42 protein-coding genes are annotated in these 57671 nt (G+C 73.2%); 9 read left to right on the plus strand and 33 right to left on the minus strand.

Annotated features, from left to right (window positions below; translation table 11 throughout):
- Positions 1 to 296: 296 nt before the first annotated feature.
- The 9 genes from ACFWJ4_RS17820 to eccD all read right to left on the minus strand — a co-directional run bounded on the left by ACFWJ4_RS17820 (position 297) and on the right by eccD (position 11382).
- Positions 297 to 1982, minus strand: coding sequence for a ribonuclease J (locus ACFWJ4_RS17820; RefSeq protein ID WP_380544919.1), 1686 nt, complete (start codon positions 1980 to 1982; stop codon positions 297 to 299).
- Positions 1983 to 2152: 170 nt separating this feature from the next.
- Entirely contained in the window at positions 2153 to 3052 is a 900-nt protein-coding gene (gene dapA, locus ACFWJ4_RS17825; RefSeq protein ID WP_359911591.1) for a 4-hydroxy-tetrahydrodipicolinate synthase, read from the minus strand.
- A gap of 215 nt (positions 3053 to 3267) precedes the next feature.
- Positions 3268 to 3999, minus strand: a complete 732-nt coding sequence (thyX, locus tag ACFWJ4_RS17830) for an FAD-dependent thymidylate synthase (RefSeq protein ID WP_359911594.1) — start codon at positions 3997 to 3999, stop codon at positions 3268 to 3270.
- Positions 3996 to 4454, minus strand: a complete 459-nt coding sequence (locus ACFWJ4_RS17835; protein WP_380544922.1) for a tetratricopeptide repeat protein — start codon at positions 4452 to 4454, stop codon at positions 3996 to 3998. The genes thyX and ACFWJ4_RS17835 overlap by 4 nt, the downstream gene beginning before the upstream one ends.
- Before the next feature lie 40 nt (positions 4455 to 4494).
- Entirely contained in the window at positions 4495 to 5241 is a 747-nt protein-coding gene (gene dapB, locus ACFWJ4_RS17840) for a 4-hydroxy-tetrahydrodipicolinate reductase (protein ID WP_380544925.1), read from the minus strand.
- Positions 5242 to 5273: 32 nt separating this feature from the next.
- Positions 5274 to 6605 (minus strand): M16 family metallopeptidase, encoded by a 1332-nt coding sequence (locus ACFWJ4_RS17845; protein ID WP_380545023.1) that lies wholly within the window; start codon positions 6603 to 6605, stop codon positions 5274 to 5276.
- A gap of 140 nt (positions 6606 to 6745) precedes the next feature.
- Complete coding sequence (locus tag ACFWJ4_RS17850; RefSeq protein ID WP_380544928.1) at positions 6746 to 8953, minus strand: polyribonucleotide nucleotidyltransferase; 2208 nt, start codon at positions 8951 to 8953, stop codon at positions 6746 to 6748.
- A gap of 456 nt (positions 8954 to 9409) precedes the next feature.
- Positions 9410 to 9700 carry a 30S ribosomal protein S15 gene (gene rpsO, locus ACFWJ4_RS17855; RefSeq protein ID WP_031072625.1) on the minus strand — a complete coding sequence of 97 codons (291 nt, stop codon included), beginning with the start codon at positions 9698 to 9700 and terminating at the stop codon, positions 9410 to 9412.
- Positions 9701 to 9924: 224 nt separating this feature from the next.
- Positions 9925 to 11382 (minus strand): type VII secretion integral membrane protein EccD, encoded by a 1458-nt coding sequence (eccD, locus tag ACFWJ4_RS17860; RefSeq protein ID WP_380544931.1) that lies wholly within the window; start codon positions 11380 to 11382, stop codon positions 9925 to 9927.
- 359 nt (positions 11383 to 11741) lie between these two features.
- Here eccD and eccCa point away from each other — a divergent pair, with 359 nt between their 5' ends.
- Positions 11742 to 15686, plus strand: coding sequence for a type VII secretion protein EccCa (gene eccCa / locus ACFWJ4_RS17865; RefSeq protein ID WP_380544933.1), 3945 nt, complete (start codon positions 11742 to 11744; stop codon positions 15684 to 15686).
- A gap of 465 nt (positions 15687 to 16151) precedes the next feature.
- Complete coding sequence (locus ACFWJ4_RS17870; RefSeq protein ID WP_380544936.1) at positions 16152 to 17555, plus strand: APC family permease; 1404 nt, start codon at positions 16152 to 16154, stop codon at positions 17553 to 17555.
- A gap of 66 nt (positions 17556 to 17621) precedes the next feature.
- On the opposite strand, the gene ACFWJ4_RS17875 is transcribed toward ACFWJ4_RS17870, so the two are convergent.
- The 6 genes from ACFWJ4_RS17875 to ACFWJ4_RS17900 all read right to left on the minus strand — a co-directional run bounded on the left by ACFWJ4_RS17875 (position 17622) and on the right by ACFWJ4_RS17900 (position 23646).
- The gene (locus tag ACFWJ4_RS17875) at positions 17622 to 18905 is read right to left on the minus strand and encodes a hypothetical protein (protein WP_380544939.1); all 1284 of its coding nucleotides are present in this window, start codon (positions 18903 to 18905) and stop codon (positions 17622 to 17624) included.
- Between the two features lie 90 nt (positions 18906 to 18995).
- Positions 18996 to 19535: a SigE family RNA polymerase sigma factor gene (locus tag ACFWJ4_RS17880; RefSeq protein ID WP_380544942.1), complete on the minus strand. Its 540-nt coding sequence runs from the start codon at positions 19533 to 19535 to the stop codon at positions 18996 to 18998.
- A 156-nt stretch (positions 19536 to 19691) separates the two neighbouring features.
- Positions 19692 to 20963 (minus strand): type VII secretion-associated serine protease mycosin, encoded by a 1272-nt coding sequence (gene mycP / locus ACFWJ4_RS17885; RefSeq protein WP_380544945.1) that lies wholly within the window; start codon positions 20961 to 20963, stop codon positions 19692 to 19694.
- 98 nt (positions 20964 to 21061) lie between these two features.
- On the minus strand, positions 21062 to 21352 hold the full coding sequence (locus tag ACFWJ4_RS17890; RefSeq protein WP_380544948.1) for a WXG100 family type VII secretion target: 291 nt from the start codon (positions 21350 to 21352) through the stop codon (positions 21062 to 21064).
- 120 nt (positions 21353 to 21472) lie between these two features.
- On the minus strand, positions 21473 to 21898 hold the full coding sequence (locus ACFWJ4_RS17895; RefSeq protein ID WP_380544951.1) for a WXG100 family type VII secretion target: 426 nt from the start codon (positions 21896 to 21898) through the stop codon (positions 21473 to 21475).
- Between the two features lie 62 nt (positions 21899 to 21960).
- Positions 21961 to 23646 (minus strand): type VII secretion protein EccB, encoded by a 1686-nt coding sequence (locus ACFWJ4_RS17900; RefSeq protein WP_380544958.1) that lies wholly within the window; start codon positions 23644 to 23646, stop codon positions 21961 to 21963.
- Between the two features lie 387 nt (positions 23647 to 24033).
- On the opposite strand from ACFWJ4_RS17900, the gene eccE reads away from it, so the two are divergent.
- From eccE to ACFWJ4_RS17915, 3 genes are all read left to right on the plus strand, one after another.
- A complete protein-coding gene (gene eccE, locus ACFWJ4_RS17905; RefSeq protein ID WP_359911633.1) occupies positions 24034 to 25254 on the plus strand; it encodes a type VII secretion protein EccE in 1221 nt (406 codons plus the stop codon).
- Positions 25254 to 26021 carry a hypothetical protein gene (locus tag ACFWJ4_RS17910; protein ID WP_359911636.1) on the plus strand — a complete coding sequence of 256 codons (768 nt, stop codon included), beginning with the start codon at positions 25254 to 25256 and terminating at the stop codon, positions 26019 to 26021. The genes eccE and ACFWJ4_RS17910 overlap by 1 nt, the downstream gene beginning before the upstream one ends.
- Before the next feature lie 131 nt (positions 26022 to 26152).
- Entirely contained in the window at positions 26153 to 28366 is a 2214-nt protein-coding gene (locus ACFWJ4_RS17915) for a MinD/ParA family protein (RefSeq protein WP_380544961.1), read from the plus strand.
- Positions 28367 to 28424: 58 nt separating this feature from the next.
- Here the strand turns inward: ACFWJ4_RS17915 and ACFWJ4_RS17920 are convergent, their stop codons facing one another.
- The 10 genes from ACFWJ4_RS17920 to rimP all read right to left on the minus strand — a co-directional run bounded on the left by ACFWJ4_RS17920 (position 28425) and on the right by rimP (position 41701).
- Positions 28425 to 29369, minus strand: coding sequence for a bifunctional riboflavin kinase/FAD synthetase (locus tag ACFWJ4_RS17920; RefSeq protein WP_380544964.1), 945 nt, complete (start codon positions 29367 to 29369; stop codon positions 28425 to 28427).
- Positions 29370 to 29434: 65 nt separating this feature from the next.
- Positions 29435 to 33076, minus strand: a complete 3642-nt coding sequence (locus ACFWJ4_RS17925) for a serine protease (protein ID WP_380544967.1) — start codon at positions 33074 to 33076, stop codon at positions 29435 to 29437.
- A gap of 192 nt (positions 33077 to 33268) precedes the next feature.
- On the minus strand, positions 33269 to 34198 hold the full coding sequence (truB, locus tag ACFWJ4_RS17930) for a tRNA pseudouridine(55) synthase TruB (protein WP_380544970.1): 930 nt from the start codon (positions 34196 to 34198) through the stop codon (positions 33269 to 33271).
- A gap of 35 nt (positions 34199 to 34233) precedes the next feature.
- Complete coding sequence (locus tag ACFWJ4_RS17935) at positions 34234 to 35337, minus strand: bifunctional oligoribonuclease/PAP phosphatase NrnA (RefSeq protein ID WP_380544973.1); 1104 nt, start codon at positions 35335 to 35337, stop codon at positions 34234 to 34236.
- Positions 35338 to 35339: 2 nt separating this feature from the next.
- A complete protein-coding gene (gene rbfA / locus ACFWJ4_RS17940; protein WP_359909144.1) occupies positions 35340 to 35780 on the minus strand; it encodes a 30S ribosome-binding factor RbfA in 441 nt (146 codons plus the stop codon).
- Between the two features lie 153 nt (positions 35781 to 35933).
- Entirely contained in the window at positions 35934 to 36230 is a 297-nt protein-coding gene (locus ACFWJ4_RS17945; RefSeq protein ID WP_030311386.1) for a DUF503 domain-containing protein, read from the minus strand.
- Between the two features lie 152 nt (positions 36231 to 36382).
- Complete coding sequence (gene infB, locus ACFWJ4_RS17950; RefSeq protein ID WP_380544976.1) at positions 36383 to 39508, minus strand: translation initiation factor IF-2; 3126 nt, start codon at positions 39506 to 39508, stop codon at positions 36383 to 36385.
- Between the two features lie 229 nt (positions 39509 to 39737).
- A complete protein-coding gene (locus tag ACFWJ4_RS17955) occupies positions 39738 to 39980 on the minus strand; it encodes a YlxR family protein (protein ID WP_359909151.1) in 243 nt (80 codons plus the stop codon).
- Positions 39981 to 40107: 127 nt separating this feature from the next.
- The gene (gene nusA, locus ACFWJ4_RS17960) at positions 40108 to 41109 is read right to left on the minus strand and encodes a transcription termination factor NusA (RefSeq protein WP_359909154.1); all 1002 of its coding nucleotides are present in this window, start codon (positions 41107 to 41109) and stop codon (positions 40108 to 40110) included.
- Between the two features lie 55 nt (positions 41110 to 41164).
- On the minus strand, positions 41165 to 41701 hold the full coding sequence (gene rimP / locus ACFWJ4_RS17965; RefSeq protein WP_380544979.1) for a ribosome maturation factor RimP: 537 nt from the start codon (positions 41699 to 41701) through the stop codon (positions 41165 to 41167).
- A gap of 283 nt (positions 41702 to 41984) precedes the next feature.
- On the opposite strand from rimP, the gene ACFWJ4_RS17970 reads away from it, so the two are divergent.
- Positions 41985 to 42908 carry a ferritin-like domain-containing protein gene (locus tag ACFWJ4_RS17970; RefSeq protein ID WP_380544982.1) on the plus strand — a complete coding sequence of 308 codons (924 nt, stop codon included), beginning with the start codon at positions 41985 to 41987 and terminating at the stop codon, positions 42906 to 42908.
- Positions 42909 to 42992: 84 nt separating this feature from the next.
- Positions 42993 to 43907, plus strand: coding sequence for an aminoglycoside phosphotransferase family protein (locus ACFWJ4_RS17975; protein WP_380544985.1), 915 nt, complete (start codon positions 42993 to 42995; stop codon positions 43905 to 43907).
- Positions 43908 to 43942: 35 nt separating this feature from the next.
- On the opposite strand, the gene ACFWJ4_RS17980 is transcribed toward ACFWJ4_RS17975, so the two are convergent.
- From ACFWJ4_RS17980 to dxr, 5 genes are all read right to left on the minus strand, one after another.
- Entirely contained in the window at positions 43943 to 44491 is a 549-nt protein-coding gene (locus ACFWJ4_RS17980) for a GNAT family N-acetyltransferase (protein WP_380544988.1), read from the minus strand.
- A 91-nt stretch (positions 44492 to 44582) separates the two neighbouring features.
- Positions 44583 to 45458 (minus strand): GNAT family N-acetyltransferase, encoded by an 876-nt coding sequence (locus tag ACFWJ4_RS17985; protein WP_380545025.1) that lies wholly within the window; start codon positions 45456 to 45458, stop codon positions 44583 to 44585.
- A 214-nt stretch (positions 45459 to 45672) separates the two neighbouring features.
- On the minus strand, positions 45673 to 46833 hold the full coding sequence (gene ispG, locus ACFWJ4_RS17990) for a flavodoxin-dependent (E)-4-hydroxy-3-methylbut-2-enyl-diphosphate synthase (RefSeq protein WP_359909168.1): 1161 nt from the start codon (positions 46831 to 46833) through the stop codon (positions 45673 to 45675).
- 143 nt (positions 46834 to 46976) lie between these two features.
- On the minus strand, positions 46977 to 48281 hold the full coding sequence (locus ACFWJ4_RS17995; protein WP_380544990.1) for a M50 family metallopeptidase: 1305 nt from the start codon (positions 48279 to 48281) through the stop codon (positions 46977 to 46979).
- A gap of 80 nt (positions 48282 to 48361) precedes the next feature.
- Complete coding sequence (gene dxr, locus ACFWJ4_RS18000; protein ID WP_380544993.1) at positions 48362 to 49603, minus strand: 1-deoxy-D-xylulose-5-phosphate reductoisomerase; 1242 nt, start codon at positions 49601 to 49603, stop codon at positions 48362 to 48364.
- A gap of 145 nt (positions 49604 to 49748) precedes the next feature.
- Between dxr and ACFWJ4_RS18005 the strand changes: the two genes are divergently transcribed.
- Positions 49749 to 50417, plus strand: a complete 669-nt coding sequence (locus tag ACFWJ4_RS18005; RefSeq protein ID WP_359909177.1) for an NAD(P)-binding oxidoreductase — start codon at positions 49749 to 49751, stop codon at positions 50415 to 50417.
- A gap of 89 nt (positions 50418 to 50506) precedes the next feature.
- On the opposite strand, the gene ACFWJ4_RS18010 is transcribed toward ACFWJ4_RS18005, so the two are convergent.
- From ACFWJ4_RS18010 to ACFWJ4_RS18020, 3 genes are all read right to left on the minus strand, one after another.
- Positions 50507 to 51949, minus strand: coding sequence for an aldehyde dehydrogenase family protein (locus tag ACFWJ4_RS18010; RefSeq protein WP_359909180.1), 1443 nt, complete (start codon positions 51947 to 51949; stop codon positions 50507 to 50509).
- Between the two features lie 226 nt (positions 51950 to 52175).
- On the minus strand, positions 52176 to 53744 hold the full coding sequence (locus ACFWJ4_RS18015) for a PucR family transcriptional regulator (protein WP_380544996.1): 1569 nt from the start codon (positions 53742 to 53744) through the stop codon (positions 52176 to 52178).
- Positions 53745 to 53897: 153 nt separating this feature from the next.
- Positions 53898 to 55970 carry an ATP-binding protein gene (locus tag ACFWJ4_RS18020; RefSeq protein WP_380544999.1) on the minus strand — a complete coding sequence of 691 codons (2073 nt, stop codon included), beginning with the start codon at positions 55968 to 55970 and terminating at the stop codon, positions 53898 to 53900.
- Between the two features lie 245 nt (positions 55971 to 56215).
- Between ACFWJ4_RS18020 and gabT the strand changes: the two genes are divergently transcribed.
- Complete coding sequence (gene gabT, locus ACFWJ4_RS18025; protein ID WP_380545002.1) at positions 56216 to 57556, plus strand: 4-aminobutyrate--2-oxoglutarate transaminase; 1341 nt, start codon at positions 56216 to 56218, stop codon at positions 57554 to 57556.
- Positions 57557 to 57671 lie beyond the last annotated feature (115 nt).

Raw genomic sequence — 57671 nt, forward strand, 5'->3', positions numbered from 1 at the left:
AAGGAACGGACACTTCCTTCGGACCGCCTTCCAGCGGACCCTCCGGGCTTCGTTCTTTCGTGTTTCCAGCTTATCAGATGTTTTCCGCTCCGTTTTCCGGAGTTTCATTCATTTGATTCGCTTTCGCCTTTCGGCGCTCCCGAACTCTATCAGAGCTTCTCGGTCCGTTTTCCCCGGTCGTTCTCGAATTCAGATTCGAGCCCGTTTCCGAGGGGCCGTCCCGTGGGGCAACCCGGAGAACATTACGCACCGGGTTGCCCCACGTCAAACCGGCCTCAGCCGGTGTTGAGCGAGCGTCAGACCTCGACGACGACCGGCAGGATCATCGGCCGGCGGCGGTAGTTGTCCGCGACCCACTTGCCGATGGTGCGGCGGACCAGCTGCTGCACCTGACGGGGCTCCAGGACACCGTCGCTCGCCGAGCGGTCCAGCGCCTCCTGGAGCTTGGCGGCCACCGGGACGAACGCGTTGTCGTCGATGCCGGAGCCGCGGGCCTGGATGGTCGGACCGCCGACGATCTTGCCGTTGGTCGAGTCGACCGCGACGAAGACCGAGATGAAGCCCTCCTCGCCGAGGATCCTGCGGTCCTTGAGCGAGGCCTCGGTGATGTCGCCGACCGAGGAGCCGTCCACGTAGACGTACCCGGCCTGCACCTTGCCGACGATGCGGGCGACGCCGCCCTCCAGGTCGACGCAGACACCGTCCTCGGCGATGACCACGCGGTTGCGCGGCACCCCGGTGGCGATGCCCAGCTCGGCGGCCGCGCGCAGGTGGCGCCACTCGCCGTGAACCGGCATCAGGTTGCGCGGCTTGCAGATGTTGAAGAAGTAGAGCAGCTCGCCGGCCGAGGCGTGGCCGGAGACGTGCACCTTGGCGTTGCCCTTGTGCACGACCTTGGCGCCCCAGCGGGTCAGGCCGTTGATCACCCGGTAGACGGCGTTCTCGTTGCCCGGGATGAGCGAGGAGGCCAGGACGACGGTGTCGCCCTCGACGATGCGGATCTGGTGGTCGCGGTTGGCCATCCGGGACAGCGCCGCCATCGGCTCGCCCTGCGAACCGGTGCAGATCAGCACGACCTCCTTGTCCGGCAGGTCGTCCAGCTGCTTGACGTCCACGACCATGTTGCCGGGGACCTTCAGGTAGCCGAGGTCGCGGGCGATGCCCATGTTGCGGACCATCGAGCGGCCGACGAAGGCGACCTTGCGCTTGTACTCGTGGGCCGCGTCCAGGACCTGCTGGATGCGGTGCACGTGGCTCGCGAAGGAGGCCACGATGATCCGCTTGTCGGCGTTCGCGAAGACGTTCCGCAGAGCCGCCGAGATGTCCCGCTCGTGCGGGATGAATCCGGGGACCTCGGCGTTGGTGGAGTCCACCAGCAGGAGGTCCATGCCCTCCTCCGCCAGCTTGGCGAAGGTCGGCAGGTCGGTCAGGCGGCCGTCCAGCGGCAGCTGGTCCATCTTGAAGTCGCCGGTGGCCACGACCATGCCGGCCGGGGTGCGGACCGCGACGGCCAGTGCGTCCGGGATGGAGTGGTTGACGGCGATGAACTCGCAGTCGAAGGGGCCGATGCGCTCGCGCTCGCCCTCCTTGACCTCCAGCACGTACGGCCGGATGCGGTGCTCGGCGAGCTTGGCCTCGATCAGCGCCAGGGTCAGCTTGGAGCCGATCAGCGGGATGTCCGGGTTCTCCCGCAGGAGGAAGGGGACGGCGCCGATGTGGTCCTCGTGCCCGTGGGTGAGGACGATGCCGTCGACCTTGTCGAGACGGTCCCGGATGTAGCTGAAGTCCGGGAGGATCAGGTCCACGCCGGGCTGCTCGTCCTCGGGGAAGAGGACGCCGCAGTCGATGATCAGGATGCGGTCGCCGTACTCGAGGACCGTCATGTTGCGGCCGATCTCGCCGAGGCCGCCGAGCGGAGTGATGCGGAGGGCGCCCTCCTTCAGTGCCGGGGGCGCGCCGAGCTCGGGGTGCGGGTGGCTCAAAAGACTCTCCTCACGACGCACGCCATATGCCCGGGGTCCTCCCCCTGGAGACATATGGCGCGCGTACTCAGTGTCGTTTTCCTACTGGGTCTGTGCTCTCGCGCCTTCGGACCGGTTCAGCGGCGGACCCTGGGAGGTCCGGCGAGCCGGGGCGCGCACGTCCGTGTCTGTCAAAGGTGTACCCCGCCGGCGGCGAGATCCTGCTTCAATCGCTCGATCTCCTCGGGCGTCGCTCCGACCAGCGGCAGTCGCAGCGGGCCGGCGGGCAGGCCCTGGAGTTCCAGCGCGGCCTTGCCGAGGATCACGCCCTGGGTGCGGAACATACCGCTGAACACCGGGAGCAGGCGCTGGTGGATGCTCGTGGCCTTGACCACATCGCCCGCCAGGAAGGCCTCGATCATCGCCCGCAGGTCCCCGGCCACCACGTGCCCGACGACGCTGACCACGCCGACGGCTCCGACGGACAGCAGCGGCAGGTTGAGGATGTCGTCGCCGGAGTACCAGGCGAGGTCGGAGCGGGCGATCGCCCAGGCCGCGGCGCCGAGGTCGCCCTTGGCGTCCTTGTTGGCGACGATCCGCGGGTGCTCGCCGAGGCGGACCAGCGTCTCGTGGCTCAGCGCGACCCCGCTGCGGCCCGGGATGTCGTACAGCATGACCGGCAGCCCGGTCGCGTCGGCGACGGCGACGTTGTGCCGGTACAGGCCCTCCTGCGGGGGCTTGCTGTAGTACGGCGTGACGACCAGCAGGCCGTTCGCCCCGGCCGCCTCGGCCTGCCGGGCCAGCTCGACGCTGTGGTGGGTGTCGTTGGTCCCGACGCCGGCGACCACGTGGGCGCGGTCCCCGACCGCCTCGACCACGGCGCGGACCAGCTGGGCCTTCTCGGCGTCGCTGGTGGTCGGGGACTCACCGGTGGTGCCGTTGACGACGAGGCCGTCGTTGCCGGAGTCCACGAGGTGCGTGGCGAGGCGCTGGGCGCCGTCGAGGTCGAGCGCGCCGTCGGCGGTGAACGGGGTGACCATGGCGGTCAGGACCCGGCCGAACGGCGTCTGGGGGGTGGAGGTCGGAGCCATGCGTCCAAAGCTACTCGTAGGCGGTGGGGCGTTACCCATGCCGGTCCAGTGTTCGGACAGGTGTAGCGCGTCGGTGGCGCGGACGTGGGATTCCGGTGCTGCCCGCTCGGGGGTTCGGGCAGCACCGGAATCCGTGTTCACGAATGTAGGGAGCGGCTAGATAAGCCGCAATCCAGACATGCCAGACACTCTGCCCGTATGCCGGTCGTCCCAGGTCAGGGGGCGACCCGGCCGTGCTTCTCGAAGGCCGCATGGGTGAGCGGCATGAGCCGGGCCCACTGCTCCTCCATCTGCTCGGCGACCATCTCGATCTCGCGCTGCGGGAAGGACGGCACCGCCGAGTTCTCCCGCCGGGTGCGCAGCGACAGGAAGTGCATCAGCGAGCGCGAGTTGCAGGTCGCGTACATCGAGGAGAACAGGCCCACCGGCAGTACCGCGCGGGCCACCTCGCGGGCCACTCCGGCGGCCAGCATCTCCTGGTAGCGGGCGTAGGACTCGCGGTACGCGGCCTCCATCGCCCCGGTGGTGGTGCTGTGCTGCTCCGGCGTGCCCTCGTGGAACTCGTACTTGCCGGGGCGGCCCTGCTGGACCAGCTTGCGCTCCTCGCCCGGGACGTAGAAGACCGGCTGCAGCTCGCGGTAGCGGCCGGACTCCTCGTTGTACGACCAGCCGCTGCGGTGCCGGTGGAACTCCCGGAACACGAAGATCGGCGCGCTGATGAAGAAGGTCATCGAGTTGTGCTCGAACGGCGTGCCGTGCCGGTCGCGCATCAGGAAGTTGATCAGGCCCTTGGACTTCTCCGGGTCCTGCTGGAGGGCCTCCAGGGACTGCTCGCCCGCGGTCGAGACCCGGGCCGCCCAGATGACGTCCGAGTCGGCGGCGGCGCTGCGGACCAGCTCCACCGTCACGTCGCTGCGGAAGCTGGGGGCCGTCGGTTCGTCGCTCACGCGTTACTCCTTGCGGGTTCGGTGCTGTGCAGCTTGATGGCGTGCTGCATGGTCTTGCGGGCGCGCGGGGTGTCGCCGGCGTCGGCGTACGCCACGGCGAGGCGGAACCAGACCCGCCAGTCGCCCTGCGCGGCCTGTGCCTCGGCCTGGCGGCGGGCGAACACCGCGTCGGCCGAGGCCCGGTCGATCCGCCCGCCCTTGCTGCGCTTCAGCTCGTCCACCGGCAGGCCGCCCTCGGCCTCCAGTTCGTGGGCCAGCCGCTCGCTGTCCCGGCCGAAGCGGACCGTCTGGCGCAGGAACCAGACGCCGATCACCGGGATCACGAAGGCGCAGATCCCGATGCCGATGCCGAGCGGCTTGCCGGTCGCGATCAGCTGGACGCCCTCGCCCACGCAGACCAGGGCGACCAGCAGCAGCACGCCGGACAGGACGAAGAAACCGGTACGGGAGGTCATCGGGCCCCTCCGGGAGTCGGCTCGGTTCGGATCGACACTGTCACAGGTCCAGGAAGTGTTCGAGGCCGAAGGTCAGCCCCGGCGTCCCGACGACCTTGCGCACGCCCAGCAGGATGCCCGGCATGAAGCTGCTGTGGTGCAGCGAGTCGTGCCGGATGGTGAGCGTCTCACCGGTGTCGCCGAACATCACCTGCTGGTGGGCGAGCAGGCCGCGCAGCCGCACCGCGTGCACCGGCACCCCGTCCACGTCGGCGCCGCGCGCGCCGGGCAGGCTGTGGGTGGTCGGGTCCTGCTGCGGCGGCCGGCCGGCCTCGGCCCGGGCGGCGGCGATCAGCTGGGCGGTGCGGGTGGCGGTGCCGCTGGGCGCGTCGGCCTTGCGGTCGTGGTGCAGCTCGACCACCTCGACCGACTCGAAGTACCGGGCGGCGATCTGGGAGAACTTCATGCCGAGGATGGCGCCGATGGAGAAGTTCGGGGCGATCAGCAGGCCGAGCTCCGGGGCCTCGGCCAGCCGGCCGCGGACGGTGGCGAGCCGCTCGTCCGTCCAGCCGGTGGTGCCGGTGACCACGTGGATGCCGTGGTCCAGGCAGTAGTCCAGGTTGCCCATCACCGAGTCCGGATGGGTCAGCTCGACGGCGACCTGGGCACCGGCCTCGGTCAGCTCCTCCAGCTTCGAGCCGCGGCCGAGGGCGGCCACCAGCTCCATGTCCGGCGCGGCCTCGACGGCCTTGACCGCCTCGGAGCCGATCCGACCCCGGGCGCCGATCACGGCGACACGCAGCGTCATAGCAAAGTTCCTCTCACCTGGGAATCAGCGGATCAGACCAGCAGATCGGCGAGCTTGGCGGCCCGCTTGTCATTGACCGGGCCGATCAGCGCGAGCGACGGCCGGTGCGCGCCCAGCACATCACGCGCCACCGCGTGGACGTCCTCCAGGGTCACCGCGGCGATCCGCTCCAGCATGTCGTCCACCGACAGGTGGTGCCCGTAGCTGAGCTCGGCCTTGCCGATCCGGTTCATCAGCGAGCCGGTGTCCTCCATGCCGAGCACGGTGGAACCGGAGATCTGGCCGATCGCCCGGTTCAGCTCCTCCTCGGTGATGCCCTCCTCGACCACCTTGGCCAGCTCGGCGCGGCAGATCCGCAGCACCTCCTCGACCCGCTTGGGCTGGCAGCCCGCGTAGATGCCGAACAGGCCGCTGTCCGCGTAGGACGAGGAGTACGAGTAGACCGAGTACGCCAGGCCCCGCTTCTCGCGGACCTCCTGGAACAGTCGGGAGCTCATCCCGCCGCCGAGGGCCGCGTTGAGCACGCCCATCGCCCAGCGGCGCTCGTCGTGCCGCGGCACGCCGGGCACGCCCAGCACCAGGTGGGCCTGCTCGGTGGAGCGGTTGAGCACCTCGACCCGGCCGGCCGTGCGCAGCGCCTTGACGCCGCGGCGGGCCTCCGCGGGGGCCGCGGTGGAGGCCGCCAGCACCGCCGCGAAGGCCTGCTCGACCTGCTTCACCACCTTGCGGTGGTCGAGGTTGCCGGCCGCCGCGACGACCAGGTTCTCGGGCCGGTAGCGGCGGCGGTAGAAGCCGGCGATCTGGTCCCGGGTGAGCGTCCTGATGGTCTCCTGGGTGCCGAGGATCGGGCGGCCGAGCGGGCCGCTGCCGAAGATCACCTTGGCGAACAGGTCGTGCACCACGTCGCCCGGGTCGTCCTCGGCCATCGCCATCTCTTCCAGGATGACGCCGCGCTCGGACTCCACGTCCTCGGGCCGGATCAGCGAGCCGGTGAGCATGTCGCAGACCACGTCTATGGCCAGCGGCAGGTCGGTGTCCAGGACCCGGGCGTAGTAGCAGGTGTTCTCCTTCGCGGTGAAGGCGTTCATCTCGCCGCCGACCGCGTCCAGGGTGGCCGAGATGTCCAGCGCGCTGCGCCGCTCGGTGCCCTTGAAGAGCAGGTGCTCCAGGTAGTGGGTGGCGCCGTTGAGCTGCGGGGTCTCGTCCCGCGAGCCGACGCCGACCCAGATGCCGAAGGTGGCGGAGCGCACCGTGGGCAGGGTCTCGGTGACGACCCGAAGGCCGCCGGGGAGGACGGTGCGGCGTACCGTCCCGGCGCCGTCGACGCCCTTGAGCAGGGTCCGGGTGGTGCCGGGACGCTGCATTACCGCCGGGGCCTGCGCCACGGGGGGTACCTCCAGAGGAAACGCACGTGTGGATGGGCACGTACGGACGAACGCGTGGACAACGGGGTGCGGCCCGCACGCCGGGAGGCGTACGGGCCGCGGGGTCAGCTAGCGGCGCTTCACTCGGAAGCGGCCTCGCCGGCCTCCTCGCCCTCGACGACCGGGATCAGGGAGAGCTTGCCGCGCGGGTCGATCTCGGCGATCTCGACCTGGACCTTGGCGCCGACGCCGAGGACGTCCTCGACGTTCTCGACGCGCTTGCCGCCGGCCAGCTTGCGGATCTGCGAGATGTGCAGCAGGCCGTCCTTGCCCGGCATCAGCGACACGAACGCGCCGAACGTCGTGGTCTTGACCACGGTGCCCAGGTAGCGCTCGCCGACCTCCGGCATGGTCGGGTTGGCGATCTGGTTGATCGTGGTGCGGGCGGCCTCGGCGGCCGGGCCGTCGGCGGCACCGATGTAGATGGTGCCGTCGTCCTCGATCGTGATCTCGGCGCCGGTGTCCTCCTGGATCTGGTTGATCATCTTGCCCTTGGGGCCGATGACCTCACCGATCTTGTCCACCGGGATCTTGATGGTGATGATGCGCGGCGCGTTCGGGGACATCTCGTCGGGCGAGTCGATGGCCTCGTTCATCACGTCGAGGATGTGCAGGCGGGCGTCCTTGGCCTGCTTCAGCGCGGCGGCGAGCACCGACGCCGGGATGCCGTTCAGCTTGGTGTCCAGCTGGAGGGCGGTGATGAAGTTGCGGGTACCGGCGACCTTGAAGTCCATGTCGCCGAACGCGTCCTCGGCGCCGAGGATGTCGGTCAGCGTGACGTAGTGGGTCTCGCCGTCGATCTCCTGGGAGATCAGGCCCATGGCGATGCCGGCGACGGCGGCCTTCAGCGGCACACCGGCGTTCAGCAGCGACATGGTCGAGGCGCAGACCGAGCCCATCGAGGTGGAGCCGTTGGAGCTGAGCGCCTCGGAGACCTGCCGGATGGCGTACGGGAACTCCTCGCGGGTCGGCAGCACCGGCAGCAGGGCGCGCTCGGCGAGCGCGCCGTGGCCGATCTCGCGGCGCTTGGGCGAGCCCACGCGGCCGGTCTCGCCGACGGAGTACGGCGGGAAGTTGTAGTTGTGCATGTAGCGGCGGCGCGTCTCCGGGGAGAGCGTGTCCAGCTGCTGCTCCATGCGCAGCATGTTCAGCGTGGTGACGCCCAGGATCTGGGTCTCGCCGCGCTCGAACAGGGCCGAGCCGTGCACCCGCGGGATGGCCTCGACCTCGGCGGCCAGGGTGCGGATGTCGGTGACGCCGCGGCCGTCGATGCGGACCTTGTCCTTGATGACGCGCTCGCGGACGATCTTCTTGGTCAGCGCGTTGTAGGCGGCGCTGATCTCCTTCTCGCGGCCCTCGAACTCGGGCAGCAGCTTCTCGGCGGCCAGCGCCTTGACGCGGTCCAGCTCGTTGTTGCGCTCCTGCTTGCCCGGGATGGTCAGGGCCTGGGCGAGCTCGTCCTTGACGGCGGCGCTCAGCGCGGCGAGGACGTCGTCCTGGTAGTCCAGGAAGACCGGGAACTCGCCGGTCGGCTTGGCGGCCTGGGCGGCCAGCTGCGACTGCGCGGCGCACAGGACCTTGATGAACGGCTTCGCGGCCTCCAGGCCGGAGGCGACGATCTCCTCGGTCGGCGCCTCGGCGCCGCCCTCGACCAGCTTGATGGTCTTGTCGGTGGCCTCGGCCTCGACCATCATGATCGCGACGTCGCCGTCCGGCAGGACGCGACCGGCGACGACCATGTCGAAGACGGCCGACTCCAGCTCGCTGTGGGTCGGGAAGGCCACCCACTGGCCGTTGATCAGCGCGACGCGCACGCCACCGATCGGGCCGGAGAACGGCAGGCCCGCCAGCTGGGTGGACGCGGAGGCGGCGTTGATGGCGACCACGTCGTACAGGTGGTCGGGGTTGAGCGCCATCACGGTGACGACGACCTGGACCTCGTTGCGCAGGCCCTTGACGAAGGACGGGCGCAGCGGGCGGTCGATCAGGCGGCAGGTGAGGATCGCGTCCTCGGAGGGCCGGCCCTCGCGACGGAAGAACGAGCCGGGGATACGGCCCGCGGCGTACATCCGCTCCTCGACGTCCACGGTCAGCGGGAAGAAGTCGAAGTGCTCCTTCGGCTGCTTGGACGCGCTGGTGGCCGACAGCACCATGGTGTCGTCGTCCAGGTAGGCCACGGCGGAACCGGCGGCCTGACGGGCCAGACGGCCGGTCTCGAAGCGGATGGTACGGGTGCCGAAGGAACCGTTGTCGATCACGGCCTCGGCGTAGAACACGTTCTCTTCCACCTGGAAGATCTCCTCTTTCGTACGTCTCCGGGAGAGCGTCCCCGCGTACTGCCTGCGGTGGGCCCCGGGCCCTCGCCAGGAGGGCGGCAGTCGGGCCGGTCTTCGATCGAAGCCTCCGGAGTGCCCCGCTCGGTCTGCGGGGGTTCCGACGGCCACTACCGAGGACCGGCGCCTCACGGCTGCCGGGCCGGCTTGGGCGGTCCGCGTCTGGACGCTCTCTCGGATGCGGGCGGCTTCCGTTTGAAGCCTTCGTCCCGCGGGGGGGGTTCGGGTCCTTCTGCCCGGGTGGCGCGCTGTTTGCGCCATCACCCGACATGCCCACAACCCTACGGTGCAATCCTCGGCCACCTGGGGAGGTGCGCGCGAGTTGTTATCTGCGGGCGCCGCGGCCCGATCGCCGCGGCATACGCGCGAGGGGCGGCTCCCCGGTGTGGGGAGCCGCCCCGAGCGGCGGTCTTAGCGGGCGCCACCGGCGGCACCGCGGCGGATGCCCAGGCGGTCGACGAGCGTACGGAAACGCTCGATGTCCTTCTTGGCCAGGTACTGCAGCAGGCGGCGGCGCTGGCCGACCAGGATCAGCAGGCCACGACGCGAGTGGTGGTCGTGCTTGTGGGTCTTGAGGTGCTCGGTCAGGTCCGAGATACGACGGGAGAGCATGGCCACCTGGACCTCGGGGGAACCGGTGTCGCCCTCCTTCTGGCCGAACTCGGCGAAGATCTGCTTCTTGACGTCAGAGGCGAGAGCCACTGCAACTCCTTCGGGGTCTACCGAGCGGTCCTGGTCGACAGCACAGGACTCATCGAGAACTCGGTGTCGCGAGCACCGCCGACGCCCTGCGGCCCACGACGGGGCTGCGGACACACGGCTGCGCTCGGAGGCCAAGCGTACCAGTGCCGCCCCACCCGGCCGTCCGGTGGATCCGCGGGCGGCCGGGAGGGCGGCATCGGGGGCCGCGGCGGGCGGCCCGCGGGTCAGCCGGTGGCGCCGCGGACCAGCCGGTAGATGACCAGGACGGCGAGCGCCAGCGGGACGAGCGAGATCAGGGTGAGACTGTCCACCAGGTCCAGGATGCGCCCCCAGAACGGGGAGACCCCGAGCCGCGGCACCACCAGGGCGATCGCGGTGAGCAGCGCGGCGCCGAAGGCGATCGAGGCGGTCAGCCAGATCGTGCGCAGGTCGAGCTCGGTGGTGGAGCCGGCCGCCCGCAGGAAGAACTGCGGGGTGTGCAGCGAGAGCCCGACGATCAGCAGGCTCAGGCCGAGCAGGCCGGCCACGGTGAGGCTGAGCACCTGCGCGGTGTAGCGGAACAGCCGGGCGCGCAGCATGGTGGTCAGGCCCAGCGCGAGCGCGAGCAGCTCGGGGAAGGTCTCGTCGGTGAAGCCGAGGACGGCGCAGGCGCCGACCACGACCGCGGCGCAGCCGCCGACCAGGCCGACCAGCACCTCGTGGCCGCGGCGGGCCTGGTGCGCGATCCGCTCGTACTGGACGGCCTCGGCGCGCTCGGCCTCCTCGTCGTAGTCGCGGCTGCGGGTGCGGGTCTGGCCGGGGGCGCTGAAGCCGACCGGCAGCCGGGCGAAGCGGGCGGAGAGGCTCGGCAGGAAGCCGACCACGGCGACGGCGGCGACGCCGGTGACGGCGGCGATGTGCCCGGCCGGGGTCTGCGGCAGCAGGACGGCCGCGAAGGTGGCGAGCGCGCCGGCGGTGGAGACCAGGGCGGCGGCGACGAACACCGCGTCCTTCTCCGGCAGCAGGCCCGCCAGCAGCACGGAGACCACCAGGACGGCGACGCAGCCGGCCAGGAACTGGAGCCGGCCGGGGCCGTCCCCCGGGTGGGCGACGGCGATGAGGCCGCTGCCGCCGATCATGGCGTGCGGCAGCGCGCCGAGGCCGAGCGCGACGGCCGCGTGGGCGTCCCGGTAGACCCGGGCGCGCACCCCGGCGAGCGCCGTGAGCACGACGGCGGTGACGCCGGCCAGGACACCGGGCAGGCCGTGCATGTCGTGGCGCAGGTCGGAGAACCAGAGCGCGAAGCCGAGCAGGGTGAGCAGCACCCCGGCGCCGATCAGGCCGAAGCCGCGCATCAGCTCGGCGGTCCAGAACCGGCGGTCGGCCTCGACGGCGCTGGCGATCGCGTCGGCGACGTCGTCGTAGACGGCCGGCGGGAGCGACTCGGCGAACGGGCGCAGCGCCAGCAGGTCGCCGTCGCGGACCTGCTGGGCGGCCAGCGGCAGCCCGCTGTCGAGCACCGTGCCGTCGCGGCGGACCAGGTGGAAGCCGGTGGGGGTGCCGTCGGGCTGGCTCTGGTTGGCCAGGCGCAGCACTTCGGGGTAGACGTCCGCGAGCGGGACGTCCTCGGGCAGGGCGACGTCGATCCGGCGGTCCGGGGCGACGACGGTCACCCGGCAGTAGCCCGTCGCGGCGGCGCTCATGCGTCCACCTCGCTGCGCTCGCCCATGAGGGCACCCACCTCGATCCTTCGACGCACTTGGCGCTCCCCCTTGTTGACGGTGCCGAGGCACGGCGGCGCTCGGTGTTGCTGTGGAACCGGCCCGGCCGGGCCGCGAGTTGGCGCGGCGTTACCCTACCCGTTCGGTTCGTGTCCGCTGCCGGTGCGTACCGGGCCCTGGCGGGCGGTGCGGGGGCGACCGTTAGGATCGGCGCCTGCGCAAAGGTACGGGGGCTGCGCTGGGTGGGGCGTCCTCAGCCACCGGATTCCCGTACGGACCGTACGCAATCGCGTGAGGGCTGATACCGAAGTGATCGATCGACGCCGCGGGGTGGATGACACATGGGTGTGATCACGGTCAAGCGACCGGCCAGGGCGTACCCGCCCACCGTGCCGGACGAACCGGTGGAGCTGGTCAGCCCGCCCGAACTGCCCCGGCAGGGCGGCGAGGACTGGCTGATGAGCATCCTGCCGATGATGGGCATGGGTGGATCGGCGGTGTTCTTCTTCTCGCCGGGGGCCGCGGCGCCGATGAAGATCATGGGCGGTCTGATGATCGCCTCGACGCTCGGCATGGTGCTGGCGCAGATCGTCCGGGCCCGCAAGGGCGGTTCGACCGCGATGGCGGACGAGCGGCGCGACTACCTGAAGTACCTCCAGCAGACCCGCCGCCAGGTGCGCCGCACGGCGGAGCGCCAGCGCGGCGCGCTGCTGTTCCTGAACCCTGCGCCGGACCAGCTCTGGTCGATCGTCGAGGACGGCCGGCGGCTGTGGGAACGGCGGACCGGGGACGGCGACTTCGCGCAGATCCGGGTGGGCCTCGGGCCGGTGCAGCTGTCCACGCCGCTGGTGGCGCCGCAGACCGCGCCGATGGACGAGCTGGAGCCGCTGTCGGCGGCCGCGATGCACTCCTTCCTGAAGGCCCACGGCACCCTCCAGGACCTGCCCCTGGCGGTCTCGCTGCGGGCGTTCTACCACATCACGGTGTGCGGGGACCCGGACTCGGTGTACGGGAACGTGCGCGCGATGATCGCCCAGCTGACCACCCTGCACTCGCCGGACGACCTGATGGTCGCGGTCGCGGCCGCGCCCGGTGCGGCCGACGAGTGGGAGTGGACCAAGTGGCTCCCGCACAACCAGCACCGCAAGGAGGCCGACGGCGCGGGCTCGCGCCGGCTGTTCGCGAGCGACCTGGGCGACCTGGAGTACCTGCTCCAGGACGAACTGGCCGGCCGCCAGCGCTTCGTGCGGGAGGTGGCGCCGCCGTCCGACCAGCCGCACCTGGTGGTCGTCATGGACGGCGCCGGGGTGCCGCACGAATCGCTGCTGGCGAGCCCGGAGGGCGTGCAGGGCGTGACGGTCATCGAGGTGGTGCCGGGCGAGGTCGACGAGCCCAGCGGGCACCTGATGGTGACGGTCGGCGCCGAGGAGCTGGTGCTGCGCTCGGCCTCCGGCGCGACGTACACCGGCAAGCCCGACCTGCTGTCGGTGTGGCAGTCCGAGGCGCTGGCCCGCCAGTTGGCGCCGTACCGGATCTCGGCCGGCGGGGACGACGAGCCGCTGCTGTCCAACCTCGACTTCACCGACATGATGGGCTCGGGCGACCCGGGCTCCTTCGACGTGGCCCGCAGCTGGCGCCCGCGCGCCCAGCACGAGCGGATGCGGGTGCCGATCGGCGTCGGCGCCAACGGCGAGCACGTCTACCTGGACATCAAGGAGGCCGCGCTGGAGGGCATGGGCCCGCACGGCCTGTGCGTGGGCGCGACCGGTTCCGGCAAGTCTGAGCTGCTGCGCACGCTGGTGCTGGCACTGGCGATGACCCACTCCTCGGAGATCCTGAACTTCGTCCTCGCCGACTTCAAGGGCGGTGCGACCTTCTCCGGCATGGCGGACATGCCGCACACCTCCGCGGTGATCACCAACCTGGAGGGCGAGCTCACCCTGGTCGACCGCATGCGCGACGCGATCGAGGGCGAGCTGCACCGCCGCCAGGAGCTGCTGCGCTCGGCGGGCAACTACGCCAACATCCACGAGTACGAGCGGGCCCGGGCGGCCGGCGCGGCACTGGACCCGCTGCCCTCGCTCGTTCTGATCATCGACGAGTTCTCCGAACTCCTCACCGCCAAGCCCGACTTCATCGAGATGTTCATCCAGATCGGCCGGATCGGCCGCTCGCTGGGCGTGCACCTGCTGCTGGCCTCGCAGCGCCTGGAGGAGGGCAAGCTGCGCGGCCTGGACACCTACCTGTCGTACCGGATCGGTCTGCGCACCTTCTCGGCCGCGGAGTCCCGGGCGGCGATCGGCGTACCGGACGCCTACCACCTGCCGCCGGTGCCGGGCGTCGGCTACCTCAAGTTCGGCGAGGACGTGATGGACCGGTTCAAGGCCGCCTACGTCTCGGGGCCGTACCGGGCGCCGGGGCAGCAGCGGTCGACCGGCGGGCGGCGGGTCAACGCGCGCCCGGTGGAGTTCACCGCGGCCTTCGTGGACCTGCCGGACCCGGTGGAGGAGGAGGTCGCGCCGCAGGCCCCGGAGCAGGACGACGCCCTGGTGGACACCGTGCTGGACGTGTTCGTCCAGCGGATGGCCGGCCAGGGCCCGGCCGCGCACCAGGTGTGGCTGCCGCCGCTGGAAGAGGCGCCGAGCACGGACCACCTGCTGCCGCCGCTGCAGGTCGTGCCGGAGCGCGGACTGACCGCGCCCGGTTACCCGGCGGGCCGGCTGCGGGTGCCGATCGGCATCGTCGACAAGCCGCGCGAGCAGAAGACGGACATCCTGGAGGTCGACTACGCGGGGGCGGCCGGCCACGGCCTGATCGTGGGCGGCCCGCGCTCCGGCAAGTCCACCGTGGTGCGCACCACGGTGGCCTCGTTCGGCCTCACCCACACCCCGCTGGAGGTGCAGTTCTACCTGCTCGACTTCGGCGCGGGCAGCTTCCAGTCGCTCGCCGGGCTGCCGCACGTCGGCGGGGTGGCCGGGCGCCTGGACGTGGACAAGGTGCGCCGGATGGTCTCCGAGGTGCACGGGGTGCTCAACCGGCGCGAGGAGCTGTTCCGGGCCGCCGGGATCGACACCATCGGCACCTACCGGGCCCGCAGAGCGGCCGGCCAGCTGCCGGACGAGGCCTTCGGCGACGTCTTCCTGGTGATCGACGGCTGGAACACCTTCAAGCAGGAGTTCGAGGGCCTGGAGCCGGTGATCGGCGACATCGCCCAGCGCGGCCTCGGCTACGGCGTGCACCTGGTCATCACCGCGGCCCGGTACGCCGAGGTGCGCCCGGCACTGAAGGACCTGCTGCAGAACCGCACCGAGCTGAAGCTCGGTGACGCGATGGAGTCCGAGGTCGACCGCCGCGTGGCGCAGAACGTCCCGCCGCTGGCCGGGCGCGGCATCACCCCGGAACGGCTGCACTTCCTGTCCGGCCTGCCGCGCCTGGACGGCTCCTCCTCGGTGGACGACCTGCAGACCGGGGTGGCCGGGCTGGTCAGCGCCGTCGACGGGGCCTGGACCGGCCCGCGCGCCCCGCAGGTGCGGATGCTGCCGGCCGTGCTGGACGGCCACTCGCTGCCGAAGGGCTTCGAGCACCCGGAGCGCGGCGTCGCCTTCGGCGTGGACGAGGCGGAGCTGGCGCCGGTCTTCGTCAACTTCGAGACCGACCCGCTGTTCATCGTCTTCGGCGACACCGAGTCCGGTAAGTCGGCGGTGCTACGGATGCTGATCAAGCAGATCACCGAGCGCTACACCCCGGACCAGGCGGGCATCGTGGTCGGCGACTACCGGCGCGCGCTGCTCGGCACCGTGCCGCCGGAGTACCTGGTGGAGTACGCGGCCGCGCAGCCGGCCATGGCGGCCATCGTCGACATGCTGCGCGGCGCCTGCTCGCGCCGCCTGCCGGGCCCGGACGTGACCGCCGAGCAGCTGCGCAACCGCAGCTGGTACAGCGGCAAGGACATGTTCGTGATCGTCGACGACTACGAGCTGGTGTCGACGAGCTCGGGCAACCCGCTGGCCCCGCTGGCCGAGTTCCTGCCGTTCGCCCGCGACATCGGCCTGCGGGTGATCGTGGCCCGCAGTGCGGGCGGCGCCGGCCGCTCGCTGTACGAGCCGGTGCTGCAGCGGATGCGCGAGCTCGGCGGCCAGGGCGTGATCCTCTCCGGCAACCGGGACGAGGGCGCGCTGCTGGGGACGGTCAAGCCGCAGGCGCTGCCGCCGGGCCGGGGCGTCTACGTGTCACGCCGGGTGACCAGCGGGCAGATGGTCCAGACGGGCTGGCTGCCGGTGGCGTAGCCGCGCCGGCCGTCACGGACGGTGAGCGAAGGGGTCGGACCCGTGGGGTCCGGCCCCTTCGGCGTCCCAGGTTCCGAAACGTTACCTGCCACTTTCCGGGCGAGGGCTGCGGTTCCCGCACCCGGCCGGAGAGTTGCCGGGCGCTTCGGGGGCACCTGGCGTGTCGCCGTCCATCCGGAGCATGGCCTTTGAATCACGCTGCTCCCCCTTTGTTCACCTTCGATTCAATTGCAATGTGGCCGAGGTAACAAGTCGGACAAAGCTCGCAATGACCGAAAGTGATCATCGGATCGCATGTCCGTGCCGCCCACCGCAACGGATTCCGAAGCAGTTCCGGCGTTGACGCAATCAATACGCCCAAGGTTCCATGGCGGCCAGGGAGCGACTGGAACCGGACACCGAGCAACCAGCCAGCGGAGGCGATACCGCTCCCACTCCAGCACCGCAGAGCCGATCGGAAGCCACATGACCGACACGCTTCGTCCGCCACAGAACGTAGCCGCCCCGGCGGCCGAGGCGGCCGCGCCCCAGCAGCTCAAGCGCTCGATCGGCGTGGTGGGCGGCACCCTGCTCACGCTGTCCTGCGTCACGCCCGCCTCGACGCTCTTCGTGATCGTGCCGGAACTGTTCTCCAGCATCGGCAGCGCCACCGCGCTGGCCATCGCGATCGGCACCGTACTCTGCGTCGCGGTCGCGTTCTGCTACTCCGAGCTCGGCACCCTGATCCCCAGCGCCGGCGGCGAGTACGCGATGGTCGGCACCCTCGCCGGACGGCTGATGGGCTGGCTGGTCTTCGTGCTCTCGCTGATCGTGGTGATGATCGTCCCGTCGGTCATCGCCCTCGGCACCGCCGACTACCTCGCCCCCGTCCTGCACCTGGACAAGGCCATGACCGGCGCCGCCGTGATGCTGGCCGCCACCCTGGCCGGCCTGCTCGACCTGCGCGCCAACGCCTGGATCACCGGCATCTTCCTGGTCCTGGAGGTCATCGCGGCCGGCGTGGTCTCGGTGCTCGGCTTCGCCCACACCAACAGCGGGGCCCCCAGCCTGCTGCACGGCGTGGTCACCGGGGACAACGGCGCCACCACCACGGTCAGCGTGGGCGCCATCGTCGGCGCGCTCGGCATCGCCCTGTTCATCACCCAGGGCTTCTCCACCGCGGTCTACCTGTCGGAGGAGCTGGAGAACCCCCGCCGCAACGTCTCGCGCACCGTGCTGTGGACGCTCGGCATCTCCTCGGCCATCATCCTGGTCCCGGTCGTCGCCATCACCATGGGCGCCCCCGACCTCCAGACCCTGTCCGCCGGCGACATCTCCGGCATGGTCACCGCCTGGAGCAACTCCGCGGTCGGCACCTTCATCAGCCTCTGCGTCGCGCTGGCCATCATCAACGCCGGCATCGTCATGGTCATCCAGAACTCCCGGGTGCTGTTCGCCTCCGCCCGTGACAAGGCCTGGCCGGAGCCGGTCAACAAGGCCTTCGGCACCCTCGGCCGCTTCGGCTCGCCGTGGATCGCCACCCTGGCGGTCGGCCTGCCCGGCGCCGCGCTCTGCTTCGTCAAGGGCGAACTGCTGAGCAACATCACCGGCGTCGCCGTCACCGGGATGTACCTGCTGGTCGCGATCGCCGCGCTGCTCTCCCGCCGCGCCCACCACAAGCACGCCGCCGCCTGGCGGATGCCGCTGTGGCCGGCCGTCCCGGTCGTGCTGATCGCCGTCCTGGTCTACGTCATGACCAAGCTGGACACCGAGCCCCTGCTGTGGACCGGCGGCATCACCGCCGCCGCCACCCTCTACTGGCTGTTCTACCTGCGCCCCCGGCAGGACACCCGCTGGGTGATCAGCCTCCCCGAGGACCAGCAGGACTGACCCCCACCCCTCCCCCACACGGCGGTGCCCCGGGCCTCCCCCAGCCCGGGGCACCGCCGTCTCCCGCTACTTCCGGGGCTTCCACTGCGGGCTGGTGGCGATCGCCCGCAGCTCCGCCGCGGTCATCAGCGGATCGCCCTTCGACGCCAGCGTGACCAGGACCTCCATGCCGTCCGGCCGCATCGCGTCCACGACCAGCACTCCCTTCGGGGCGCTGGCCACCGCGCCGCGCACGAGGAGCTTCGTCCCGTCCGGCAGAGTCTCCGCGTCCTGGTACGACTCCGGTCCCGGCCGGTCGTCGGGGGCCTTCGCCCAGTTCTCGACCGTCAGCGTCAGGGTCCCGGTCCGCCCGCCCCCGGCCAGCTCGAAGTCCGCCCGCAGCTCCCGGCTCCTGCGGTCGGTCACGGTCACCCCGGAGGGCAACAGCCCGGTCAGGACGGTCTCGCGGTCCTGCAGCGACAGGCCCGGGTCGATCGCCTCGGTGTCGACGCCGTCGAACTTGAGGGCCGCGACGACCCGGTCCCAGGACTTGTCCGTGACGACGGCCTTCAGCTGGTCCAGCGTGAGCGGCGGGTTGGGCCGGCTGTCCGGCGCGTCCTTCTCCTGGGGGGAGTTCCACTCGCTGAAGCCGATCAGCCCGCCGTCCGGACGGGCCACCGAGGCGCGCCACTCCTTGGTGGTGGCCCGGTGGTCCGGATACTCGTAGCCCTGGGTGAGCATGAGCTTCGATCCGTCCGGCAGGACGGTGACGGTGCAGGAGTCCATCGAGGCGATCTTGAGGTTCGTCGGGCAGGTCTGCGGCTGGACGTCCTTGGGGCGGTGCTTCTGGATGCTGAGGCCCATCAGCGACCGCCCCTGGCCATCGTCGAAGACCAGGTTGGCGTCCGCGTAACTCCCCCTGTTCTCGTCGGTTCCGTGCCCCTTCGCGTCGGACACCTGGCCCTTGGGCAGCAGTGCCCGGAAGGTGGCCACCACCTCGTCGCCGGAGACCACCGTCGGAGCGGAGGACTTCACCGAGGTCGGGGTGGCCGCGGCGGCGGCGCTGCCGGTGGCGTCGGGCGTGGTGGCGTCGGACGTGGTGGCGTCGGGGGTGGCGCCCGCCGGGGCGGAGGCCGCGCTCACCGTGCCCGCGTCCTTGCCGGCCGGGGCGCCCAGGAACACCGCGCCGGTGCCCACCAGGGCCAGGGCGGCCGCACCGCCCACCACGGCGGCGGTCGAGCGGCGGCGCCAGCGGCGGCGGCCGCGCCGGTAGCCGCCCGCGACCAGGTCTGCCTGTTCGGTACGGAAGCCTTCGCCCGTACGGGTGAGGGCGTAGAGAAGATCGTCCTCGAACTTGTCCGGTTCGGACATGGGTGTTCACCGTCTCCTTGCGTCGCGGGTTGCGGGAAGTGCCGTGTCACGGACGGCGGGAAGCGCCGCACGGCCGGGCGCCCGCCGGCCTCAGCGGGCGGCGAGCTCGGTCAGCGAGTCGCCCAGCAGGGCGCGCAGCCGGTTCAGGGCCCTGGTGGTGCGAGTGCGGACGGCGCCGGAGGAGACCCGCATCGCCTCGGCGGTCTCCTCGACGCTGCGGTCCTCCCAGTAGCGCAGCACCAGAACCGCGCGGTCCTTGGGCGGCATCCGGCCGAGCGCGTCGAGGAGGGTCAGCCGCAGGGTGCTGTCGGTGTCGCGTCCCGCCGGCTCCGGCAGGACGTCACTGGGACGCTCGCCGCTGGAACGGCGGCGCTGCTGGGCGAGGAAGATGCGCACCATGACGGTGTGGGTGTAGGCCGCCGGGTTGTCGATCCGGCCCCGGCCGGTGAAGGCGCTGCGCCGCCACAGCACGTACATCCGGCTGAGGGCCTCCTGCACGAGGTCCTCGGCGTAGTGGGTGTCGCCGCTGGTGAGCAGGCAGGCCGAGCGGTACAGGTGGCCGGTGCGGCCGGAGACGAGTTCCAGGAACTCCGCGTCCTTGGCCTCCCGGCCCGCCCCGATCCACCCCATGCGCCCTGCCCCCCGCGGTCCGCCCTCCCTGACACTTCATCGATGCGGCGGGCGGGCGGCGGTGTTACAGGGGTCCCGGCGGATTTTCGGTGAGCCGGGCCCGCGCCGGGCGCCGGGCGGGCATCGGTGGGGAGTCGGCCGGGCGCCGGCCGGGCCTCAGTCGGCGGACTTGCGCCGGTGGTCGCGCAGCACCACGCCGCCGCCGATCAGCAGGGCCACCAGCAGCGCGCCGACGCCCACGACGTACGTCGCGGTACGGCCGTCGCGGTCGGCCTGGGTCTCGCCGAGGCCCACCGGACGCGGCACGATCGGCGCGGCGGCGAGCTGCACCGGGGCGTCCGGGACGGGCGCGTAGGGCGCGTCCTCAGGAGCCTTGGTGACGGCCTTGACCGGGTCCACCACACCCCAGCCGATGAACTTGTCCGGCTCGCGCTGGGTCCGCTGCGCGGTCTGCTCGATCCAGGCCCGCACCTGGGCCGCCTTCCAGTTCGGGTGGGCGCTCCTCAGCAGCGCGGCGAGGCCGGAGACGTACGGGGCGGCGAAGCTGGTGCCGTTGTCCACGCACTGGCCGCTCCCCGGCACGGTGGACAGCATGTCGACACCGGGCGCGGCGACCTTCACGAAGCTGCCGTACTGGGAGAACGGCGCGCGCTCGTTGTTGCGGTCGGAGGCGCCGACGGCCAGCACGGTCGGGAAGGCGCCCGGGTAGGTGTCGCCCTCCTTGCCGTCGTTCCCGGTGGAGGCGACCACCACGACGTTGCGCGACTCCGCGTACTCGACGGCGGCCTTCAGGTCCTGGTACCCGCCGAAGCGGGCGTCGCCCGCACCGCGCACGTCCTGGGAGATGTTGATGACCCCGGCGCCCTTGTCGACCGCTTCCCTGATCGCCTGGACCAGGGTGGAGACGTCGCCGTTTCCGTCGCTGTCGTTCTGCCGGATCGAGAGGATCTGGGCGTCGGGAGCAAGTCCGACGAAGCCGGTCTGCGGCCTGACCCGGGCGGCGATGATGCCGGCCACCTTGGTGCCGTGACCGACCGGGTCCTCGACGGACGCGCCCTTGACCGGCTCCTTGGTCTCCCGGTTGACCAGCAGGTTGGAGCCCGCCTGGAGCTTGTCGACCGACTTCTGACCGGAGGAGTCGGCCGGGACCTGACCCGCCAACTGCGGGTTTCCCAGGTCGACCCCGGTGTCGATGACCGCGACCTTCACGCCCGCGCCGGTGGTCTTCCCGCCCTGCCACAGCTCGTTGAGCAGCAGTCGCTGGAGCGACCACGGCACAGTCGGCACATCGGGCGCGTTCTTGGGGCAGTCGCCGGCCGCGGCCAGCGCGGGCCCGCCCTCGGCGTACGCCGGGGCGGCGAGCGGGCCACCCAGCACCGTGAGCGCGGCGATCGCCGCGGCCGCCTTCCGGTACCCGTGTCGGGACACCCTGCCACCCCTCATGTCGTTCACCCGTGCCGCGCGTCGGGGGCGGGTGCCCGGAATCCGGGTACCCGCCCCCTGCCGTTCCTCAAGGAACCCGAACGTCAGCCCCAGAGCTTGGCGTTGGCGTCCTCGGTCGTCCGGTAGCTCTGCGCGGCGTTCTCCAGCGAGGTCGCGATCTGCGCGCAGGCCTGCTGGAGGTCGTTGGCCTTGGCGTCCCACTTGGCCTGGTGGGCCTGGTAGCCCTGCTGGGCGGCACCCTGCCAGCTGGTGGCGATGCGGGTGACGTTGCCCTTGAGGTCGTTCAGCAGGTGGTCGATGCGGCTCGCCGAGGCCTTGACCTCCTCGGCCGCCTGGTGAACGGTCTGGAAGTTGACGAGAATGTGGTCGGACACGTTGTCTCCCTTGACGAGGGTGCGGAGCGCCGCGCGGTCAGTGGCGGACGCTCCGCAGAGCGGTGGAGCGGGGCAGAACGGCGGTCGGCGCGGGTGCGTCGATCAGCGCGAGTGCGGTGATCAGCCCTGGGCCGAGGAGAACATCGCCTTCTGCTCCTCTTCGGTGCTCGCGTAGTGCTTGGTGGTCAGCTCGATCGCGTGCTTGATCGCGTTCAGCGATTCCTTGAGCGCCGCGATGTCCTCGTTGACCCGGTTCTGCAGGCTCGTGTAGGCCGTCGCGGCCGTGCCCTGCCAACCGCCGGTGATGCCGGAGACCGTGCTGATCAGCTTGTTCTTCTCAGCCTCGATCTTGCCGATGGCCTCTTCGATCTGCTTGGCGAATGCCAGCATCTCCTGCGCGGTCATCGTGAACTGACCCTGAGCCATGCTCCACCGTCCCCCATGAGACAACATTTGCGTGTACGGAGGGCCCTGCGGGCCGACCGCCGCCATCACCGGTGTGATGTCCAGCAGCACTGTAGTCGGCACACGCAGCTCGCCCAACATCGATCACCGAGTAGTTACCAGACCATGACACTGAGGCCAATTCGGTTGCCGCGCTTGGCCCGTCAGGCGTTCTGCGGCTGAACGGCGCCCGCCGCCGTCAACGGCGGGCCGGCCGGCACCAGGTTCGACCACTCCTTCGGCACCGGCAGCGGCCGGACCCCCTGGTAGCCCAACCGGGCCTGGTTGCCGCCGGGTTCCTCCGGCTGCTGGCCGGAACCCTGGGCGGTGGCCCCGGGGGTCGGCGTGGCACCGGCCGACGGGGTCGGCGGCTTCGGGGTGCCGCTCTGGCCGGGCTGGGGCGAGGCGCCGGGGCGCGGACCGCCGTCGCCGTTGGACGGGACGGAGTAGCGCAACCCCGTCTCGGTGATCAGGAAGTCGGTTCCGGAGCCGGCGGCCGAGTGGTCCAGCGAGCGGTAGAACAGACCGTGACCGGGGGTCACGTACGCCGCCCCGGCTCCGTTGTTGTACGGCGCGGGGTACGAAGTCCCGGCCCAGACACTGCGCTTGGCCGTGGCGCCGTCCTCGGCGACGCCGTCGTAGGTGCTGCACACGACCATCCGGGCGTCCTGGCGGTCCTGTTGGTTGTTCACCGGCGCGCCGGTCTTCAACGGCCAGTCCGCCACGGTGCCCTTCAGCGGTGCGTCGACGCCCCACTGGGCGTTGTCGGCCGGGGTCATCTCGTCGCTGCGCGGCTTCTTGTCCTGGTCGTACTTGTAGAGCATCTGGAACGCCGGGTTCTGCCGGATCAGGTCCGCCTGGAACGGCGTGACCAGGTACAGCTGCTCCTTGCCGACCACGTAGTGGCGGTCCTGGTAGTGCACCAGCCGGCCGACCCGGCGGTCGGCCTGGTTGCTCAGCTCCACCTTGGAGTTGGCGCCCTGGCTGTCGGCGACCCCGTCGACCTGCGGGAAGGTGACCGGGGTGGCGTCCACCAGGGTCTCCAGCCAGTCCCGCTTGACCCGCTGCGGCACCGCGTTGGGCCCGAACACCGCGGTGATCAGCGCCTTGCGCTCCCTGTCGTCCGACTGCGGGGAGCCGATCAGGTGCCTGCGGCCCTGCGCGTCCACCAGGTACACCGCCGCACCCGCGGCGGCCGGCTGACCCGGCACCGGCGCGGCCGAGACCTGCTGCTCGTCGGCCTGCTGCACCAGCAGCAGCTGGTCCGGGCCGAGCATCCGGTCCTTGGCCGCCAGCGCCGTCGCGTCCACGCCGGCCGCCACGAACACCGCCTGGTTGACGGTCTCCTGCTTGTCGTCCGAGCCCGGACGGTCGCACACCGCCCACTTCATCGGCTTGCTCGCGTTGTCCGTGGTCGGCAGCTTGTCCGGCGCGTACGGGATGCCGATCGTCGGCCCGTGGTTCGGGTACCGGTCGAGCACCCCGTCGTCCACCACCACGACCTTGGCGCCCGCGGGCAGCACCAGCCGCGCCGAGGACATGTTGAGCACCTGGTGCAGCCGCTTGGTCTTCTGGTCCTGGTCGATGAGCACCACGTACCGGGTCGTCGACTGCTTGCCCTGGATGATGTTCTTGCCGTCGTCCCACTTCACCGGCGCGCTCGGCTTGAAGACCCCCCAGAGCCCGAACCCGGCCACGAACACCGCCCCGGCCAGCACACTCGGCAGCACCGCCTTCACCGGACGCGGCGCGTCCTCGTCACTGCCGCCGCCGGCGGGCAGCAGGAAGGCGCCCACCGTGCGCTTGCGGGCGAAGGTGTACGCGTTCAGCTCGTCCCGGCGCGATGCCATACCTCGTCGTCCCCCTTGTCAGACGTTGTCGGGCGTTGTCAGACCGACCGGCCCCGTGGTCACCCGCCGGGCACGAACCGGCGCGAACCCTCTACGATGCGGCAGCAGACGGTGAGTACGGTACGGGTACGGTCCGCGACACAGCCAGCCGGGCCGCGACAACGGATCAGAGAGGGCCACCGGGGGATGCCAAGCCAGACCGCTCCAGGACGCCGCCGCAGTGCGGGCGGCGGGAGGCCGCGCCGGTCCGGCCGGGCGCAGCACAGCGCACCGGCGAACGAGACGGGACCGGGGACCGGGACCGCCGGACCGCAGCCGACCGGCAGCCGGGGCGGCGGGGCCGTCCAGGTCCGGGTCAACCCCCGACCGGGGCTGCTCGCAGGGCGGTTGAAGCTCCAACAGCTCGTCCTGGTCGAGGTCGCGGCGGCCCTGGTCGCGGTCGGCTGGACGATCAGCCGCCCGGTCGCGGCCGGCTTCGGCGCGGTCGCGCTGGTACTGCTCGTGCTCGCGCTCGTCCCGGTGCGCGGCCGCACCGTCCCGGAACTGCTGCGGGTCCGCGCCGCCCTCAAGTCCCGCCGCAAGCAGGCCAGGACGCTGCTGCCGCCGGCCGGCACCGACCCGGCGCTGGCGCCGGCGCTGGAGCTCGAACCGGGGCTGCGCACCTGCACCCACGCCACCGAGGCCGAGTTCGGCGGCCGCCCGGTCCGCCGGGAGACCGGCATGGTCGGCGACGGGACCTTCCTCAGCTCGGTGCTGCTCGTCCAGGCCAAGGACCAGCCGCTGCGCCCGGTGCGCACCGCCCTGCCGCTGCCGCTGGACGTGATCTGCTCGGCGCTCACGGTGGACGACATCACCCTGGAGTCGGTGCAGCTCGTCCAGCACACCCAGCCCGCCCCGGCCCAGCACCTGCCCGAGCAGTCGCTGGCCGCCCGCGCCTACCGCGAACTGCCGGACGGCACCGCCACCCCCGGGCTGCGGCTGACCTGGATCGCGCTCAAGCTCGACCCGGAACGCGCGGCGACCGCCGTCCGGGCCCGCGGCGGCGGCGAGGAGGGCGCCCGCAAGGCGCTGCAGCGGGTCACCGACCAGCTGGCCGGCCGGCTCAACAGCGCCGGCTTCAACGCGACCGTGCTCGACGAGCGCGAGCTGATCGCCGCACTGGCCATCGCCACCTGCGCCAACCCGATCGCGGTGGCGGGCCGTCAGGGCACCGGCAGCGGCGGCGGCACCACCCGCCGCACCCAGGAGGGCAACCGGTTCTGGCGGATCGACGACCGCTGGCACACCACGTACTGGATCTCCCGCTGGCCGCAGCTGAGCCGCCCCGGCGGCGCCCCCGGCCGGGTCGCCGCGCCGGACCTGGTCAACCTGATCACCGGCTCCCCGGCCCTCGCCAGCACCTTCAGCCTGACCGCCGGACACGGCACCGGCGGCTCGGTGACGGTCAGCGGGCACGTGCGGGTGACCGGCCGCAACGAGAGCGAGGTCGGCCAGATCGGCCGCCAGGTGGAGAGCCGCGCCCAGAGCACCGGGCTCGGCCTGGTCCGGCTCGACCTGGAGCAGGCCCCCGGCATGCTCGCCACCCTGCCGCTCGGAGGGGCTTCCTGATGGCCTACCAGACCTACCCCACCGCCGGCCCGCAGCCCGGCGCCGAGCAGCGCCGGACCCGGCCGCGGATCCTGCCCGGCTTCGGGCTGCGCGGCCCGCGCCGGGAGAAGCACGTGCTGGAGCCGGCCGACCTCGCGTCGCTGGCCTTCCCGGTCGGCGACGACGGCGTGGTGATCGGCGTCGACCCGCAGGGGCTGCCCGCGGTGCTCGGCCTGTTCCGCCCGACCTCGTACGACCTGGTGCTGGTCGGCGGCATGTGGACGGCGCAGGTCATCGCGCTGCGGGCGGCCGCGATCGGCGCCCGCGTCGCGGTGGAGACCGCCCGCGGACAGCTGTGGGGTCCGATGGCCCAGGCGGCCGGCGGCGGCCAGCCGTGCGTGACGGTCCACCAGGTCGGCCGGCTCGGCCCGCAGGGCGCCTCGGTGGCCTCGCCGGTGCTGGTGGTGCGCGACCTCGGCGCCCGCCCGCCGCGCAGCCGGCTCTCCGCCGCCCCCTGGCAGACCACCCTGACCCTGCTGCCCTACCTGGGCCCGAACGCCTCCCGGGTGCTGAACGCGGCCGACCTGGTCGGCGTGCAGCGGATCTCGCCGCAGGAGGCGGAACTGACCGGCCGGATCCTGTCGCTGCCGCCGGAGGACGTGGCCGCCCTGCCCACCCTCGGCGACGACCTGACCCTGTGGGCCACCAGGATGCGCCGCCAGTACGTACGGGCCGTGGCCGGGCAGGCCGAACAGCAGGTGCTCGGCGGGCCGCGCCGGATGGACTGAGCGCCGGCCCGCCGCACCGGGCGGGCCGGCGGGGATGCGAAGCCGCCTTCAACGGGGGTTGCCGTACGGCCTAGTCTTTGATGTGGCAACGGCACCGCTGAGAAAGCGGCGGCGAACACGAGGGAGCCAGAGTGAGCAGCGATCGGGACGGCGTCTACGTCGGCGACAACGCGGCGGAGGACGACGACGACTGGTCGGACGCGCCTGACTACACTCCCCCGTCCTGGTACGTCCAGACCGAGCCCGCGGCGGCCGCGAACGCACCGGCGGCGGGCACTCCGGCTCCGAACGCACCGACTCCGAACGCACCGGCGGCGGGCGCTCCGACGGCTCCGGGCGCTGCCGCCGCGCCCGCGGCACCCGGTGCCCCGACGCCCGCCGCTGCTCCGGCGCAGGCCCAGCAGGCCCAGGCCCCCCTGCCCGCTCCGGCGCAGCAGCAGGCCGAGGCTCCGGCGCCCGGCCAGGCCGCGCCCCCGGCGGCCGAGGCCGTGCCGGCCGCGGTCCGGGCTCCGGCACCCTCGCCGGCACCCGCTCCCGTGCCCGCGGCGCCCGCCCCGCCGGTGCAGGCCGAGGCGCAGCACGTCCCCTTCCCGGCGCCCTCCCCGACTCCGTCGGTCCCCGAGCAGCCGCAGCCCGGTGCCCCGGCGTGGGCGCTGCCGGAGGCCGCGGCGCAGCAGCCCGTCCCGCAGCCGTACCCGGTGCCGGCCGCCGCGACCGCGGTGCCGGGACAGCCCGTCCAGCCGGGCCAGCCGGGCCAGCCGGGCCAGCCGCAGAACTTCGCGCAGCCGCCGGTCCAGCCGGCCCCGCCGCAGCACCCCCAGGACCCCCAGGGCCCGGCGGCGGCCTGGGACCCGCAGGCCGCGTGGGCGGCCCAGCAGGCCCAGCAGGCCCAGCAAGCCCAGCAGGCCGCCGTCCCGCCGCAGCCCGGTCCGGTGCCGCAGCCCGGCCCGGTGGACCCGCGCCAGGGCGGCTGGCCGCAGCCCGCCGCGTACCAGCAGCCGGCCCAGCCGCAGCCCGGTCCGCAGGGCCAGCCCGGCCAGCCCGTGCCCGGCCAGCCCCAGCCGCAGCCGTGGCAGCAGCAACCGCAGGCCCCGCAGCCCAGCGCGTTCCAGCAGGCCGCCGCCCCGCAGCAGACGGCGCACGGCGCGCCGCTCGGCTACACCGCCGCCGTCGAGCTGTCCTCGGACCGGCTGCTGCGCAGCCAGCCCAAGCAGCAGCGCCAGCAGCCGCGCTTCCAGTTCGGCGGCAAGGCCGCGGCGGCCGAGAAGGCCCGCCGGCTGGAGATCATCCGCACCCCGGTGCTGAGCTGCTACCGGATCGCCGTGATCAGCCTCAAGGGCGGTGTCGGCAAGACCACGACCACCACCGCGCTCGGCGCGACCCTGGCCAGCGAGCGCCAGGACAAGGTGATCGCGATCGACGCCAACCCGGACGCGGGCACCCTGGGCCGCCGGGTCAAGCGCCAGACCGGCGCGACCATCCGCGACCTGGTGACGGCCATCCCGCACCTGCGCAGCTACATGGACATCCGTCAGTTCACCTCGCAGGACCTGAACTCGGGCCTGGAGATCCTGGCGAACGACGTCGACCCGGCGGTCTCGACCACCTTCAACGACTCGGACTACCGCCAGGTGATCGACGTGCTGGGCCGCCAGTACCCGATCATCCTGACCGACTCCGGCACCGGTCTGCTGTACAGCGCGATGCGCGGCGTGCTGGACCTGGCCGACCAGCTGATCATCGTCTCCACTCCCAGCGTGGACGGCGCCTCCAGCGCCTCGACCACCCTGGACTGGCTCTCCGCGCACGGTTACGCGGACCTGGTGCAGCGCAGCATCACGGTGGTCTCCGGGGTGCGCGAGACCAGCAAGATGATCAAGGTCGAGGACATCGTCGCGCACTTCCAGACCCGCTGCCGCGGCGTGGTCGTGGTGCCGTTCGACGAGAGCCTGGCGGCCGGTGCCGAGGTCAACCTCGACATGATGCGGCCCAAGGTCCGCGAGGCCTACTTCGATCTGGCCACCCTGGTCGGCGAGGACATCGTCCGGGCCCAGCAGGCCGCCGCCCAGCAGGCCGGCTGGCAGCAGCAGGCCCAGGCGCAGGCCCAGCCGGCCTACCAGCAGTCGAGCGGCCCGCAGCCGTACGCCGACCCGCAGCAGCAGCCCCAGCCGTACCCGCAGCAGGCCGGCCAGCCCGCCCCGGGGGCGCCGTGGGCCCCGCAGCCCGGCCAGGCCCCGCCGCCCCCGCCCGGGTACGGCTACCCGCAGCAGCCCGCTCCCGGGGCGCCCTGGGGGCAGCAGCCGGGACCGGGCTACGGCTACCCGCCGCAGGCGCCCCAGCAGTGAAACCGCGGAAGGGGCCCACCGACCTGGTGTCGGTGGGCCCCTTCCGGCGTTGCGGCGCTCAGAGGCCGTCGGTCAGCTCACGGGCCCGCTTGACGTCGTCGGCCATCCGGTCCAGCAGCGCGTCGATGGAGTCGAACTTCTCCATCCCCCGCAGGTAGGCCAGGAAGTCCACGGCCACGTGCATCCCGTACAGGTCCAGGCCGACCCGGTCGATGGCGTAGGCCTCCACGGTGCGGGCGGTGCCGTCGAAGGTCGGGTTGGTGCCGACCGAGATCGCCGCCGGCATCCGCTCGCCGTCCGCGGTCAGCCAGCCCGCGTACACGCCGTCGGCCGGGATCGCGCTGTGCGGCACGGTCTCGACGTTGGCCGTCGGGTAGCCCAGCTCGCGGCCGCGCTGCGCGCCGCGCACCACCACGCCCTCGACCCGGTGCGGGCGGCCCAGCACCTCGCCCGCGCCGGCCATGTCCCCGGTCTCGACCAGCCGGCGGGTCAGGCTGGAGGAGAACGGCTCGCCGGCCCCGGCCGTACCGCACACCTGGAGGTCGACCACCTCGACCTCGAAGTCGTCCGCCCGGCCCAGCTCGCCGAGCAGCGCGACGTTCCCGGCGGCCCGGTGGCCGAAGCGGAAGTTGGGGCCCTCGATGACGACCCGCGCGCGCAGCGCGTCCACCAGCACCTGCCGGACGAAGGTCTCCGGGGACTCCTGGGAGAACTCCGTGGTGAACGGCAGCACCAGCACCGCGTCCACGCCCAGCTCCGCGATCAGCTCGGCGCGGCGCGGGTGCGGCGCGAGCAGCGGCGGGTGGCTGCCCGGCCGGATGACCTCGCGCGGGTGCGGGTCGAAGGTCACCACGACCGCCGGGAGACCGAGTTCGCGGGCCCGCTCGACCGCCCGCCCGATGATCAGCTGATGCCCGCGGTGCACCCCGTCGAACGAGCCGATGGTGACGACGCTGCGTCCCCAGTCCCCGGGGATCTCCTCCAGGCCACGCCAGCGCTGCACCTGACCGCTCCTTGTTCCGTACGGCGCGTACCCTCTGTACGCTCAAACGCTCAAAACCCGAACCCCTATAGCGTGCCATGCGCCTGCCCCGGCTCAGGCACCGGAATACGGGTTGAGCCCGCCGAGGGCCCCGCCGCCCGCCCGGACACGGCCCGCTCGGCCTCGGCGGCGGCGTACTGAGGGTCCCGTCCGGCCGCCGTCAGGGCCCGCATCCGGGCCAGTCGGGGGCCGTCCGGGGCGGTCGGCGCGGCGCCGGACGGCCAGCGGGCGAGCAGCCGGGCGAAGGCCGCCGACCGCCCGGCGCAGCGCACCAGCAGCTCGTCCGCGCCCGGCAGCCCCGGGGTGGCCCGGGCCAGCACCGCCCGGGCCCGGGCGGGATTCTCGGCCGCGCAGTGCTCGGCTAGCCCTTCCACGGCCGTGGTCAGCACCACCGGGTCGGCCTCGGTGGCGAGCAGGGTGTCCAGCAGCTCGCAGCGCAGCGCGTCCGCCGCCGGGTCGGCCACCGGGACGGACAGCACCTCGGCGAACGGCCGCCGGACCTCCGCCCCGCGGGCGGCCAGCGCGACGCCGAGCAGCACCCGCAGCTCCAGCCGGTCGGCCGGGCCGACGGCGCCGGCGCGCCCCAGCCGGCGGCCGAGGTAGTCGACGGCTACCGGCCCGGCCGGCGCCGGGTCCGCCCGCAGCAGCCCGGCGGCCAGCTCGGCGCCCCGCCGCACGGCCGCCGGGGCGGTGGCGTCGGCGAGCACCCTCAGCGTCTCGGCGAGGGCCGCGCCGGGGCCGGCCGACCGGGCGGCGAACGCGGCCAGGACGGGCTCCGGGTCGCTCTCCAGGGCCGGGGCGAGCGCCCGCGGGGTGAGGAACGCGTCGCCACCGGCCCGGAGCCGGGCGAGGGCCGCCGGCAGGTACGCGGAGCGGGTCGCCGGGTCACCGACCAGCAGGGCCAGCGCGGCCCCGTGCAGGCCGGGCTCGTCCTCCCGGGCGAGCAGGGTCAGCGCGGTGTACCGCAGCAGCTCCGCCCCGGCACCGGAGGCGTACGGGGCGGTCCGCAGCGCGTGCACGGCGGCCGCGACGTGCCGTTCGGGCCGCCGGTCGTGGCTCCAGCGGTCCACCGCGCGGCAGAGCGCGGACGGCTCCTCGGCGGCGAGCACGGTCAGCAGCGCGTCCGCCCTCGGGTGCGCGGCCGCGGCCAGCGCGTCGGCCAGCTCGTCCAGGGCGAGCCGGCGGTGGGCGCGCAGCAGGTCGTGGGCGACGTCGGCGACGGTGCGGCCGGGGCGCCCCGGCAGGCCGCGCGCGTCCTCGAACCAGTCACAGAGCAGCGGGAACACCGCGACCGGGTCGGCGCGCAGCCGCTCGGCCACCGCGGCGAGGTAGCGCTGCCCGGGACCGTCGGCGGGCATCAGGCGGCGCAGCAGGTCGAGTTCGGCCTCGACGGGCAGGCCGAGGCCGGTCCAGAAGGCCGGGCCGAAGCGGCCGAGCCCGGCCGCCCGGAGCGCCGCCGTGCCCGCCGGGCCCGCCCGTTCGGCGATCCGGGACGCCAACTGGTCGAGCAGTGCCCGGTGTTCGGCCGGGTCCGGGCCGACGGTCAGACCGGCGGCAAGCAACCCGGCCGCCCACCAGGCGGGTTCACTGCCCGGCGGGCGGAGGTCCAGGGCGCGCCAGATCCGGTGCAGCCACGGGTCGAGGGCGCCGGCGCCCCAGGTCTCGGCCACCCGGCGCAGCGCGGCGACGACCGGGCCGATCCGGTGCCGGGGGACGGCGCTCGCCCCGGCGGCCGGCTCCCCCGCGCGGTGGCCGCCGGGCTCCTCCGGCTCGTCGGCCGGCCAGGGCGGGGTGTCCTCGGCCTCGCCGAGCAGCAGCCGCAGCGCCGCGTCCAGGTCCAGGTGCCGGCCCTGCAGCCAGTCCGCGAACTCCCCGTGCGCGAAGCGGAATCCGGGCCCGGCCGGGACGAACAGGCCCTCGGCGAGCACCGCCGTGGCCCAGCCGCCCTCGACCGGGAACAGCTCCTCGAAAACGGCGTGGTCCAGCCCGCCGTCCGACCGGCCGCCGAGCATCCGCCGGGCCGCCTCGTGCACCCGCCCGGCCACCGCCGCCGCGAGCCGGCGCACCCGCCGGTGCCGCGGCGTGCCGGGCCGCACCGCGCCCCGGCGGTGGGCGCCCGGGCGGCGCGGCCGAGCCTCCTCGGCCAGCCGCTGGGCCACCCGCAGGCAGCGCAGGTCCAGGAAGGCACCGAACAGGTCGCCCCGGCGCACCGGACCGTCGTGCAGCCCCTGGGCCCACAGCTCCCCGGCCAGCCGGACGGCCAGCGGGTGCCGGGCGTCCTCGGCGGCGGCCGGGTGCCCGGGGGGGAGCCCGTACCGGCGGCGCACCCGCTCGGCCGCCTCGGGGGGCAGCGGGCCGAGCCGCTGTCCGGCCAGGCTCGGCCCGCCGTGGCCGCGGCCGTCCATCCGCACGGTGGGGGCGCTGCCGAGGTCCCCGTGCGGGTGCGGCTCCTCCGTCCGGCGGGGGCCCGGGGTGCCGCTGCCCCAGGTCTCGGCCGCGAGCAGTTCCCACAGCTCCTCCCCGCAGGCCGTCACCAGCCGGGCCCCGCAGCCGGTCAGCCACTGGCCGGCGCCGCGCAGCCAGCGCGCGTCCACCGGCAGCGGGGCCTCCTCGGGGCCGTCCAGGACCACCAGCAGCGGCCGGCCGGCCGCCGCGCACAGCGCGGCCACCGGCTCGGGCGCGGGCGCCGGGGTGCCGAGTCCGGCCGCCGCGGCGGCCAGCGCCCGCTCCACCGGCTCGGCGAGCGACCGGTCGTCGGCGTGCAGGTCGGCGCCGCGCAGCCAGAGGGTGGGCAGCGGGTGGGCGCCGCCGTGGCGGCGGGCGGCCAGGGCGGCCAGTTCGGTGGTGCGCCCGCTGCCGGGGGCGCCGACCAGCACGGTGACGGTCGCGGCCGGAGCGTCCCCGGCCAGGCCGTCCGGCCGGTCCACCCGGTCGGCGGCCAGGTGGGCCACCCGGCCCGGCCCGGCACCGGCCGCCGTCACCTGGGCGGCGGTCAGCCGCAGCACCCCGGCCAGGTTGAGCGCCGGGCCGTAGCCGGGCACCGCGGCCGCGTTGCCCGCCAGCAGCCCGGCCAGCGCCTCGGCGCCGCCCGTCCCGTCCGACGGGCCCGCCCCCACCGCCACGGCCGGCAGCGCCCCGCCGTGCCGGGGCCCGCCCAGGGCGGGCGCGGCCAGGGCGACCACCGCCCCGCTGCGGGCGTCCAGCACCGGCGAGCCGGCCGGTACCGCGACCCCGCCGACCACCGGCACGTCCAGCAGCAGCACCCCGCCCAGCCGGTGCCCGCGGTACGCCGCCGCGGTGACCCCGAGCAGTCCGCAGCGCAGCACGACCACCCGGCCGTCCTCCCCCGCCAGCGCGGGCAGCAGCACCTCCCCCGCGGCCGCGGCGGGGGCCAGCGGCAGCGGCGGCACCGGCAGCCCGCCGACCGCCTCGGTGCGCAGCAGGGCGAGGCCGTACCCGGGCAGTGGCAGCACGGCGTCCGGGCCGAGCACCCTGGTCTGCCCGCCGGGGGTGTGCAGCACGATCCGGTCCAGGCCGGCCACGCTCTCGTGCGCCGTCAGCACGCTTCCCTGCGGGTCGGCGACGAACCCCAAGCCGTGCAGCCGCCCGTCGAGGTCGCGGATCCGCAGCAGGTACCGCCCCGGATCGCCCTCCGGAAACCCCGGCATCCCGTACCCCTTCGGCCGTCGCTCGCTCGCCGTCGGGAGCCTGCCCGCCGGAGCGGCGCCCCGACCGCGCCCGCGCCGCTCACCACGGGCGTTCGCTCCGCGCGCTCCCTCGTGCGGGTGAAGGTGCCGCGGGAACGGCGGAGCCCCCGTCGGGATGACTCCCGACGGGGGCTCCGAACAGCGGTGGGGCCGTCAGCCGACGAAGACCGCGACCGGCTTCGCCTGCCCGCCCTTCTCCTCGACCAGCGCGAGGAAGCGCCCGTCCGGCCCGTACACCGCGATCGGCCCGTCCACGCCCATCCCGGGCGCCTTCAGCCGGGCGCCGTGCGACAGCTTCTGCGCCGAGGCCTCGTCCAGGTCCCAGCGCGGGAAGGCGGCCGCCGCGGCCTCCGCGATCGGCAGCACCTCCAGCCCCTTGGCGTCCTCGCCGGTGACCTCGGCCTCCAGCTGCTCCAGGGTGCGCGCCGACTCCACCCCGTACGGCCCCACCTTGGTGCGCCGCAGCGCGGTCAGGTGGCCGCCGACGCCGAGCCCGGCGCCCAGGTCCCGGGCCAGCGCCCGGATGTAGGTGCCGGAGGAGCACTCGACGGTGACGTCCAGGTCGATCACCGGCGTGCCGTCCTCGGCGACCGCCGCGCGCTGCTCGTGCACGGTGAAGGAGTGGATCGTGGTCGGCCGGGCCGCGAGCTCGAAGTCCTCGCCCTCGCGCACCCGGGCGTAGGAGCGCTTGCCGTCGATCTTGATCGCGCTGACCTTGGACGGCACCTGCATGATCTCGCCGGTGAGTGCCGCGATCCCGGCGTCGATCGCCTCCCGGGTGACGGCGTCGGCCGGGGCCGAGGAGGTGACCTCGCCCTCGCGGTCGTCGGTGACGGTGGTCTGGCCGAGCCGGACGGTCGCCTCGTAGGTCTTGGCGGTGAGCATCAGGTGGCCGAGCAGCCGGGTGGCCCGCTCGACGCCGATCACCAGCACGCCGGTGGCCATCGGGTCCAGGGTGCCGGCGTGGCCGACCTTCCGGGTCCCGGCCAGCCACCGCAGCTTGGCGACGACCCCGTGCGAGGTGATGCCCTCGGGCTTGTCGACGATCACCAGGCCGTCCGGGCCGGTGCCTTTGCGCTTCATCGGGTTCTTTCTCTCAACAACATCAGCAGAGATGATCAACGTACCGGTCGCAGCGCGCCCCGGAACCGCTCGACCACCGCGGCCACGTCCGCCCGGACGCTGAATCCGGCCGCGTGGACGTGCCCGCCGCCGCCCAGTTCGGCGCAGGCCGCGGCGACGTCCACCACGCCCCGGGAGCGCGAGGAGCCGCGCAGCGTGCCGTCCGGGTCCTGCTTGAGCACCAGCGCCACCTCGGCCTCGGCCGGGCGGCGCAGGATGTCGATCAGTCCCTCGATCTCCTCGACCGTGACGCTGAACAGCGCGAGGTCCTGGTACGGCACCCAGGTCCACACCAGCCCCAGCCCGTCGGCCGCCTCCGGCTCGTAGACGGCCCGGTCGAGCGCGCCCGCGAGCACCTTGAGGTAGCCGAAGGACGAGGTGTCCCACAACTGCCGGGAGATCAGGTCGTGCCGGATGCCGGTGGCCAGCAGCCGGGCGGCCAGCTCGTGGGTGGCGGGCGTGGTGGCCCGGTACTTGAACGAGCCGGTGTCGGTGGCCACACCCGTGTAGAGGCAGGTGGCCAGTTCCTCGTCCAGCTCGACGCCGAGCCGGCGCAGCAGCTCGTCGACCAGCACGGCGGTGGCCGGAGCGGTCGGGTCGATCAGCTGGTGGGTGCCGAAGCCCGGGTTGGAGGCGTGGTGGTCGAACACCACCAGGACGGGCGCGGCGAAGGCCTTGTCGTGCAGCAGGCCGAGCCGGCTCTCCGCGGCCACGTCGAAGCAGAGCACCAGCTCGGGCACGTCCGGCACCGCGGCGGCCGGCACGATCAGCTCCTGGCCGGGCAGGAAGACCAGCGACTCGGGCACGATCTGCGGGTCGTCGCCGAAGGAGACCCGCACCTGCTTGCCGAGCGCGCGCAGCGCCAGCGCGGCCGCCAGCGAGGAGCCCAGCGCGTCGCCGTCCGGGCAGATGTGGCAGATCAGGTCGATCGAACGGGCCCGCCCGATCTCCGCCACCACCTGCTGCCAGATCAGCTCGAACCCGCTCTCCTCGGTGCGCGGGCCCGGGAGCGCCGCGAGGGCACCCTCCACCGTGCTGGTGGAGGACGCCCCCGTGGTCGATCCGGCTCGCGGGGCGGCCCGCGCCGGCTCACCCGCCATGACTACTCGTCCTCGTCGTCACGCTCGGACGCCGGAACCCGGTACGGGTCCGCGCCGCCGGCGTAGTCCGCCCCCGCGGCCTGGGTGCGCACGGCGGCGTCCGAGGTGCGGGCCCGGTCGAGCAGGTCGTCGATGTTCCGGGCGTTGTCCGGCAGCGCGTCCGCGACGAAGGTCAGCGTCGGCGTGAAGCGCACGCCGATCTTGCCGACCTCGGAACGGATCACGCCCTTGGCGCTCTCCAGCGCGGCCGCGGTGGCCTCGCGCTCGGTCTCGTCACCGAAGACGGTGTAGAAGACGGTGGCCTCGCGCAGGTCTCCGGTCACCCGGGTGTCGGTGATGGTCACGAACCCCAGACGGGGGTCCTTGATCCGCCGTTCCAGGGTCTGGGCGACGACCACCTGAATGCGGTCGGCGAGCTTGCGCGCCCTTGCGGTGTCGGTCACGTTGCCTCCTCGTGCAGTGGGCCCGGTACCCGGGTGAGCTGCGCACCCGTCGGGGCCCACGCCCCAAAGTACCGGCCCGCGCCCGGCCTTGCGGGCGCTCTCGGTCCTGATCCGTGTGAGAACGGCGACTTCCGCCGACCGGCTCCACGGGCCTCATTCATCGTCGTCGTTGTGGTAGCGCCTCCTCGCGGAGAGGAGTTGCACCTCGGGGCGGCCGGCGACCAACCGCTCACAGCTGTCCAGGACCTCGGTGACGTACCCGGCTTCGCCGGCCACCACCGCCAGACCGATCTCGGCCCGGCGGTGCAGGTCCTGGTTCCCGGTCTCGGCAGCGCACACGCTGTACTTGCGCTGCAGTTCGGCCACGATGGGCCGCACGATCGAACGCTTCTCCTTGAGCGAGTGGACGTCGCCCAGCAGCAGGTCGAAGGTGAGTGTTCCCACGAACATGTATGACAGGTCTCGCCGACCTGGAAGGCCTCGGGGAGCAGCCCGGAACCGGGCCGGCTCCGCTGTGTCCGACTACTTCCCGGACCCTACACAGCGAGACCGGGGCCGGTCGACGGAAATACCACCCGTCGACCGACCCCGGCTGACACCGACTAGGCGCGCGGCTTCTCGCGCATCTCGTAGGTCTCGATGATGTCCTCGACCTTGATGTCGTTGAACGACCCCAGGGTGACACCGGCCTCGAAGCCCTCGCGGACCTCGGTCGCGTCGTCCTTGAAGCGGCGCAGACCCTCGATCGAGAGGTTCTCCGCCACGACCTTGCCGTCGCGGATGAGGCGGGCCTTGGCGTTGCGGCGGATGATGCCGTCGCGGACCAGGACACCGGCGATGTTGCCGAACTTGGAGGAGCGGAAGACCTCGCGGATCTCCGCGGCGCCGAGGCGCACCTCCTCGTACTCCGGCTTGAGCATGCCCTTGAGGGCGTTCTCGATCTCCTCGATCGCCTGGTAGATGACCGAGTAGTACCGGACGTCCACGCCTTCCTTGTCGGCCGCGGCGCGCGCACGGCCTTCGGCGCGCACGTTGAAGCCGATGATGATGGCGTCCGAGCCCATCGCCAGGTCCACGTCGGACTCGGTGATGGCACCCACACCGCGGTGCAGGACCCGGAGCTCGACCTCCTCGCCGACGTCCAGCTTGACCAGGGCGTCCTCAAGGGCCTCGACCGAACCGGAGACGTCACCCTTGATGATGAGGTTGAGCTGCTCGATGGAGCCGGCGGCGATGGCCTTGTCCAGGTCCTCCAGGGACACCCGGACCCGACGCTGCGCGAAGGCGGCGTTGCGGTCGCGGGCCGAGCGCTTCTCGGCGATCTGACGGGCGGTGCGGTCCTCGTCGACGACGATGAAGCTGTCGCCGGCGCGGGGCACCGAGGTCAGACCGAGCAGCAGCACCGGACGGGACGGGCCGGCCTCGGCGAGGCTGTTGCCGTTCTCGTCCAGCATCGCGCGGACGCGGCCGTAGGCGTCGCCCACGACGATCGAGTCGCCGACGCGGAGGGTACCGCGCTGCACGAGCACGGTCGCCATGGCGCCGCGGCCCTTGTCCAGGTGCGCCTCGATGGCGATACCCTGCGCGTCCTGCTCGGGGTTGGCCCGCAGGTCCAGCGAGGCGTCCGCGGTCAGGACCACGGCCTCCAGCAGCTGGTCGATGTTCAGGCCCTGGCGCGCGGAGATGTCGACGAACATGGTGTCGCCGCCGTACTCCTCGGCCACCAGACCGAACTCGGTCAGCTGACCGCGGACCTTGGTCGGGTCGGCGCCCTCGACGTCGATCTTGTTGACGGCGACCACGATCGGCACACCCGCGGCCTTGGCGTGGTTCAGCGCCTCGACCGTCTGCGGCATGACACCGTCGTTGGCCGCGACCACCAGGATCGCGATGTCGGTGGACTTGGCACCACGGGCACGCATGGCGGAGAACGCCTCGTGACCCGGGGTGTCGAGGAAGGTGATCGGGCGCTCTTCGCCGTTCACGACCGTCGCCACCTGGTAGGCACCGATGTGCTGGGTGATGCCACCCGCCTCACCGGCCACCACGTTGGACTTGCGGATGGCGTCCAGCAGGCGGGTCTTACCGTGGTCGACGTGACCCATGACGGTGACGACCGGCGGGCGCGGGGCCAGCTGGTCCTCGTCGCCCTCGTTGGCGCCGAAGTCGATGTCGAACGACTCCAGCAGCTCGCGGTCCTCGTCGTCCCGGCTGACGATCTCCAGGACGAAGCCCATCTCGTCCGCCAGCAGCTGCAGCGTGGCGTCGGAGACCGACTGGGTCGCGGTGACCATCTCACCGAGGTTGAACATGACGGAGACGAGCGCGGCCGGGTTGGCGTTGATCTTCTCCGCGAAGTCCATCAGCGAGGCGCCGCTCGACAGGCGAACGGTCTGGCCGTTGCCGCGAGGCAGCATCACACCGCCGACGGACGGGGCCTGCATGGCCTCGTACTCCTGGCGCTTCGCCCGCTTCGACTTGCGACCGCGAGCCGGGCGACCGCCCGGGCCACGACCGAAGGCACCCTGCGTGCCACCACGGGCACCCGGGCCGCCGGGACGACCGCCGAAGCCGCCGGGACGCGGGCCGAAGCCACCGCCACCGCCGGGGGCGCCGCCACCGGGACGCGGACCGCCGAAGCCACCGCCACCGGCCGGACGCGAGCCCGGACCGGCCGGACGGCCCTGGAAGCCGGGACGGGCACCGCCGGCACCCGGACCACCCGGACGGCCGCCGGGGCCACCCGGACCACGGCCACCCGGACCCGGACGCGGGCCGGCCGGACGCTGCGGCATCATGCCCGGGTTCGGGCGAGGCATGCCGGACGGGGTCGGACCACCGGGACGCGGCGCGGCCGGACGCGGCATGCCGTCGGGACGCGGGGCGCCACCCGGACGGGGGGCACCGGCACCCGGAGCACCGGCGGGACGCGGACGGTCGCCACCGGGACGCGGGGCACCACCCGGACGGGGGGCACCGGCACCCGGAGCACCACCCGGACGGGGGGCACCGGCACCCGGAGCACCGGCGGGACGCGGACGGTCGCCACCGGGACGCGGACGGTCGCCGCCCTGGGCACCGCCCGGACGCGGAGCACCGCCCTGACCGCCCTGACGGCGGTCGCCGGGGCGGCCCATGCCGGTCGCGCTGCCCGAGGTGAACGGGTTGTTGCCCGGACGCGGACCGGCCGGACGCGGGCCCGGACGGGCACCGCCGGTGGCCTGGCCGCTGGGGCGCGGGGCCTGGGCGGCCGGACGCGGGGCGTCACCGGCCGGAGCCGGCGAGGAGAACTCGGCCGCGGGCGCGGCCGGGGCCGCCGGAGCGGCGGGACGCGCTGCCGGGCGCGGGCCCGGAGTCGGCGCACCCGGAGCCGGCGTGGCCGGCTTCGGGGCGACGGGGGCGGCCGGCGCGGAAGGCGCGGCGGCAGCCGGGGTCGGACGGGGACCAGGGGTCGCGCTGGGGCGCGGACCCGGGGTCGGGGCCCCCGGCTTCGGGGAACCCGAGCCGGCAGCGGGGGAGGGCGCCGCGGACTTCCGCGGGCCCGGCTTGGCGGCGGAACCACCAGTGGGGGCCACACCAAGCGCGTCAGTCAGCTTGCGCACGACCGGCGCCTCGATCGTCGAGGACGCCGAACGGACGAACTCACCGAGCTCGGTGAGCTTGGCCATGACGGCCTTGCTCTCCAAGCCAAGCTCCTTGGCGAGTTCATAAACCCGGACCTTAGCCACTTCACTCCTGTCTATGAGTCCGGGGGTCTCGTCCGCCGGACTGTCGCTACTTCATGGGCGTACCCATCGCGTACTCATCGCGTACTCATCGAGAGCTCATCGCAATCTCGACCTACTTCCACATCGCGAGGTACCTGACTGGTGGCACGGCGCGCGGCTTCCCGAGCGCTGTGCTTGTTGCGGTGGTTCTCCGCCGCGCGAGCGGCGGCCGTCACGGGAGGCAGCCCTGCTACGAGGCTTCGCCCGCCCGCTCCCCGATGAACCCGCGGAGCCGCTCGGTGTCGAGCGCGCCCTGGAGCCGGAAGGCCCGGGGGAACGCCCGACGGCGGACCGCGAGGTCGAGGCAGGTCGGATCGGGGTGCAGATGAGCGCCCCGGCCCGGGAGTGCGCCACGGGGATCAGGGACGCACTCGCCCTCGACCGCCGTGACACGCAACAGCTGGTGCTTGGCCGCGCGCTTGCGGCAGCCCACGCAGGTGCGTTCCGGGCGTGCTCGGACATGCGTCCGGCCAGACGAAGGCAAGTCTACCCCTCCGAAGCGACATGGCGCCGCCCCGCCGAACCCGGAGGACCGGCGGGGACGCCGACGACGACACTGATTACCGGGCCTGCGCTTCCTCGGCCTGGCCCTCGGTGTCCGGACGGATGTCGATCCGCCAGCCGGTCAGGCGCGCGGCCAGGCGGGCGTTCTGCCCCTCCTTGCCGATCGCCAGCGACAGCTGGTAGTCCGGCACGATCACCCTGGCGGAGCGCTGGGCGGCGTCCACGATCTCCACGCTGGTCACCCGCGCGGGCGACAGGGCGGCGGCCACCATCTCCCGGGGGTCCTCGGACCAGTCGACGATGTCGATCTTCTCGCCGTGCAGCTCGCCCATCACGGCGCGCACCCGGGAGCCCATCGGGCCGATGCAGGCGCCCTTGGCGTTCAGGCCCTGGCGGCGCGACCAGACCGCGATCTTGGTCCGGTGGCCGGCCTCACGGGCGATCGCCGCGATCTCCACGCTGCCGTCCGCGATCTCCGGGACCTCCAGCGCGAACAGCTTCTTCACCAGGCTCGGGTGGGTGCGCGACAGCGTCACCGAAGCACCGCGCACACCCCGGCGCACGGCCACCACGTAGCACTTCAGCCGGGTGCCGTGCCGGTAGTCCTCGCCCGGGACCTGCTCCTGCGGCGGCAGGATGGCCTCCAGCTTGCCGATGTCGACCAGCACGTTCTTCGGGTCGTTGCCCTGCTGGACGACACCGGTGACGATGTCGCCCTCCTTGCCCGCGTACTCGCCGAAGGTCTGGTCGTCGGCGGCGTCGCGCAGGCGCTGCATCATCACCTGGATGCCGATGCTGGAAGCGATCCGGCCGAAGCCGTTCGGGGTGTCGTCGAACTCCTTCGGCTCGACGCCCTCGTCCAGCTCCGCCGGGTCCTCCATCGCCCACACGGTGACGTGGCCGCTCTTGCGGTCCAGGTTCACCCGGGCCCGGCGGCGCGAGCCCTCGGTGCGGTGGTACGCGGTGAGGAGGGCGGACTCGATGGACTCGACCAGCAGGTCGAAAGGGATGTTCTTCTCGTTGACCAGCGTGCGCAGGGCACTCATGTCGATGTCCACGGCTACGCCTCCTCGTCTTTCGTCACGTTCGTCATGGTCGTACGGCACCCGGGGGTCACTCGGCGCCGTCCTCCCCCTCGTCGAAGTCCGCGGCCTCGTCCAGGAGCTCGTCGTCCTTGCGGTTGAACTCGACCTGGACGCGCGCCCGGGTCACCTCCGCGTACGCCAGACGGCGCTCCTTCGGACGGCCGCGCCCCTTCACCGGCTGCACCTCGACCAGTGCGCCGTCCTCGTCGGCCTCCAGCACCCGGGCGACGATCTCCCCGCCGTCCACCAGGTGGATTTTGGCCAGCCGACCCTCGGCGCGCTGCCAGTGCCGGGGCAGGACCAGCGGACGCTCCGCACCCGGCGAGCCGACCTCCAGCAAGTACGCGTCGTCCCCCATCAGGTCCGACTCGTCCAGGGCCTCACCGACCACCCGGCTGAACTCGGCGATGGCGTCCATGTCCACACCGCCGTCGGTGTCGACGTCGATCTGCACCTGCCGGCGGCTGCCCGCCCGAGTGACCCTGACGTCCTCCAGGTCCAGTCCGGCCTGCTCGGCCAGCGGCTCCAGCAACGCTCGCAGCCGGTCGGTGTGGGTGGTGCTCATCCGGGTGGACTCCTCGGCCGCGTCTGCTGTTGTCAGAAGGTCGCCGCGCACCCCCGGTGCCACACCGGAATCACGGCAGCTCGGCCCAAAGCCTATCCGGTCAAGCCCCCAACCACCGATTCCTGACCTCCCCCGGCCGCCCGCACACCACCCACTGCGAGCAACCTCACACCCGGCCCGGCATCCCCGAACCGGACCCGGGAACGTGGGGATTCTGTAATCATTCACGCCAACGAGGGCTGGCGGGGAGGCCGTCCTCCCGTACCCGCCCGGAGCGCCCCCGATGCAGCCGCCCAGCCGACGGACCCTCCTGGCCCTCGGACTGCTCACGACCCTCACCGCCTGCACCGCCTCCGTCGGCGACCGGCACGCCGACCCCACCCCGCCCCGCGACCCGGACACCCCGGTCCGCCTGCGCGCGATCGCCGCCACCGACCTCCTGCTCGGCGCCTACGACAACCTGCTCACCGTCCCGGGCGCCCGGACCGCCCTGCTCCAGCCCCTGCGCGACGACACCGTCCAGCACCGCGCCGCCCTCGTCCAGGGCCTGCCGAGCGCGAGCCCCTCCCCCACCAGCACCCCGTACCGCTCCCTCCCCACCCTCCCCGAGCTGGCCCTCATGGAGCACCGGACCGCCGAGGCCCACCTCCACGACCTCGACGAGGTCGGCCCGCCCCTGGCCCGGCTGCTCGCCTCCGTCTCCGCCTCCAACGCCCTGCACGCCGCGGCCCTCGGCGACACCACCCCCGTCCTGACCCCCGACGCCGACACCGAAGGCACCCCCGCCGGCAGAGCCGCCGCCGTCCCCGCCCTCCAGGCCGCCCTCAGCGCCGAACACGCCGCCGTCTACGGCTACGGCGTCGTCGGCGCCCACTTCCCCGACGACCCCCAACGCGCCGACGCCCGCACCACCCACGCCGCCCACCAGGCCCAACGCGACGCCTGGCAACGCCTCCTCGGCACCCTCACCGCCGCCCCCACCCCCGCCGCCGCCGGCTACCGGCTCCCCTTCCCCGTCACCTCCCCCACCGACGCCGCCAAGCTCGCCGTCCACCTGGAAACCCGCCTGACCACCGCCTACGCCGACCTGGTCACCGCCGTCCCCGCCCCCTACCGCCTCCTCGCCGCCACCGCCCTCCGCGAAGCCGCCCTGCGCGCCCACCACTGGGGCGCCCCCGCCACCCCCTTCCCCGGCACCCCCGGCTGACCCGGAGCCCCCGCGCCCGCCTCCCGCCCGGAAGCCGGCACCCTCCCGAGCGCCCCCGCCCTCCCAAACCCCGACAATGGACCCATGTCGGGAGCCGAACCCACCATCACCGTCCCCACCTGGCTGACGAACACCGTCACCGCCACCCACGGCGAGGCCGGCCGCCAATGGCTGGCCGACCTCCCCGCGAAGGCCGCCGCCCGCCTCGCCGCCTGGAACCTCACGCTCGAACGGATCCTCGACCCCGGCGGCAGCCTCAGCCTCGTCGCGTACGTCCACCGCGACGACCTCTCCCCCGCCGTCCTCAAGATCGGCCTGCCCACCCCCGAGACCGCCCAGGAGCACACCGCCCTCGCCCACTGGGCGGGCCGCGGAGCCGTCCTCCTGCTCGACGCCGTCCCCGCCGAGGGGGTCCTCCTGCTCGAACGCCTCCACGGCGAGATCCCGCTGCGTTCCCTCGCCGAGCCCAAGGCCGCACTGGAGGCCACCAGCCTGCTGCACCGGCTCTGGACGGAGCTCCCCGAGGGCCACCCCTTCCCCGCCGCCGCCCAGCGGATCGCCGCCGCCGCCCGCCTCGCGGAACACCCCCACCCCGCCGCCGAAGCGCGGCAGCTGATCGCCGAGGCCCTGGACACCGCCCGGAGCCTGGCCGACTCCGCCGACGAGTCCTTCCTCCTGCACGGCGACTTCCATCACGGCAACGTCCTGGCCGCCGACCGGGCCCCCTGGCTTGCGGTCGACCCGAGCCCGCTGGCCGGCGAGCGCGCCTACGACCTGGCCCGTCTCGCCCTGGACCGCGCCGACACCCTGCTCGGCTCCCCCGGCGCCCCCGCGGCCGTCCGCCGCCGGCTGGGCCGGCTCGCCGAGTCCCTCGAGGTCGACCGGGAGCGCCTGCGCGGCTGGACCCTCTTCCGGGCCGTCGACCTCGCCCTCCGCGCCCTCGCCGCGGACCGCCGCGAGGACGCCGAGCTCCACCTCGAATTCGCCGACTCCCTCTGATCCCAAGGCCCTTGAGGCCAAAGGCACTTGGGCTACTAGACCCCGGTTCCCCGCAGGGGCAGCCGGGCCCCCATCACCGCGTACAGCCGGTCCGTCGCCGGGAACCGCACCGCCCGCGCCAGGTCCTGGTACCCCAACGCCCGGTACAGCCGCCGCGCCGGCGTCTCCGCGTCGATCGCCGAGAGGATGCTCCGGTCCAGGCCCGACGCCTCGCACAGGGTCCGGATGATCCGCGAGCCGACCCCCTGCCCCTGGAACTCCGGCAGCACGTGCAGCTCGGTGACGGCGAAGACCCTGTCCAGCCAGTCCCCGTACCCGCGGGCGGCCAGGTAGGGCTCGATCACCGTGCTCCACCAGTGCTCCCGCTGGTTGGGCATCCCGTACCCGAACCCGACCAGCTGCCCCCCGCTCATCGCCCCCAGCGCGATCACCCCCGGCTGCTGGGCGTGCCGCCCCACGATGTGCAGCCGGACCGCGACCTCCTCGGGCGTCAGCCCGAACGCCACCGCCTGGACCTCCAGCGCCTGCGGCGCCCAGGCCGCAAGGTCGATGGCCTCGATCGTCACCCCGGTCAGCTGATCCATGCTCCGGACGTTACTACCCGTGGCCCTGCGGCGCGGCCGAAGATCCCAACAGCACCTCGCACACCGCGCCCGCCCCGCCCGGACCTCCCCCTCAGAACAGCACGCTCATGAACGCCCCGACCTCCCGGAACCCCACCCGCCGGTACGCGGCCCGGGCCCGCAGGTTGAAGTCGTTGACGTACAGCGACGCCACCGGCGCGACCTCTCGCAACGCGACGTCCAGGACCGCCGCCATCCCGGTCTCGGAGAGCCCCTGCCCCCGGTGCTCCGGAGCGACCCAGACCCCCTGGATCTGACAGGCCCCCTCCGTCACCGCCCCGATCTCCGCCTTGAAGACGACCTGCCCGTCCTCCCCGAACCGCGCGAACGACCGCCCGGCGGACACGAGTTCGGCCACCCGGGCCTGGTAGAGGAGCCCGCCGTCCCCCGCCAGCGGCGACACCCCCACCTCCTCGGTGAACATCGCCACGCAGGCCGGCATCAGCGCCTCGACCTCGTCGCGCCGCACCCTGCGCACCAGCGGATCCGGCGCGATCTCCGCCGACGGCACCGAGGTCGCCAACAGCGGCTGGTGCGCCCGCACGTCCCGGGCCGGCCCCCAACTGCGCTCCAGCAGCGCCCAGAAGGCCGCCGTGGCCGCCGCCGGCCCGACGATCGAGGAGCAGCGCCGCCCCTGCCGGCGGGCCCGCTCCGCGAACGCCGCGACCGCCTCCGACCCCGCGTCGACGAGGACCAGGTTCGCCCCGGCGTAGCAGAGCGCGTCCAGCACGCCGTCCCCGTCGTACCAGCCCCACAACTCCCCGCCGAGCCGCCACGGGTCCAGCCCGACGGCCTCGACCCTGGTGGCGACGAACGCGTTGGCGACCGGGTCGCGGTGGAGGATCTCCAGGGCGTCCGGGAGGTCCGGCGGCTCCAGCACGCGGGTGGTGGCCAGGGCCCGGGCGGCCTGGAAGGAGCTCGGGAGCATCACACCTCGATCGAGCATCGAGACAGCACCTCACTGAGACGACTCTGGCCGCACCCTACTCCGTGGCCCCACCCGGCTACGGCCGCGGGGCCGTCCGCGAACGGACGGCCCCGCTTCCGGAAAGCACCGCACGGGTGCTCCCGTACGGTCAGGACAACCTACGGCTGTCAGAACAAGCTACGCGGGGTCCGCTCCCGCACAAGCCGCGCGGGGGTCACTCCCCGGCGACCACGGTCGGCGCACCCGCCTCGACGCCGGCCGCCTGCATCTGCTCGGCGAGCTTGAGCGCCTCCTCGATCAGGGTCTCGACGATCTTCGACTCCGGAACGGTCTTGATGACCTCGCCCTTGACGAAGATCTGCCCCTTGCCGTTGCCGGAGGCGACCCCGAGGTCGGCCTCGCGGGCCTCGCCCGGACCGTTCACGACGCAGCCCATGACGGCCACCCGCAGCGGCACCTCCATGCCCTCCAGCCCGGCGGTGACCTCCTCCGCGAGCTTGTAGACGTCCACCTGGGCGCGTCCGCAGGACGGGCAGGAGACGATCTCCAGGCCGCGCTCGCGCAGTCCGAGCGACTCCAGGATCTGGTTGCCGACCTTGATCTCCTCGGCCGGCGGGGCGGAGAGCGAGACCCGGATGGTGTCGCCGATGCCCTCGGCCAGCAGCGCGCCGAAGGCGACCGCCGACTTGATGGTGCCCTGGAAGGCCGGCCCGGCCTCGGTCACGCCGAGGTGCAGCGGGTAGTCGCACGCGGCGGCGAGCTGGCGGTAGGCGTTGATCATCACGACCGGGTCGTTGTGCTTGACCGAGATCTTGATGTCGCGGAAGTCGTGCTCCTCGAACAGCGAGCACTCCCACAGCGCCGACTCGACCAGCGCCTCCGGGGTGGCCCGGCCGTACTTCTCCATCAGCCGCTTGTCCAGCGAGCCGGCGTTGACGCCGATCCGGATCGGGACGCCCGCGTCCTTGGCGGCCTTGGCGATCTCGCCGACCTTGTCGTCGAAGGCCTTGATGTTTCCCGGGTTCACGCGCACCGCCGCGCAGCCGGCGTCGATCGCCGCGAAGACGTACTTGGGCTGGAAGTGGATGTCCGCGATGACCGGGATCTGCGACTTCCTGGCGATGATCGGCAGCGCGTCGGCGTCGTCCTGCGAGGGCACGGCGACCCGGACGATCTGGCAGCCGGACGCGGTGAGCTGGGCGATCTGCTGGAGCGTGGCGTTGATGTCCGAGGTCACCGTGGTGGTCATCGACTGCACCGAGACCGGCGCGTCGCCGCCGACCGGCACGTTGCCGACCATGATCTGCCGGGAGTAACGGCGCTTGGCCAGCGGCTTGAGCGGCAGGGACGGAATACCGAGCGAGATCGCGGTCATGTGCGCAGGGTTCCCCGGGGTTGAGGTGTGGTCGACCGCCCGGCCGTGACACGGCCGAGGCCGGGCGCGCTGACGATCGCGCACCCGGCCTCCACGGTACGGCACCGTCATGGCGCCCAGCACACCCGTGGTACCCGAACGCCCTAACTGATCTTCACCGGGTTCACCAGGTCGGCGACCATCACCAGCAGGGTGAAGCCGATGAAGATGCTGGCCACCACGTACGCCACCGGCATCAGCTTGGCGACGTCGAAGGGGCCCGGGTCGGGCCGCCGGAACAGCTGTGCGAACCGGCGCCGGACCGCCTCCCAGGCCGCGCCGGCGATGTGCCCGCCGTCCAGCGGGAGCAGCGGCAGCATGTTGAAGAGGAAGAGCGACAGGTTGATGCCGGCCAGCAGGTTCACGAAGAACGCGATCCGCTGGGTGCCGGGGATGTCGAGCGAGAAGACCTCGCCGCTGACCCGGGCGGCGCCGACCATGCCGATCGGCGAGTCCGGATCACGCGGGGCATCGCCGACGACCGCGTTCCACAGCCCCGGGATCTTGCCCGGCAACGCGATCAGCGACTTCACCCCGTTCTCGGTCATGTCGTACATCCGGTCGACCGACTGCCCGAATCCCAGCCGGACCACACCACTCGCGGGAGTGAATCCGAGGAACCCGGCCTGGACGCTCTGGCCCTTGAGCGGGACGCCGTTGCCGTCGTACTTCTGGACGTCGTTGACCGCGATGGTCGGGTTGAGGGTGAGCTGCTCCCCGGCCCGCTCGACCACGACCGGCACGCTCCGGCCGGCCGACTCGCGGATGTCCGCCTGGAGCTGGTCGTAGCTGTGGATCCGGTCGCCGTCGAAGGAGAGGATCCGGTCGCCCGCCCTGAGTCCGGCCTGGGCGGCCGGGGTCTGCGGGGCGCCCTCCGGGCAGGTGTCCCGGGGCTGGCCGACCTTGACCACGCACTTCTCGACCGAGCTGACCGTCGGCACGCTCATGTTGACGCCGAAGCCCATCATGACGGTCAGGAAGAGCCCGAACGCCAGGATCAGGTTCATGAACGGACCGGCGAACATGACGATCATGCGCTTCCAGGGCTTGCGGGTGTAGAAGAGCCGGCTCTCGTCACCCTCCTGGATCTCCTCGTAGGAGGCCTCGCGGGCGTCCTCGATCATGGTTCGCCAGGGCGAACTGCTGCGTTTGGTGATCCGGCCGTCCTCGCCCGGCGGGAACATCCCGATCATCCGGATGTACCCGCCGAACGGGATCGCCTTGATGCCGTACTCGGTCTCGCCCTTCCGGCGCGACCAGAGGGTCGGGCCGAAGCCGACCATGTACTGCGGCACCCGGATGCCGAACAGCTTGGCCGTGGAGAGGTGGCCGAGTTCGTGCCAGGCGATCGAGATGAGCAGCCCGATGACGAAGACCAGGATGCCGACCACCGTCAAAACCGTTGCCACCGTTGGTCCTCCGTCATGCCGCTCCGCTCATCGTCTCGTCCTACCGCAATCGGGGCCATTGGCCGACCGCCGGCCGACCGTCAGCCGGCCGCCAGCTCGCGGGCCCGGGCGCGCGCCCAGTCCTCCGCGTGCAGGACGTCCTCCACCGTCAGGGAAGTTCCCGCCGCCGCGGCGCCGTCCCGCTGACCGTGCTCGGCCACGACCTTGGCAACAGTGTCCACGATTCCGGTGAAAGCGAGGCGGCCCTTCAGAAATGCCTCCACGCACTCCTCGTTCGCCGCGTTGAAGACCGCCGGGAAGGTGGCGCCCAGGGCGCCCACCTCGCGGGCCAGCTCGACCGCCGGGAAGGCCTCGTCGTCCAGCGGGAAGAACTCCCACGTGGCGGCCCTGGTCCAGTCGCAGGCGGGAGCGGCGTCCGGCACCCGGTCCGGCCAGCCCAGGCCCAGCGCGATCGGCATCCGCATGTCCGGCGGGCTCGCCTGGGCCAGGGTCGAACCGTCGGTGAACTCCACCATCGAGTGCACCACCGACTGCGGATGGACGACGACCTCGATCCGGTCGAACGGCACGTCGTACAGCAGGTGCGCCTCGATCACCTCCAGGCCCTTGTTCACCAGGGTGGCCGAGTTGATCGTGACGACCGGGCCCATCGACCAGGTCGGGTGCGCCAGCGCGTCCTGCGGAGTCACCCCGGCCAGCTGCTCCCGGGTGCGGTTGCGGAACGGGCCGCCGCTGGCGGTGACCACCAGCTTGCGCACCTCGGCCCGGGTCCCGCCGGCCAGCGCCTGGAACAGCGCGGCGTGCTCGGAGTCCACCGGCACGATCTGGCCCGGCTTCGCCACCGCCTTCACCAGCGGACCGCCGACGATCAGCGACTCCTTGTTGGCCAGCACCAGCACCCGGCCCGCCTCCAGCGCGGCCAGCGTCGGCCGCAGGCCGATCGAACCGGTGATGCCGTTCAGCACCGAGTGGCACTCCAGGGCGGCCAGCTCGGTCGCCGCGTCCGGACCCACCAGCACGGTCGGCAGCGGACCGCCCGCCGCCTTCGCGGCCAGCGCCTCGCGCAGCGCCGGCTCGGCCGCCGGATCGGCCACCGCCACGGTGTGCACGCCCAGCCGCACCGCCTGCTCGGCGAGCAGCTCCACCCGGCCGCCCGCCGCCGACAGCGCGACCACCCGGAAGCGGTCCGGGTTGCGGAGCACCACGTCGATCGCCTGGGTGCCGATCGAACCGGTGGAACCCAGGATCACCAGCTCCCGGGGGCCGGAGGGGTCCGCCACGGTGGGCGTGAAGCGCAGCTGCGGGTGGGCGAGCGAAGTCATGCGCCCATTGTGTCCTGTCCGCGGCACCGCCCCGGACTTCTTGTGTCCTGTCCGCGGCACCGCCCCGGACTTCTTGTGTCCTGTCCGCGGCACCGCCCAGGACCTCCCCGGGCCGCCCGGCCCGTCCCGGACTACCGTCGGAACCATGCGTACCGTCATCGCCGGGGGCCACGGACAGATCGCGCTCCGACTGGAACGGCTGCTCGCCGCCCGCGGCGAACGCCCCGCCGGCATCATCCGCCGCCCCGAACAGGCCCGGGACCTCGTCGACGCCGGCGCCGAACCACTGCTGCTCGACCTGGAGGCCGCCACCGCCACGCAGCTCGCCGGACTGCTGACCGGCGCCGACGCGGTCGTCTTCGCCGCCGGCGCCGGACCGGGCAGCGGCGCCGCCCGCAAGAACACCGTGGACCGGGACGCCGCCGTACTGCTCGCCGACGCCGCCGAACTCGCCGGGATCCGCCGGTACCTGATGGTCTCGGCGATGGCCGCCGACGCCGCGGCGCACCACCCCGCCGACGAGGTCTTCGAGACCTACCTGCGGGCCAAGGGCGCCGCCGACGACGCCGTCCGGGCCCGCACTGGCCTGGACTGGACCGTGCTGCGCCCCGGGCGGCTCACCGACGGCCCCGGCACCGGCCTGGTCCGGCTCGCCCCCTCGGTCGACCGCGGCGCGGTCGACCGGGCCGACGTCGCCGCCGTCCTGGCCGCCCTGCTGCACGAGCCCGGCACCGCCGGACTGACCCTGGAACTGGTCTCCGGGAACGTCGCCGTCGAGGAGGCCGTCGCCGCGGCCGCCGGGCACGACGGCTGAGCCCGCGCGGAGGCGCGAAACGCCGGGAGGGCCCGGTTCGGCGAACCGGGCCCTCCCACCGCAGCGCTACGGCACTGCCACGACGTCGCTCAGAGGTCGAGGCCGGTCAGGACCATGACCTTCTCGACGGTGTAGTCGTCCATCGCGTACTTGACGCCCTCACGGCCGACACCGGAGTCCTTGACGCCGCCGTACGGCATCTGGTCGGCGCGGTAGGACGGCGCGTCGCCGATGATCACACCGCCGACCTCCAGCTCCCGGTGGGCGCGGAAGGCGGTCTGCAGGTCGTGGGTGAACACACCCGCCTGAAGGCCGAACGCGGAGTCGTTGACCGCCGCGAAGGCCTCGTCCACGCCGTCCACCTTGTGCAGCGACAGCACCGGGCCGAACACCTCGGCCTTGGCCAGGATGGCGTCCCCCGGCAGGTCGGCCAGCACGGTCGGGGCGTAGGTCGCACCCTCGCGGGAGCCGCCGGTGAGCACCTTGGCGCCCTTGGCGACCGCGTCCTCGACCCAGGACTCGACGCGCTTCGCGGCGTTCTCGTCGATCAGCGGGCCGACGTCGGTCGCGTCGTCGCCCGGGTCACCGGTGACCTGCGCCTTGACCTTCGCGACGACCTTCTCCACCAGCGCGTCGTACACCGAGGCGTCGGCGATCACCCGCTGCACCGAGATGCACGACTGGCCGCCCTGGTAGTTCGCGAACATCGCGATCCGGGTGGCCGCCCAGTCCAGGTCGGCCTCCGAGGACCAGTCGGCGAGCACCACGGCCGCGGCGTTGCCGCCGAGCTCCAGGGTGCAGTGCTTGCGCGGCACCGAGTCCATGATCTGGTAGCCGACCTTGTCCGAACCCGTGAAGGAGATCACCGGCAGGCGCTCGTCCTGCACCAGGGCCGGCATCCGGTCGTTCGGCACGGTCAGGATCGACCAGGAGCCGACCGGCAGGTCGGTCTCGGCCAGGATCTCGCCCAGCACCATCGCCGACAGCGGGGTCGACGGAGCCGGCTTCAGGATGATCGGGGCACCGACCGCGATCGCCGGGGCGACCTTGTGGGCGACCAGGTTCAGCGGGAAGTTGAACGGGGCGATCCCGAGCACCACGCCGCGCGGGAAACGGCGCACCACCGCGAAGCGGCCCACGCCGCCCGGGTCGGTGTCCAGGCGCATGGTCTCGCCGTTGGTGCGACGCGCCTCCTCGGCGGCCCAGCGGAAGACCGACACCGCACGGCCGATCTCACCGCGGGCCCACTTGATCGGCTTGCCGTTCTCGGCGCTGACCAGCTGGGCGAGCTCCTCGGTGCGCTCGGTCAGCCGCTTGGCCACGTGGTCCAGGGCGGCGGCACGCTGGTGCGCCGGAGTGGCGGCGAACACCGGCAGCGCGGCGACGGCGGCGTCCAGCGCCTCCTCGACCTGGGCCTCGGTCGGGATGCTCACCCTGCCGACCAGACGGCCGTCCCAGCTGTTGTGCACCTCGAAGTCGGCGTCACCGCTCGCCCGGCGGCCGGCGAGCCAGAAATCGTACGTGGTGGTCACCGTGGTACCGACCCTCTCCTCGTCTGTCCTACGGCCCACGGACGTGGGACCCGGATTTGAGGGTAGGCGGGGCGGCGCGCCGACCGGATTGGCCGACTAGGAGCGTTCGCCCCCGGGGCCACTCCACCACGTCCTACCGGAGCGCGGTCCGCGTCCCGCCGGAGCCTCGCCCGCCGCCCGCCGCCCGCCTCGTCCGCCGTGTGAACCGCGCGTGCCACCCCGTACGTCACTCCTCGCCGGAACGCAGCGCCAGCCACAGCTCCATCCGCACGTCCGTGTCGTCCAGCGAGCGCCCAAGCAGCTCCTCGACCCGGCGCATCCGGTAGCGCAGCGTGTGCCGGTGCACCCCCAGGTCCGCCGCCGCCGCGTCCCACTGGCCGTGCCGGGACAACCACGCCCGCAACGACGCCACCAGATCCCCGCGGGCCGTCCGGTCGTGCTCCCGCAACGGCCTCAGCAACCCCTCCGCGAAGGCCGTCACCGCGTCCTCGCCCAACAGCGGCAGCAGCGACCCCGCGCCGACCTCCTCGTGGTCCACCGACCGGCGGCCACCGCGCAACGCCACCGCCAACGCCCGCTCGGCCTGCGCGTGCGCCGTCCCGGCCTCCTCCAGCGCGGCCGGCGCCGAGACACCCAACGACAGGCCCTCGTGCTCCTCCACCGTGCCCAGACAAGCCCGGTGCACCGCGCCGTTGTCCAACGCCAGCACCATCAGCCGCTGCCCGTGCGCACCGTCCTCCCGCGCCACCAGCAGCTTCTCCCCCACCCGGGCGCCCGCCTGCTCGGCCCGGTCGCCCAGCTCCCCGAGCGCCTCCGCGGCATCCGCGTTCGCCGACCCCGCCCCGGCCACCAGAACCCGTATCGTCCCCTCCGGCAGCCCCCCGAACAGCCCCACCGCCACCTGGCGGGCCGTCGCCACCTCACCGGCCAGCACCATCCGCAACAGCGCCGCGCCCATCCGCTCCTCGGCCTGCCGCAGCTCCCGCGACCGCTCCAGGGTGAGGGTCAGCAGCGCCACCGCCGCGTTCAGCACATACCGCTCGGTCGGCGTGATCCGGTCCTCGGTCCCGACCGCCAGGAAGCCCCGGGCCCGCCGGTCCGCCCCCAGCGACTGGACCACCACATAGTCCTCGTCCGCCGTGTCTATCCCCGGCGCGCGCCCCTGCAACGCCGCACTCGACGGCGCCGGCCGCCGACGCAGCCGGTCCACCTCCGCCGCCAGCCGCCCCGCCCGGCGCGCCGCCCAGTCCGGCGCCACCACCGACAGCGCGCCCGACCCGTCGTACAGCGCCGCCCAACCCCCCAACCGGGCCGCCAGCCGACGCACCACCGCCGTCGTACCGTCCTTGCCGAGCGCCGCCCGGGTCAGCTCCTCCTGCGCCTCGAAGCTGGTCGTCACCGCCTCGTACTGCTCCGCGGCCAGCGCCGCCGACACCACCTTGCTGATCGCGATGAACGGCGTCGGCTCCGGCACCCGCAACAACGGCAGCCCGCGCTGCGCCGCCGCGTCCACCAGCGGCTGCGGCACCTCCGTGTGCGACAACCCCACCCCCAGCCCCAGCCCGACCACCCCCGCGTCGGCCAACCGGTGCACATACGCCTGCAACTGCGCCGCCGTACGGCCCAGCTTGATACCGGTGGTGAGCAGCAGCTCGCCACCCTCCAGGAACGGCGTCGGGTCGTCCAGCTCACTGGTGTGCACCCAGCGGACCGGACGTTCCAGGTGATCCGCACCGGCGAGAACCGTCAGATGGAGCGACGTGTTACGGACGACGGAGGCGAGTGTGGGGGGCATGGCACCTTCGAAGGATCGACCTGACCGCGCCGTTGCGGCCGGGCGAGGAGAGGGACGTGGGACTGGTGAGGGTCTCTCCCCTTCATTATGGACGCCCCGGACAACCCGCACTGCCGAATCCACCTCGAAGGCGACTTCCCCGGCAGCCCGCCGTCAACCCCGGAGATCCACCAGCAACGGCGGCACCTGCTCCCCCGACACCGCCGTCAACGACACCACCGCATGCCCCGCCGGCAGCGCGTGCGCCAGATCCGACGGCGACCACCGCAGCCGCTCCACGTCCCGCGTCGTCACCGACTCCGTCTGCGCCGTCGTCCCCGACAACGCCTTCCGCCCGACCCGCCCGGCCCGCCGTATCACCCCACCTGAGGTGTCGGGGGTGTGGGTGACCGCGGTCTCCTGCACCAGGTGCGTCCCCCAGGCCTCCGAAAACAGCTTCCCGTCCCACGGCGCGATCCCCGGGAACGCCATCCGGCAACCGACCGCGCCGAACAGCGGAGCCCGCAGCGCCTCCGGCAGGTCCACCAGCGTCCGCAGCAACAGCACCGCGCCCGCGTTCGCCCCGCGCATCCGCTGCAGGCCGCGCACCGCGGTGGCGTCCAGCGCCGCCGAGGCGTCGTCCACCACCAGGCCCGCGAACAGCGAACGGTCCTCGCGGGCCCCGGCCGCCTGCACGAACTGCCCCACCACCAGCCGGGACAGCATCCGCGCCGCCTCCGGGTGACTCCGCTCGGGCAGCTTCACCCGCACCCGCAGCGGATGGTCCAGCACCCGCATCGCGAACGGGGGCCGACCGGTCCCGTCGGTCGCGAAGGCACCCTCGAAGGCGGGCCGCTCCAACAGCGCCAGCCGGTCCGCCAGCAGCGCCCCGGGATCGTCCGCCCGGTCGCGCTGCCGCTCCCGGTGCTCCAGGTCCCGCTCGTGGACGGCCAGCCGGCCGGCCACCCCGAGCGCCTTCACCAGGGGCGCCAGCACATCCGGCTCACCCGCCAGCAGCGCCCGCAGCTCCCGCACCCCCGGGTAACGGCCGTACGCCGCGTGGAACGGTCCCACCACCTGCTGCAACGCGGTCCGGGCGTGCTCCGCGCGGGCGGTCAGCTCGTCCGGCAGCAACGCCTCGGCCAGCCGGGCGGCCGCCTCGTCGGGGTCCCGTGCGGCACCGTAGAGGTCCAGCCCGTACAGCGAGGACGGATCGCCGGGCGTGATCACCACGTCGTACCAGGAGTCCGGGCCGAGATCGGCGTCCGCCGCCCCGACCACCACCGCACAGGCCGTACCCGACAACGCCTGCAGGCACAACGCCTCCGCCACCGGCCGGGCCAGCCGCGCCGTCTTCCCCGTACCGGCCGGGCCCACCGCCAGCAGCGACGTGCCCAGCACCGCCGGGTCCAGCGCGAAACCGGCCGCCCGGTGGCCCAACGGGTTCTTCGGGACGTCCTGCGCGGTGCCCAGCCGGACCTGGCCGAGCAGCAGATCGTGCCGCTCGGCACGGCCGGGCAGCTCGCGCGACTCGGAAGGATGGGCGAAGGCCGCCGCACCGCGCGAGGCCACCTGCTCGGCGAAGGCGAGCACGAACACCGGGTCCGCCTGGGCGGACTCCCAGGCACGCCGGATCCGCACGTAGTCGACATCCCCCACGGCCTCGCCGTCCAGCCGGGCCGCCGCCCCGACCGCACCGCCCCGGCGCAGCCCGTCCCACGGATCCTGCCCCCGCAGTCCCTCGGCCGCCCCCGGGGCATCCTCCTCGACGGGCCGCTCCTGCGTCACCGTGCGCGACAACAGCGGCGTGACGTAACGACGCCACACCTCGGGCCAGCGGCCCATCCGGCCGAAGAACTTGATGACGGCCGCAGCCACCAACACGTTCACCGACAGCCCGACAGCAGTCACGAGGGTCTCGGTGGGGTGTTCGACCCAGACGGTAATCACGATCAGGTGGAGCACGAGCTGAGTGCCGTAGACGAAGGCCGGCCACGCCACCACCGCGTTCAGCCCCGCCCGCAGCAGCAGCGGCCAGGTGGCGACCTTGGCCGCCTCCGCCCGCTCCGGGTCGAGGCGGCGGTAGCCGAGCCGGTAGACGCCCGGTTCGGCGTCGGGGCGCGGGGCGCAGGCCCAGGCGGCGAGGTCGAAGGGGGAGGTGCCCCCGCCGGGGCGTTGGTGGGGCAAGGGGCTCGGGGGGCTGGTGGTGGTGTGCTCGCCGTGGTGGTGTGCCCCGTCCTGTGCCATGTACGGCCCCGCTCCCTCGCCCGCCCGCCCGGCCCGACCGCCGTCGGTGCCGCCATACCCATGCCGCCGTACCGGCGACACGCCCGCGCTCAGGGTAGTGGAGCGTGGCCTGCGGGTAGTCGTGCCGCCCGCGCTGGCCGTGCCGGACAAGTCGGATGGCGCACTGCTACCGAGTGGCGCGTGCCCGGGTGGGGAGGGCGGCCGTAGCCTGCGAAGCACCGAGCCGAGAAGTCTGGAGATACCCCATGAGCGCCGCAACGCCGCTCCCGCAGGAGCGCCGCCTGGTCACCGCGATCCCCGGTCCGAAGTCGCAGGAGCTGCACGCCCGCAAGCTGGGTGCGGTGGCGGCCGGTGTCGGCACCACCCTGCCGGTGTACGTGTCCCGTGCCAACGGCGGCGTGCTGGAGGACGTGGACGGCAACTCGCTGATCGACTTCGGTTCCGGCATCGCCGTGACGAACGTCGGCAACAGCGCCGAGGCCGTGGTGGCCCGGACGACCGAGCAGCTGGGCAACTTCACGCACACCTGTTTCATGGTGACCCCGTACGAGGGTTATGTGGCGGTCGCCGAGCAGCTGAACGAGCTGACCCCGGGTGACCACGAGAAGCGCACCGCGCTGTTCAACTCGGGTTCCGAGGCCGTCGAGAACGCGGTGAAGATCGCCCGCGCCTACACCAAGCGCCAGGCCATCGTGGTGTTCGACCACGGCTACCACGGCCGCACCAACCTGACCCTGGCGCTGACGGCGAAGAACATGCCGTACAAGCAGGGCTTCGGTCCGTTCGCGCCCGAGGTCTACCGGGTGCCGGTGGCCTACCCGTACCGCTGGCTGACCGGTGCGGAGAACGCCGCCGCCGAGGCCGCGGCCCAGGCGATCGACGCGATCAACAAGCAGATCGGTGCCGAGAACGTCGCCGCGATCATCATCGAGCCGATCCAGGGCGAGGGCGGCTTCATCGAGCCGGCCAAGGGCTTCCTGCCGGCGATCGTGGAGTTCGCGAAGGCGAACGGCATCGTGTTCGTCGCGGACGAGATCCAGACCGGTTTCTGCCGCACCGGCCAGTGGTTCGCGTGCGAGGACGAGGGCATCGTCCCGGACCTGATCACCACCGCGAAGGGCATCGCCGGCGGTCTGCCGCTGTCCGCGCTGACCGGCCGCGCCGAGATCATGGACGCCGCGCAGACCGGTGGTCTGGGTGGCACCTACGGTGGCAACCCGGTGGCCTGTGCCGCCGCGCTGGGCGCCATCGAGACCATGAAGGAGCTGGACCTCAACGGCAAGGCGCAGCGGATCGGCGAGATCATGCTGGGCCGCCTGCGGGCCATGCAGGAGAAGTACGAGATCATCGGTGAGGTCCGCGGCCGCGGTGCGATGATCGCCGTCGAGCTGGTGCTGCCGGGCGGCAAGGAGCCGAACGCGGCGGCCACCGCGGCCCTCGCCAAGGCCTGCCACGCCGAGGGCCTGGTCGTGCTGACCGCCGGCACCTACGGCAACGTGCTGCGCTTCCTGCCGCCGCTGGTCATGCCGGAGCACCTGCTGACCGAGGGCCTGGACATCCTGGAGGGTGCGTTCGCCGCCCTCTGAGCGGTGTCGCCCGTCAGGTCGTGAACCCCCGCCGGAGGGTTGTCCGGACAGCGCTGAACGGCCCGTGGGGACCTCTTGGTCCGCACGGGCCGTTCGGTTTCCGGCGTGCCGCGCG

The organism is Kitasatospora sp. NPDC127067 (genome assembly GCF_042724755.1).
Lineage (GTDB): Bacteria > Actinomycetota > Actinomycetes > Streptomycetales > Streptomycetaceae > Kitasatospora > Kitasatospora lactacystinica.

Excerpts from the sequence above, each read along its gene's own strand:
- dapA (WP_359911591.1), bottom strand. The coding sequence starts at position 3,052 with ATGGCTCCGACCTCCACCCCCCAGACGCCGTTCGGCCGGGTCCTGACC.
- ACFWJ4_RS17835 (WP_380544922.1), bottom strand. The coding sequence starts at position 4,454 with ATGACCTCCCGTACCGGTTTCTTCGTCCTGTCCGGCGTGCTGCTGCTG.
- dapB (WP_380544925.1), bottom strand. The coding sequence starts at position 5,241 with ATGACGCTGCGTGTCGCCGTGATCGGCGCCCGGGGTCGGATCGGCTCC.
- ACFWJ4_RS17845 (WP_380545023.1), bottom strand. The coding sequence starts at position 6,605 with ATGCAGCGTCCCGGCACCACCCGGACCCTGCTCAAGGGCGTCGACGGC.
- eccD (WP_380544931.1), bottom strand. The coding sequence starts at position 11,382 with ATGAGCGCCGCCGCGACGGGCTACTGCCGGGTGACCGTCGTCGCCCCG.
- eccCa (WP_380544933.1), top strand. The coding sequence starts at position 11,742 with ATGGGTGTGATCACGGTCAAGCGACCGGCCAGGGCGTACCCGCCCACC.
- ACFWJ4_RS17870 (WP_380544936.1), top strand. The coding sequence starts at position 16,152 with ATGACCGACACGCTTCGTCCGCCACAGAACGTAGCCGCCCCGGCGGCC.
- ACFWJ4_RS17875 (WP_380544939.1), bottom strand. The coding sequence starts at position 18,905 with ATGTCCGAACCGGACAAGTTCGAGGACGATCTTCTCTACGCCCTCACC.
- ACFWJ4_RS17880 (WP_380544942.1), bottom strand. The coding sequence starts at position 19,535 with ATGGGGTGGATCGGGGCGGGCCGGGAGGCCAAGGACGCGGAGTTCCTG.
- ACFWJ4_RS17895 (WP_380544951.1), bottom strand. The coding sequence starts at position 21,898 with ATGTTGGGCGAGCTGCGTGTGCCGACTACAGTGCTGCTGGACATCACA.
- ACFWJ4_RS17900 (WP_380544958.1), bottom strand. The coding sequence starts at position 23,646 with ATGGCATCGCGCCGGGACGAGCTGAACGCGTACACCTTCGCCCGCAAG.
- ACFWJ4_RS17910 (WP_359911636.1), top strand. The coding sequence starts at position 25,254 with ATGGCCTACCAGACCTACCCCACCGCCGGCCCGCAGCCCGGCGCCGAG.
- ACFWJ4_RS17925 (WP_380544967.1), bottom strand. The coding sequence starts at position 33,076 with ATGCCGGGGTTTCCGGAGGGCGATCCGGGGCGGTACCTGCTGCGGATC.
- truB (WP_380544970.1), bottom strand. The coding sequence starts at position 34,198 with ATGAAGCGCAAAGGCACCGGCCCGGACGGCCTGGTGATCGTCGACAAG.
- ACFWJ4_RS17935 (WP_380544973.1), bottom strand. The coding sequence starts at position 35,337 with ATGGCGGGTGAGCCGGCGCGGGCCGCCCCGCGAGCCGGATCGACCACG.
- ACFWJ4_RS17945 (WP_030311386.1), bottom strand. The coding sequence starts at position 36,230 with ATGTTCGTGGGAACACTCACCTTCGACCTGCTGCTGGGCGACGTCCAC.
- rimP (WP_380544979.1), bottom strand. The coding sequence starts at position 41,701 with ATGAGCACCACCCACACCGACCGGCTGCGAGCGTTGCTGGAGCCGCTG.
- ACFWJ4_RS17970 (WP_380544982.1), top strand. The coding sequence starts at position 41,985 with ATGCAGCCGCCCAGCCGACGGACCCTCCTGGCCCTCGGACTGCTCACG.
- ACFWJ4_RS17975 (WP_380544985.1), top strand. The coding sequence starts at position 42,993 with ATGTCGGGAGCCGAACCCACCATCACCGTCCCCACCTGGCTGACGAAC.
- ACFWJ4_RS17980 (WP_380544988.1), bottom strand. The coding sequence starts at position 44,491 with ATGGATCAGCTGACCGGGGTGACGATCGAGGCCATCGACCTTGCGGCC.
- ACFWJ4_RS17985 (WP_380545025.1), bottom strand. The coding sequence starts at position 45,458 with ATGCTCCCGAGCTCCTTCCAGGCCGCCCGGGCCCTGGCCACCACCCGC.
- ispG (WP_359909168.1), bottom strand. The coding sequence starts at position 46,833 with ATGACCGCGATCTCGCTCGGTATTCCGTCCCTGCCGCTCAAGCCGCTG.
- dxr (WP_380544993.1), bottom strand. The coding sequence starts at position 49,603 with ATGACTTCGCTCGCCCACCCGCAGCTGCGCTTCACGCCCACCGTGGCG.
- ACFWJ4_RS18005 (WP_359909177.1), top strand. The coding sequence starts at position 49,749 with ATGCGTACCGTCATCGCCGGGGGCCACGGACAGATCGCGCTCCGACTG.
- ACFWJ4_RS18015 (WP_380544996.1), bottom strand. The coding sequence starts at position 53,744 with ATGCCCCCCACACTCGCCTCCGTCGTCCGTAACACGTCGCTCCATCTG.
- ACFWJ4_RS18020 (WP_380544999.1), bottom strand. The coding sequence starts at position 55,970 with ATGGCACAGGACGGGGCACACCACCACGGCGAGCACACCACCACCAGC.
- gabT (WP_380545002.1), top strand. The coding sequence starts at position 56,216 with ATGAGCGCCGCAACGCCGCTCCCGCAGGAGCGCCGCCTGGTCACCGCG.